At 41.7% G+C, this 57671-nt stretch carries 43 protein-coding genes, 4 tRNA genes, 1 other RNA gene and 1 riboswitch (1 of these 49 running past the window's edge); of the genes, 29 read left to right on the top strand and 19 right to left on the bottom strand.

Translation table 11 applies throughout. The features are described 5' to 3' along the window. The 5 genes in view from BKL49_RS01995 to BKL49_RS01975 are tightly spaced (at most 49 nt apart) and all read left to right on the top strand, a layout consistent with a single transcriptional unit that may run on beyond the window. A protein-coding gene (locus BKL49_RS01995) for a TRAP transporter substrate-binding protein (protein ID WP_077422963.1) crosses the window boundary here: on the top strand, positions 1 to 933 show its 3' portion. The gene continues 60 nt to the left of window position 1, outside the view; the window shows 933 of its 993 coding nt (coding positions 61-993); its start codon lies beyond the left edge, outside the window; its stop codon occupies positions 931 to 933. A 49-nt stretch (positions 934 to 982) separates the two neighbouring features. Then, entirely contained in the window at positions 983 to 1927 is a 945-nt protein-coding gene (locus BKL49_RS01990; RefSeq protein ID WP_077422962.1) for a sugar kinase, read from the top strand. Positions 1928 to 1938: 11 nt separating this feature from the next. Then, positions 1939 to 2784, top strand: a complete 846-nt coding sequence (locus tag BKL49_RS01985) for an SDR family oxidoreductase (RefSeq protein WP_077422961.1) — start codon at positions 1939 to 1941, stop codon at positions 2782 to 2784. A 9-nt stretch (positions 2785 to 2793) separates the two neighbouring features. Further along, on the top strand, positions 2794 to 4197 hold the full coding sequence (uxaC, locus tag BKL49_RS01980) for a glucuronate isomerase (protein ID WP_077422960.1): 1404 nt from the start codon (positions 2794 to 2796) through the stop codon (positions 4195 to 4197). A gap of 8 nt (positions 4198 to 4205) precedes the next feature. Beyond that, a complete protein-coding gene (locus BKL49_RS01975; protein WP_077422959.1) occupies positions 4206 to 4844 on the top strand; it encodes a bifunctional 4-hydroxy-2-oxoglutarate aldolase/2-dehydro-3-deoxy-phosphogluconate aldolase in 639 nt (212 codons plus the stop codon). Between the two features lie 72 nt (positions 4845 to 4916). Here the strand turns inward: BKL49_RS01975 and BKL49_RS01970 are convergent, their stop codons facing one another. Beyond that, on the bottom strand, positions 4917 to 5243 hold the full coding sequence (locus tag BKL49_RS01970; RefSeq protein WP_077422958.1) for a zinc ribbon domain-containing protein YjdM: 327 nt from the start codon (positions 5241 to 5243) through the stop codon (positions 4917 to 4919). A 105-nt stretch (positions 5244 to 5348) separates the two neighbouring features. On the opposite strand from BKL49_RS01970, the gene BKL49_RS01965 reads away from it, so the two are divergent. From BKL49_RS01965 to BKL49_RS01950, 4 genes are all read left to right on the top strand, one after another. Beyond that, on the top strand, positions 5349 to 5903 hold the full coding sequence (locus BKL49_RS01965) for a YtfJ family protein (protein ID WP_077422957.1): 555 nt from the start codon (positions 5349 to 5351) through the stop codon (positions 5901 to 5903). 265 nt (positions 5904 to 6168) lie between these two features. Next, on the top strand, positions 6169 to 7164 hold the full coding sequence (gene manX / locus BKL49_RS01960; RefSeq protein ID WP_077422956.1) for a PTS mannose transporter subunit IIAB: 996 nt from the start codon (positions 6169 to 6171) through the stop codon (positions 7162 to 7164). Between the two features lie 11 nt (positions 7165 to 7175). Beyond that, positions 7176 to 8000, top strand: a complete 825-nt coding sequence (locus tag BKL49_RS01955; protein WP_077422955.1) for a PTS mannose/fructose/sorbose transporter subunit IIC — start codon at positions 7176 to 7178, stop codon at positions 7998 to 8000. A 13-nt stretch (positions 8001 to 8013) separates the two neighbouring features. Next, on the top strand, positions 8014 to 8862 hold the full coding sequence (locus BKL49_RS01950) for a PTS mannose transporter subunit IID (RefSeq protein WP_077422954.1): 849 nt from the start codon (positions 8014 to 8016) through the stop codon (positions 8860 to 8862). Positions 8863 to 9013: 151 nt separating this feature from the next. On the opposite strand, the gene cysS is transcribed toward BKL49_RS01950, so the two are convergent. Further along, positions 9014 to 10393: a cysteine--tRNA ligase gene (gene cysS / locus BKL49_RS01945; RefSeq protein WP_077422953.1), complete on the bottom strand. Its 1380-nt coding sequence runs from the start codon at positions 10391 to 10393 to the stop codon at positions 9014 to 9016. Positions 10394 to 10505: 112 nt separating this feature from the next. Between cysS and BKL49_RS01940 the strand changes: the two genes are divergently transcribed. Then, positions 10506 to 11018 carry a peptidylprolyl isomerase gene (locus BKL49_RS01940; RefSeq protein ID WP_077422952.1) on the top strand — a complete coding sequence of 171 codons (513 nt, stop codon included), beginning with the start codon at positions 10506 to 10508 and terminating at the stop codon, positions 11016 to 11018. 48 nt (positions 11019 to 11066) lie between these two features. Further along, entirely contained in the window at positions 11067 to 11861 is a 795-nt protein-coding gene (locus BKL49_RS01935) for a TatD family hydrolase (protein ID WP_077422951.1), read from the top strand. Here BKL49_RS01935 and nrdG read toward each other — a convergent pair. Next, positions 11851 to 12318 carry an anaerobic ribonucleoside-triphosphate reductase-activating protein gene (gene nrdG / locus BKL49_RS01930; protein WP_077422950.1) on the bottom strand — a complete coding sequence of 156 codons (468 nt, stop codon included), beginning with the start codon at positions 12316 to 12318 and terminating at the stop codon, positions 11851 to 11853. The genes BKL49_RS01935 and nrdG overlap by 11 nt on opposite strands. Positions 12319 to 12726: 408 nt before the next feature. On the opposite strand from nrdG, the gene ffs reads away from it, so the two are divergent. Continuing rightward, an RNA gene (gene ffs, locus BKL49_RS01925) (signal recognition particle sRNA small type) lies at positions 12727 to 12825 on the top strand. A gap of 18 nt (positions 12826 to 12843) precedes the next feature. Here the strand turns inward: ffs and cydC are convergent. The 7 genes from cydC to idnD form a co-directional block, all read right to left on the bottom strand. Then, positions 12844 to 14571 (bottom strand): heme ABC transporter ATP-binding protein/permease CydC, encoded by a 1728-nt coding sequence (cydC, locus tag BKL49_RS01920; RefSeq protein WP_077422949.1) that lies wholly within the window; start codon positions 14569 to 14571, stop codon positions 12844 to 12846. After that, a complete protein-coding gene (gene cydD, locus BKL49_RS01915) occupies positions 14571 to 16334 on the bottom strand; it encodes a heme ABC transporter permease/ATP-binding protein CydD (protein WP_077422948.1) in 1764 nt (587 codons plus the stop codon). Before cydD ends, cydC begins: the two co-directional genes overlap by 1 nt. A 66-nt stretch (positions 16335 to 16400) precedes the next feature. After that, positions 16401 to 17354 (bottom strand): thioredoxin-disulfide reductase, encoded by a 954-nt coding sequence (gene trxB / locus BKL49_RS01910; RefSeq protein WP_077422947.1) that lies wholly within the window; start codon positions 17352 to 17354, stop codon positions 16401 to 16403. A 177-nt stretch (positions 17355 to 17531) separates the two neighbouring features. Then, positions 17532 to 18395, bottom strand: a complete 864-nt coding sequence (locus BKL49_RS01905) for a co-chaperone YbbN (RefSeq protein WP_077422946.1) — start codon at positions 18393 to 18395, stop codon at positions 17532 to 17534. A gap of 93 nt (positions 18396 to 18488) precedes the next feature. Then, positions 18489 to 19835, bottom strand: coding sequence for a GntP family permease (locus BKL49_RS01900; protein WP_077422945.1), 1347 nt, complete (start codon positions 19833 to 19835; stop codon positions 18489 to 18491). 30 nt (positions 19836 to 19865) lie between these two features. Then, positions 19866 to 20630 (bottom strand): gluconate 5-dehydrogenase, encoded by a 765-nt coding sequence (idnO, locus tag BKL49_RS01895; RefSeq protein ID WP_077422944.1) that lies wholly within the window; start codon positions 20628 to 20630, stop codon positions 19866 to 19868. A gap of 17 nt (positions 20631 to 20647) precedes the next feature. Then, entirely contained in the window at positions 20648 to 21685 is a 1038-nt protein-coding gene (idnD, locus tag BKL49_RS01890; protein WP_077422943.1) for an L-idonate 5-dehydrogenase, read from the bottom strand. 233 nt (positions 21686 to 21918) lie between these two features. On the opposite strand from idnD, the gene BKL49_RS01885 reads away from it, so the two are divergent. Beyond that, positions 21919 to 22446: a gluconokinase gene (locus tag BKL49_RS01885; RefSeq protein ID WP_077422942.1), complete on the top strand. Its 528-nt coding sequence runs from the start codon at positions 21919 to 21921 to the stop codon at positions 22444 to 22446. Between the two features lie 35 nt (positions 22447 to 22481). Here BKL49_RS01885 and gntR read toward each other — a convergent pair whose 3' ends face one another. After that, positions 22482 to 23477, bottom strand: a complete 996-nt coding sequence (gene gntR, locus BKL49_RS01880; RefSeq protein ID WP_077422941.1) for a gluconate operon transcriptional repressor GntR — start codon at positions 23475 to 23477, stop codon at positions 22482 to 22484. A gap of 129 nt (positions 23478 to 23606) precedes the next feature. Here gntR and selD point away from each other — a divergent pair, with 129 nt between their 5' ends. After that, positions 23607 to 24650 carry a selenide, water dikinase SelD gene (gene selD, locus BKL49_RS01875; protein WP_083731652.1) on the top strand — a complete coding sequence of 348 codons (1044 nt, stop codon included), beginning with the start codon at positions 23607 to 23609 and terminating at the stop codon, positions 24648 to 24650. A gap of 31 nt (positions 24651 to 24681) precedes the next feature. Here selD and hemH read toward each other — a convergent pair whose 3' ends face one another. The 3 genes from hemH to ydiJ form a co-directional block, all read right to left on the bottom strand. Then, the gene (hemH, locus tag BKL49_RS01870; protein WP_077422939.1) at positions 24682 to 25653 is read right to left on the bottom strand and encodes a ferrochelatase; all 972 of its coding nucleotides are present in this window, start codon (positions 25651 to 25653) and stop codon (positions 24682 to 24684) included. Then, complete coding sequence (locus tag BKL49_RS01865; RefSeq protein ID WP_077422938.1) at positions 25650 to 26066, bottom strand: hotdog fold thioesterase; 417 nt, start codon at positions 26064 to 26066, stop codon at positions 25650 to 25652. Before BKL49_RS01865 ends, hemH begins: the two co-directional genes overlap by 4 nt. A 179-nt stretch (positions 26067 to 26245) precedes the next feature. Continuing rightward, positions 26246 to 29332, bottom strand: coding sequence for a D-2-hydroxyglutarate dehydrogenase YdiJ (gene ydiJ / locus BKL49_RS01860; RefSeq protein ID WP_077422937.1), 3087 nt, complete (start codon positions 29330 to 29332; stop codon positions 26246 to 26248). A gap of 416 nt (positions 29333 to 29748) precedes the next feature. Here ydiJ and ompA point away from each other — a divergent pair, with 416 nt between their 5' ends. The 9 genes from ompA (at position 29749) to bioB (ending at position 37709) form a co-directional block, all read left to right on the top strand. After that, positions 29749 to 30843 carry a porin OmpA gene (gene ompA, locus BKL49_RS01855; protein ID WP_077422936.1) on the top strand — a complete coding sequence of 365 codons (1095 nt, stop codon included), beginning with the start codon at positions 29749 to 29751 and terminating at the stop codon, positions 30841 to 30843. A gap of 129 nt (positions 30844 to 30972) precedes the next feature. Next, the gene (locus tag BKL49_RS01850; RefSeq protein ID WP_077422935.1) at positions 30973 to 31554 is read left to right on the top strand and encodes a LemA family protein; all 582 of its coding nucleotides are present in this window, start codon (positions 30973 to 30975) and stop codon (positions 31552 to 31554) included. Positions 31555 to 31563: 9 nt separating this feature from the next. Continuing rightward, positions 31564 to 32013: a TPM domain-containing protein gene (locus BKL49_RS01845; RefSeq protein ID WP_077422934.1), complete on the top strand. Its 450-nt coding sequence runs from the start codon at positions 31564 to 31566 to the stop codon at positions 32011 to 32013. After that, the gene (locus BKL49_RS01840) at positions 32006 to 32809 is read left to right on the top strand and encodes a TPM domain-containing protein (RefSeq protein ID WP_077422933.1); all 804 of its coding nucleotides are present in this window, start codon (positions 32006 to 32008) and stop codon (positions 32807 to 32809) included. Before BKL49_RS01845 ends, BKL49_RS01840 begins: the two co-directional genes overlap by 8 nt. A gap of 84 nt (positions 32810 to 32893) precedes the next feature. Further along, complete coding sequence (gene grxD / locus BKL49_RS01835; protein ID WP_077422932.1) at positions 32894 to 33220, top strand: Grx4 family monothiol glutaredoxin; 327 nt, start codon at positions 32894 to 32896, stop codon at positions 33218 to 33220. Between the two features lie 113 nt (positions 33221 to 33333). Further along, a riboswitch (TPP riboswitch) is annotated at positions 33334 to 33425 on the top strand. 31 nt (positions 33426 to 33456) lie between these two features. Further along, a complete protein-coding gene (gene thiB / locus BKL49_RS01830; RefSeq protein WP_077422931.1) occupies positions 33457 to 34455 on the top strand; it encodes a thiamine ABC transporter substrate binding subunit in 999 nt (332 codons plus the stop codon). A gap of 3 nt (positions 34456 to 34458) precedes the next feature. Continuing rightward, entirely contained in the window at positions 34459 to 36063 is a 1605-nt protein-coding gene (gene thiP, locus BKL49_RS01825; protein ID WP_077422930.1) for a thiamine/thiamine pyrophosphate ABC transporter permease ThiP, read from the top strand. Next, positions 36056 to 36724 (top strand): thiamine ABC transporter ATP-binding protein, encoded by a 669-nt coding sequence (gene thiQ, locus BKL49_RS01820; protein WP_077422929.1) that lies wholly within the window; start codon positions 36056 to 36058, stop codon positions 36722 to 36724. Before thiP ends, thiQ begins: the two co-directional genes overlap by 8 nt. After that, positions 36693 to 37709: a biotin synthase BioB gene (bioB, locus tag BKL49_RS01815; RefSeq protein WP_077422928.1), complete on the top strand. Its 1017-nt coding sequence runs from the start codon at positions 36693 to 36695 to the stop codon at positions 37707 to 37709. Before thiQ ends, bioB begins: the two co-directional genes overlap by 32 nt. A gap of 500 nt (positions 37710 to 38209) precedes the next feature. Here the strand turns inward: bioB and putP are convergent, their stop codons facing one another. The 5 genes from putP to BKL49_RS01785 form a co-directional block, all read right to left on the bottom strand. After that, entirely contained in the window at positions 38210 to 39706 is a 1497-nt protein-coding gene (gene putP / locus BKL49_RS01805; RefSeq protein WP_077422926.1) for a sodium/proline symporter PutP, read from the bottom strand. A 98-nt stretch (positions 39707 to 39804) separates the two neighbouring features. Further along, positions 39805 to 43257, bottom strand: coding sequence for a bifunctional proline dehydrogenase/L-glutamate gamma-semialdehyde dehydrogenase PutA (gene putA / locus BKL49_RS01800; RefSeq protein WP_077422925.1), 3453 nt, complete (start codon positions 43255 to 43257; stop codon positions 39805 to 39807). A gap of 186 nt (positions 43258 to 43443) precedes the next feature. Beyond that, entirely contained in the window at positions 43444 to 43767 is a 324-nt protein-coding gene (gene trxA, locus BKL49_RS01795; RefSeq protein WP_077422924.1) for a thioredoxin TrxA, read from the bottom strand. 118 nt (positions 43768 to 43885) lie between these two features. Continuing rightward, positions 43886 to 44881 carry a 2-hydroxyacid dehydrogenase gene (locus BKL49_RS01790; protein WP_077422923.1) on the bottom strand — a complete coding sequence of 332 codons (996 nt, stop codon included), beginning with the start codon at positions 44879 to 44881 and terminating at the stop codon, positions 43886 to 43888. A gap of 14 nt (positions 44882 to 44895) precedes the next feature. Beyond that, a complete protein-coding gene (locus tag BKL49_RS01785; protein ID WP_077423015.1) occupies positions 44896 to 46008 on the bottom strand; it encodes a methionine biosynthesis PLP-dependent protein in 1113 nt (370 codons plus the stop codon). A gap of 246 nt (positions 46009 to 46254) precedes the next feature. Here BKL49_RS01785 and BKL49_RS01780 point away from each other — a divergent pair. The 6 genes from BKL49_RS01780 to BKL49_RS01755 form a co-directional block, all read left to right on the top strand. After that, positions 46255 to 46330: transfer RNA gene (locus BKL49_RS01780), tRNA-Gly, on the top strand. Positions 46331 to 46334: 4 nt separating this feature from the next. Then, positions 46335 to 46408, top strand: a tRNA-Cys gene (locus BKL49_RS01775). A gap of 25 nt (positions 46409 to 46433) precedes the next feature. Beyond that, a tRNA-Leu gene (locus BKL49_RS01770) sits at positions 46434 to 46520 on the top strand. Between the two features lie 49 nt (positions 46521 to 46569). Then, positions 46570 to 46645, top strand: a tRNA-Lys gene (locus BKL49_RS01765). A 724-nt stretch (positions 46646 to 47369) separates the two neighbouring features. Continuing rightward, positions 47370 to 49124 carry a ShlB/FhaC/HecB family hemolysin secretion/activation protein gene (locus BKL49_RS01760; protein WP_077422922.1) on the top strand — a complete coding sequence of 585 codons (1755 nt, stop codon included), beginning with the start codon at positions 47370 to 47372 and terminating at the stop codon, positions 49122 to 49124. Positions 49125 to 49159: 35 nt separating this feature from the next. After that, a partial coding sequence (locus tag BKL49_RS01755) for a two-partner secretion domain-containing protein (protein WP_077422921.1) occupies positions 49160 to 57671 on the top strand: 8512 nt, incomplete at its 3' end.

Below are 57671 nucleotides of genomic sequence, written 5' to 3'. Positions count from 1 at the left end.
GCGTTTTCGGCTTCGGCAAAAACAGTGCTGAAATTAAGTCATAACAATGACAAAACTCACCCAGTGCATATTTCAATGCAGTATATGGCAGATGAAGTAAAAAAATTAACCAATGGTGAAGTGGTTGTGCGTATTTACCCGAATAGCCAACTTGGTACGCAGCGAGAATCTATGGAGTTATTGCAGTCCGGTTCGCTTGATATGGCAAAATCAAATGCCAGCGAGTTAGAAGCTTTTGAGCCTTCTTACGGTGCATTCAATATTCCATATCTTTTCCACAATGTTGATCATTATTATCAGGCATTGCTTGATCCGGCTGTTGGACAAAAAATTCTTGAGGCATCAAAAGGTAAGGGGTTTATTGGTTTAACTTATTATGATGGCGGGGCGCGTAGCTTTTATGCAGATAAACCGATTAAATCACCTGCCGATCTTAAAGGGATGAAAATTCGTGTTCAACCAAGCCCTACTGCGGTGGAGATGATCAAACTAATGGGCGCATCGCCAACGCCTTTGGCTTATGGTGAACTTTATACGGCATTACAACAAAAAGTGGTTGATGGCGCGGAAAATAATCAAACCGCATTAACGTTGGCACGTCACGGCGAAGTGGCAAAATTTTTTAGTGAAGATGAACATACGATGATTCCTGATGTACTGGTTATCGGGCAGAAATCTTGGGATAAATTAACACCGGAACAACAAAAAGCCCTTAAAAAAGCGGCGGATGATTCAATGATGTATCACAAGGATTTATGGCAAAAAATGATCGCCGAGACCACTAAGGAAGCAAAAGATAAATTGGGTGTGGAATTTGTCAAAGTCGATAAACAGCCATTCATTGACGCGACAAAAAGTATGCACGATGCCGCAAAAGCAAATCCTTTACTGAAAGATTACATCGAACGTATCGATACTTTAGCAACAAAATAATCAATATAAGAGAGGATGCTTGAGCGTATCCTCTCATTTTGGGGCAAATATGAAAAAAATAGCATTTATCGGCGAATGTATGATTGAGTTAAATGGTAAACCATTTGGTGAAATGTGGCAGAGTTATGGTGGCGATACGTTAAATTCCGCCGTATATCTTAGTCGGATCAGCCCGCCGGAAAGTATTCAGGTGCATTATGTTTCCTCCCTCGGAGCTGACAAGCTAAGTGGACAAATGCGTCAATATTGGCAGGCGGAGGGGATTCATACCGATTGGGTATTGAAAGATGAAAAACATCAGCCGGGGTTATATCTCATTCAGTTAGATGAATGGGGAGAACGCACTTTTCTTTATTGGCGCAATCAATCGGCGGCACATTATATGGTGCAGCATACTGGTTTCCCTCAGGTTTTGAGCGAACTTCAGCAGGTAGAGATGATTTATCTGAGCGGTATTTCCCTTGCAATCTTGCCGAAAAATGACCGCACTTTCCTGATTGACCAATTATCAATTTTGTCTCAAAAAGGCGTTCAAATTGCCTTTGATAGTAATTTCCGCCCAACACTTTGGGATTCCTTAAAAGAAGCACAAGATTGTTATTTACAATTATTGCCTCTTGTCAATCTCGCGTTGGTGACTTTTGATGACGAGCAATTATTGTGGGGCGATCACAATGAACAGGCGACATTATCCCGTTTACATCAAATTGGCATACCAAAAGTGGTGGTAAAGTGCGGTCAAAATGGTGCAGTTTTTTCCGATTCTCAAATTTCTCAATATGGGCAGGTTACGCCTGAAGCGGTTTTAAATGTTGTGGATACCACCTCTGCAGGGGATTCCTTCAATGCCGGATTTTTAAACGGTTATTTACAAGACAAAACCTTAGATATTTGTTGCCGACAGGGTAATCGCATTGCAGGGATTGTGATTCAACATAAAGGGGCGATTATTGATAAAAACGCCACTTCTCATCTTAAATCTGAATTTAATTAACGGAGTAGAATATGAACATTGCAGCGAACCATAATTTTAAAAATAAATTGATCGTAATTACAGGAGCAGGGGGCGTATTATGTGCATTCCTTGCGAAACAATTAGCACATACCAAAGCGAATATTGCCCTGCTTGATATTAATTTTGAGGCGGCAGATAAAGTGGCACAAGAAATTAATCTGGCAGGAGGCAGTGCCAAAGCCTATAAAACCAACGTGTTGGAACTTGACGATATTAAAAATGTGCGAAATCAAATTGCGGCTGATTTTGGCACTTGCGACATTTTAATCAATGGCGCAGGCGGCAATAATCCGAAAGCAACGACCGATAACGAATTTCATCAATTTGATTTGAATGAAAGCACCAAAACCTTTTTTGAATTGGATAAATCAGGTATTGAATTTGTCTTTAATCTCAATTACTTAGGGACATTATTACCCACACAAGTCTTTGCAAAAGATATGTTGGGGAAACACGGGGCAAATATCATCAATATTTCCAGTATGAACGCTTTCACGCCCTTAACTAAAATTCCGGCTTACTCCGGTGCAAAAGCGGCGATCAGCAATTTTACCCAATGGCTTGCCGTGTATTTTTCAAAAGTCGGTATTCGTTGCAATGCGATTGCACCGGGATTTTTGGTGAGCAATCAAAACCGTGCTTTATTATTCGATACGGAAGGCAACCCAACTGCCCGAGCCAATAAAATTTTAACCAATACTCCAATGGCACGTTTTGGTGAACCGGAAGAATTGCTTGGTGCATTGCTCTTCTTAATTGACGAAAATTATGCGAGTTTTGTGAATGGCGTTGTTGTACCGGTTGATGGTGGCTTTTCGGCTTATAGCGGCGTTTAGGAGGATAAAATGAAACCATTTATGGATGAAGATTTTCTGCTTTCGACCCACACGGCAAAAACGCTCTATCACGATTATGCCAAACACCAGCCTATTTTTGATTATCACTGCCATCTTAATCCAAAAGAGATTGCGGAAAATCGTCAATTTAATGATCTTGCCGAAATTTGGTTGGAAGGCGATCACTACAAATGGCGTGCAATGCGTACGGCAGGTGTGCCAGAACAATTCATCACAGGAAAAACGGACAATTACCGGAAATACTTGGCTTGGGCAAACACCGTGCCGCTTTGTATCGGTAACCCCATTTATCATTGGACACATTTAGAATTACGCCGTCCTTTTGGTATCACAAATACCTTATTTAATCCTCAAAATGCGGACAAAATTTGGCATCAGTGTAATGAAATGTTGCAACAACCCGAATTTTCCGCCCGTGGCATTATGCAACAAATGAATGTCAAATTAGTAGGGACGACAGATGATCCCATTGATTCCTTGGAATATCACCAATCCATTCGCAATGATGAAAGTTTTAATATTGATGTTGTCCCGAGCTGGCGTCCGGATAAAGTATTCAAAATTGAACTGCCGTCATTCAACTCATATATCGCCCAATTAGGCGAAATTTCAGAGGTAGAAATTCGCACCTTTGCCGATTTGCAAAAAGCGCTGCTAAAACGATTGGATCATTTTGATTTACAGGGCTGTAAATCGGCGGATCATGGTATGGAAATTGTTCGTTTTGCCCCAATTCCCGATGAAACCGTGTTAGATAACATTCTGCAAAAACGCTTGCAAAATCAACCGCTCTTAGAACAAGAAATTGCTCAATTTAGTACGGCAATTCTCGTATGGTTGGGTGCGGAATATTGTAAACGTCAGTGGGTAATGCAAATGCACATTGGTGCTTTGCGTAATAACAACAGCCGAATGTTTGCGTTACTGGATGCCGATAGTGGATTTGATTCTATTGGTGATCGCACCTATGCCGAGCCACTTTCCCATTTATTAGATGAAATGGACAAGCAAGATCAATTACCTAAAACCATTCTATATTGCCTAAATCCCCGTGATAACGAAATGATTGGCAGTATGATTGGTAATTTTCAAACCGGCGGTATTGCAGGAAAAATCCAGTTTGGTTCAGGTTGGTGGTTTAACGATCAAAAAGATGGAATGGAACGCCAATTACAACAACTCTCCCAATTAGGGCTATTAAGTCAATTTGTCGGAATGTTAACGGATTCCCGCAGTTTCTTATCTTATACCCGCCACGAATATTTCCGCCGTATTTTATGTGAAATGGTCGGGAAATGGGTGGAAAATGGAGAAGCACCAAATGATATGCCATTGTTAAGTAAAATGATTGAAGATATTTGTTTTAACAATGCCAAAGGCTATTTTAAATAGGAGAAGTTATGCCATACACAACCAATCAAATTATAGAAAAACTTCGGGCATTGAAAGTTGTTCCTGTGATTGCTTTGGATAATGCACAAGATATTTTACCCTTATCCGATGCTTTGGCAGAAAATGGTTTACCGGTTGCGGAAATTACTTTCCGCTCTGATGCTGCTGCGGACGCAATTCGTTTATTACGCTGTCATCGCTCCGATTTTTTAATTGCTGCGGGAACGGTTTTAACTTCAGAACAGGTGGTTTTGGCTAAAAATAGTGGTGCTGATTTTATTGTTACACCGGGCTTTAATCCCAAAATTGTGAAATTATGCCAAGATTTGGATTTACCTGTTACACCGGGTGTCAATAATCCGATGTCGATTGAAGCCGCATTGGAAATGGGCATAAATGCCGTAAAATTTTTCCCTGCCGAAGCATCGGGCGGGGTGAAAATGATTAAAGCCTTACTCGGCCCTTATTCACAGTTGCAAATTATGCCGACAGGGGGAATTGGATTGCCGAATATTAAGGAATATCTTGCGATTCCAAATATTGTGGCGTGTGGAGGCTCTTGGTTTGTCGATAAAAAATTGATTCAAGCTAAAAATTGGGGGGAAATTGGTCGCTTAGTGAAAGAAGTGGTGGAATTTACCCGATAAAATTTATTTAGATAACAAAAGTGCGGTCAATAAAAACAATGTTTTTTATGACCGCACTTTTTATTTTGTGAATTAAGCCTTTTTCAAAAATTCGGATTTCAACATAATTTTGCCGCAATCTACATTGTGATCGCCATTGACTAAACGGATATTTTTGAATTTTGTGCCTTTTTTCAAGACTTCGGATGAGCCTTTTAGTTTTAAATCTTTAATCAAAAGCACATCATCGCCATCGGCAAGCAGGTTTCCATTGCTATCTTTTACGATAAGTTGATCTTCGTCTGCTTCAACAGGTTCATTTCCATTCCATTCATAGCCACAATCAGGGCAAACAAAATTGACGGAATCGTGATAAACATATTCGCTATGGCATTTTGGACAAGTCGGCATTTGATCCATTGGGTTTTCCTTCTTAATTAAAATATAATGGCGGGCGAGTATAGCAAAAAATGGCATTTGTACCAAAAGTGCGGCCGTTTTTTTAATCGTTTTTAAGGAGCAAAAATGAAAAAACAAATTTTGACAATGGTATTCGGAGCGTTGTGTGCCGGTACAGCGTTTGCGCATCATCTACAACTTGAGCAATCCCTGCCGATGACAAAAGTATCGGAATATGGCGAAATTGTGTTAGCCGGAAAGGCGGCGAAGTTTCAGCCTTGGACGTCTTCAGCATTGGTGGGGAAGGTGAGAGTGGTACATCATTTGGCTGGAAGAACGGCGGCAAAAGAGAAAAATCAGGCAATGATTGAGGCGATCAAAGCCGCGCATTTTAATCCGACAAAATATCAAACCACAACCATTATTAATGCCGATGACGCGATTGTAGGAACAGGAATGTTTGTTAAAAGCAGTGCGGAAAAAGGGAAAACGGAAAATCCACACAGCCAAGTGGTGTTGGATGATAAAAGTGCGGTGAAAAATGCTTGGGGTTTGAAAGCAAAAGAGAGTGCGATTATTGTGTTAGATAAAAATGGTAAGGTGAAATTTGTGAAAGAAGGGAAGTTGTCTAATACGGATATTCAAACGGTGATTGCGTTGGTGAATGATTTAACCAAGTAATCGAGGGCGGAAGTGTAAACTTCCGCTTTTTTTGTATCTTTTGTTTGTGATGTGTTTTGTACAGATTGACAAAAAATATGAAAAAAATGAAGGGATTGTTTGGGTTGAAGTGCATAAGAGTTAATCGGTTAAACCAAAGAAATGTGATGAAGATCAAATTTTTTAGAAATGTTGGTTGGTGATATGGGCGAAGCTCTCTAAAATCCGCTTCAATTTTCACTTCATTTGAAAAAGAATTTCATAAATCTTAATTAAGGAGTAAATCGTGAGTATTGCTATTATTATAGCGACCCATGGCGTTGCAGCGGAGCAACTTCTCAAAACAACCGAGATGTTGATCGGCGAGCAGTCGGACGTAGCCTATATTGACTTCGTTCCCGGCGAAAATGCTGAAACCATTATGGGGAAATATCAAGCGTTGGTAGAGGGCAGTTTATCCCATTGCGATAAAGTGCTTTTCCTCGTTGATATGTGGGGTGGGAGTCCGTTTAATGCGGCGAACCGTTTTCAGGAAGGTAAAGACAATATGGATGTTGTCACCGGCGTGAATATTCCAATGTTGGTGAATACCTGTATGGCACGTGATGATGTTGAATCGTTAGAAGAATTGGTTGAAGTGGCGTTAGAAGCCGGTTCAACCGGTATTCGTGCGTTAAATCATCAGCCTGCAGAGGCGGAATCTGTCGCAGCGGCAGCCCAACCACAACCCCAATCTCAATCCCAATCAGCACCTAACCCACAAACTCAGGTTGTGGATGATGGTCGCCGTATGACGGTTGCGTTGGCTCGTATTGATGATCGTTTGATTCACGGTCAAGTCGCAACGGTTTGGACAAAAGAAAGCAAAGTCAAACGCATTATTGTGGTGAATGATGATGTGGCGAAAGATAAAGTTCGTACCACAATGTTGAAAAGCGTTGCGCCACTAGGTGTGACGGCACACGTAGTTGATGTGGCGAAAATGATTCGTGTCTATAACAATCCCGAATATGCCGATGATCGTGTGATGTTGTTGTTTACCAATCCAAGCGATGTGTTGGCATTAATTGAAGGCGGTGTACCGCTCACTTCAATTAATGTTGGCGGTATTTCCCACAAAGAGGGAAAACAAATGGTAAGTCACGCTGTGGCGGTGGATCAAAAAGATATTGATGCCTTTAAAGCCATTGATGCCAAAGGCGTTGAATTGGAAGTACGCAAAGTATCGAGCGATAGCCGTCAATCAATGATGGATTTATTGAAAAAAAATAACTTAATCTAAGGAAAATTATTATGGAACTCTCCGTATTACAAATTGTTTTAGTGTTCCTTGCCGCTTGTATTTCAGGGGCAGGATCAATTCTTGATGAATGGCAAACCCAACGTCCAATTATTGCTTGTACATTGGTTGGCTTGGCGTTATCCGTTGGTGCGCCAAATGCGGTGGAAGTGATCACCAATGCGATCATTATCGGCGGTACGCTTGAATTAATGGCATTAGGTTGGATGAATATTGGTGCAGCCGTTGCACCGGATGCCGCGTTGGCTTCGGTGGTTTCAACCATTCTTGTGATTGTGGGCGGTCAAGAAATTGCAACAGGTATTGCCGTTGCAATTCCGCTTGCCGCAGCAGGTCAAGTATTGACTTACGTAGTGCGTGCCATCACCGTTGGCTTTCAACACGCGGCGGATAAATCCATTGAGGACGGCAGTTTAACCCGTTTGGATTGGCTACATCGTGGTGCGTTAATGCTTCAAGTAATGCGTATCGCCATTCCGGCACTTATCGTTACATTAACGGCGGGGACGGATGTGGTTCAAACAATGTTAAATGCGATTCCACCGGTGGTGACAACCGGGCTTAAAATTGCAGGTGGCTTTATTGCCGTTGTGGGTTATGCGATGGTGATCAATATGATGCGTGCCGGTCACTTAATGCCTTTCTTCTATGCAGGTTTTGTGATTGCCGGTTATACGGATTTTAACCTTGTTGCACTTGGTGTTTTAGGCGCAATTATGGCCGTGCTTTATATTCAGTTACATCCGAAATACAACAAAAGCCAACAAGTGGTTATGGCACAATCATCCGATAACGGCTTAGATAATCGCTTAGACTAAGAAGGAATTTATTATGACGAATGAAACTCAAGAAATAACAAAAAAAGTAACACAAGGTGATTTGAATGCGGTGGTTCGCCGTTCAAATTTATTCCAAGGTTCGTGGAACTTCGAGCGTATGCAAGGCTTAGGCTTTGCCTATTCAATGACACCGGTGATTAAACGTTTATATCCTGATCCCGCTTCACAAGAACGTAAAGACGCGATTAAACGTCACTTGGAATTTTTTAATACCCAACCATTTGTGGCAGCTCCGGTGCTTGGTGTCACCATTGCGATGGAAGAAGAACGTGCGAATGGTAAAGAAATTGATAATGCTGCTATTAACGGGATCAAAGTCGGTTTAATGGGGCCACTTGCCGGTGTGGGCGATCCGATTTTCTGGGGAACGGTGCGTCCTGTATTTGCCGCACTGGGTGCAGGGATTGCTTTAAACGGATCAATTCTTGGCCCGATTTTATTCTTCATCTTATTTAACCTTGTGCGTTTAGCCACCCGTTATTACGGCGTTATTTATGGCTACAAAAAAGGGTTGAATGTGGTGCAGGATATGAGTGGCGGCTTGTTGCAAAAATTGACCGAAGGGGCATCGATTCTCGGTTTGTTTATTATGGGGGCATTGGTTCAGAAATGGACAAGCATTAATGTTCCATTGGTGGTTTCAACCATTCAAATGCAAGACGGCACAGAACAAACCACTACCGTACAGCAAATCCTTGATAGCTTAATGCCGGGGTTATTGCCATTATTATTAACGTTTGCCTGTATGTGGTTATTACGTAACCGCGTTAATGCACTTTGGATTATCGTAGGCTTCTTTGTGATCGGTATCTTAGGCGCTGCGACAGGGGCATTAGCGTAATGATTAAATAACACTGATTAATTGCAATTTTTCAGTATTATTTCCATTATGTACAAGAAAAAGTAGGGACGCACTTAGCGTCCTTATATTCGACATAGTATCGGAAAAGATAAAAAGAGCGGTCAATTTTGACCGCTCTTTTTGTTTAAGGTTATTGCTTACGCCAAGTTGTGCCGTTTGCTCCGTCTTCTAATATGATTCCCATTGCGGTGAGTTCATTACGTGCTGCATCGGCGGTTGCCCAATCTTTGGCTGCTCGGGCTTCGTTGCGTTGTTTGATTAAGGCTTCAATTTTTGCAACTTCGCTATCGTCAGAACCGGCTTGTAAAAAGGTTTCCGGATCACTTTCAAGCAAACCTAAAATACTGCCAAGTTCACGCAAACGTGCGGCTAAGCCATTGGCTTTTGGCATATCTTCAGTTTTAAGTTTGTTTAACTCTCGTGTCATTTCAAATAACACTGAAAGGGCGTTTGGTGTGTTGAAATCATCATCCATCGCCTCACGAAATGCTTCAACAAAATTTTCGCCGCCAAAAGTGACCGCACTTTTATCTGTTCCCCGCAATGCCGTGTATAAGCGTTCTAAGGCTTGTTGTGCAAGATTGAGGTTTTCTTCGCTGTAATTGAGTTGACTACGGTAGTGGGCGGTGAGTAAGAAATAACGCACGGTTTCTGCATTGTAATGGCTTAATACATCACGAATGGTGAAGAAATTGCCAAGGGATTTCGACATTTTTTCTTTATCTACCATAATCATACCCGAGTGAATCCAGTAATTGACGTATTCACCATCGTGGGCGCAACAAGATTGGGCAATTTCATTTTCGTGGTGTGGGAACATTAAATCCGAACCGCCACCGTGAATATCAAAATGATTGCCTAATTGCTTGCTATTCATTGCGGAACATTCAATATGCCAGCCCGGGCGACCGGCTCCCCAAGGGGAATCCCAACTTGGTTCGTTTGGTTTAGACATTTTCCATAGCACAAAATCCATTGGATTTTTTTTGATTTCATTGATTTCAATCCGTGCGCCGGCTTGGAGTTGTGCCAAATCTTGGCGTGATAATTTGCCGTATTCTTTAAAACTTTCCACATCAAACATCACATCGCCGTTATCAGCCACATAAGCGTGTCCACGTTTGATAAGCAGTTCAACAATTTCGATAATTTCAGCAATATGATGGGTTGCACGGGGTTCAAAATCAGGTGGCAGCACATTCAATGCCGTAAAATCTTTGTGCATTTCCGCCACCATACGATCCACTAATTGATCGCAGGTTTCTTTATTTTCCAACGCACGTTTGATGATTTTATCGTCCACATCAGTAATGTTGCGCACATAGGTTAAGTTGTAGCCCAAATAACGTAAATAACGGGCGATTACATCAAAGGATACAAAAGTGCGTCCGTGTCCGATATGGCATAGATCATAAACGGTTACGCCACACACATACATTCCCACATTATTTTCGTGGATAGGTTTAAAAATTTCTTTTTCTCGGGTGAGGGTATTAAAGATTTTTAGCATTTTGAACTCGACTTAAAACTGGTAAAACATTTGGAAAACCGACCGCACTTTATAGCACTTTTGCCGTGATTGTGAAATAATACTGCCCTTTATTTTACGAAAGGAAAACAAAATGGTTACGTTACACACAAATTTTGGCGATATTAAAATTAAATTAGATTTTGATAAAGCACCGATAACGGCAGAAAATTTTTTAAATTACTGTAAAGAGGGTTTTTATAATAACACAATTTTTCATCGCGTTATTGATGGTTTTATGATTCAAGGCGGTGGAATGGAAAGCGGTATGCGTGAAAAAGCGACCAAAGCCCCGATTAAAAATGAAGCCAATAACCGCCTAAGCAACAAACGTGGCACCATTGCAATGGCTCGCACTTCTGATCCACATTCTGCCAGTTCGCAATTTTTCATTAATGTTGCGGATAACAATTTCCTCGATTACCGTTCAAAAGAAATGTTTGGTAAAGAAGTGTTGCAAGAATGGGGTTATGCCGTATTTGGTGAAGTGGTGGAAGGAATGGACGTTGTGGATAAAATCAAAGGTGTTAAAACCGGCAACAAAGGTTTCCACCAAGATGTGCCGAAAGACGATGTGGTGATTGAGTCGGTTTCTATTGACGAATAATAAGTTGTTTGCACCCGTTTTAAACGGGTGTTTTTCTAAGGGAATGTTATGCCTTTTTTCGACACACACACACATCTTGATTACCTTCAGCAATTCACCGGTGAGCCACTTTCGCAATTAATGGAAAATGCGAAGCAGGCAGGGGTGGAAAAAATACTTATTGTTGCCGTGTTGCAGCGGGATTTTAAAACGATTCAAAAAATGACCGCACTTTATCCGCAAAATTTATATTATGGCTTGGGGCTGCACCCGCTTTATATCAAAGAACATTTGGAAGATGATTTGATGTTGTTAGAACAGGCCTTAGCGCACCGTGATAAAAACTGTACGGCGGTGGCGGAGATTGGCTTAGAGCGTGCAATTCCTGATTTGCTGAGTGAGGAACTTTGGAAAAAACAATGCCATTTTTTTGAAAGCCAGCTTTATTTGGCGAAGCAGTTCAATTTATCGGTAAATATTCACAGCCGAAAATCACACGATCAAATTTTTACCTTTTTGAAACGTATTTCTCCCGCAAAGTGTGGTGTAATTCACGGTTTTGCCGGAAGTTATGAGCAAGCCAAACGCTTTGTGGACCTTGGTTATAAAATTGGCGTGGGCGGTACCATTACTTATGAACGTGCCAATAAAACCCGTCAAGCGATTGCTAAATTACCGTTAGAGGCGTTGGTGTTGGAAACCGATAGTCCCGATATGCCGGTATTCGGTTTTCAAGGGCAACCGAATCGCCCTGAGCGAATCGCAGAAAGTTTCAAAGCGCTATGCACGTTGAGGGATGAATCAGCGTCATTCATTGAGCAGATAATTTGGGAAGAGAGCGTTACTTTATTTGCTAAATCTTAAATCGATAAATCACTTGATTTGCCGAACCTCGCCAGATCAGGCTAGGATCAGCAAGTTCTTGAATAAATTTACCGTCAATAAGCACATCAATGTAGGGTAACATAGCTCGTTGTTGTTCACCAAGTTCATCTAATTTATAGCCTGTCCATACCCAAATATCTTTATCAGGGCATTCGCGTTTGAGACGTTGTACAAAAGGTAGAAGCGTTTCTACGTTGCGAGGGTGGAGTGGATCTCCGCCGGAAAGGGTTAATCCTTGGCGTTTGATTCGGGTATCTTTTAAATCATTAATGATTTGTTGTTCCATTGCTTCATCAAAAGGTACCCCGGCACTGAATGACCAACTTTTTTGGTTGTAGCAACCTTTGCAACCGTGTGTACAACCACTGACAAATAACGTACAACGCGTGCCTTCGCCATTTACAACATCTGTGGGATAGTATTGGAGGTAGTTCATGTTTGCTCCTTATTTGGAGAGTGATGTAAAGAATTTATTAAATTGTACCGTCCGTCTTTAAGATAGCTATAAAGATCGTTATTAGATTGTCTATTTGGGGGCGAAGATAACTACCTCAAAATATTTTTTTCTCTCCATTTGTAGAGAGTGTAAAGATGACAATTTCAAAATATCTTTTCCTGCTCTCCGCTTGCGGAGGGGGGAATCCATTTTTATCATGCTGTTACCGACTTTTCTTAGTGCTATGTTCATTTCTTTTAAGTATGGTAAAACGACAAGCAGGCACATGTCGCTGATTTAGTTTAAATTCTCATCAAAATTGACCGCACTTTACAATTAACCTTTGCAATGCTGAGCCAATTCTTGCATAATACGCGCCAATCGCATTTTGCGGTATCAATGGAAACCTTCTCGGTCTCTCGCAACGGTGTCCGGTTTACTCGGTCAGGTTCGGAAGAAAGCAGCCAAAGTCGGAAGTGCTGTGTGCCGAGAAGAAGCTGGGGAGGTTTCCGCCCAACTTCCTTTCTATACTCGTTCAACCAATCGTTTAAAGAATCCGTTCTCTTTTGCTATCAAGGTTTCATAATTGCCTTGTTCGATCAGTTTTCCTTCATCAATGACGCAAATATTGTCAAATTGTTCAATAGCGGTTAAACGGTGGGTCACCATCATCAGTGTTTTATTTTCTGCGTGTTGTAAAATTAAACGTAAAATTTGGCGTTCCGTTTCACGATCAAGCCCTTCGGTTGGCTCGTCCAATAATAAAATGGGGGCGTTATTTAATAAAATACGTGCAAGTCCTAAACGGCGTTGCTCTCCGCCGGAAAGGGGGCGACCACCATCGCCAAGCCAAAGATCCAATCCTTGTTCTTGATCTAATAATTTCCCTAATCCCACCTGATTTAGCACAGCTGTCATTTTTTCATCGGAAATGGGGTGGTTATCGGCAAACTGTAAATTTTGACGTAAAGTATCGCTGAATACGTGAACACGTTGGGTTAAAAAACAAAATTGTTCACGTAAGGTTTGTTCGCCATAAGCAGAAATTGGTTTTTCGGCAAGTAAAAGTTCGCCCTGATTGACATCATAATTACGCACCAAAAGTTGAAGTAAGGTGGATTTTCCACTGCCGGTTTTGCCAAGAAGGGCGATTTTTTGTCCTTGCTCAATGTGAAGTGTGAGGTTCTCCAAGGCGGGATTTTCTCGTCCCGGGTAAGTAAAATTCAAATTCTTGGCAGAAATTAACCGCACTTTGGCTTCAAATTTGGTATCCCCCTTAAACGCCACTAAGGGTTTTTGTTCAATAATATCCGTTACCCGTTCTGCCGCCGCAATGACTTGTCCAATATGTAAAAAGGCGGCACCCAATGGTGTGATGATTTCAAATGCCGCCAACGCCGCAAAGGTAAATAAGGCGATAAAGGCAGTATGATATTCATCCGTTCCCAAATCGGCACGGCTGCTAAACCATAGCATTGCACAAACGAGCAAGCCGTTTAAGAACATCACAAGTGCGGTTGAAAATCCGCTTAGTTTTGCTTCTTTTGCTTGATTTTCTAACCAGTTTTTTTCGGTTGCCATCATTTTGGCTTTAATTTTATCCTCGGCATTAAAGAGTACAAGTTCAGCTTGGGCTTGGATAAATTCCAAAAATTGTGAGCGGTAAGCCGCACGTGATTGAATTAACGATTTACCGAATTGTTGCCCTAAACGATAGAAAAAGGTTGGAATCAGGATTAAGGATACAAGTAGAAATCCGCCTAAACCAAGGGCGAGAGGGGGATTGATAAAGCTCAAGCCAAGAGTCATTGCCACAATGACAAAAATTGCCGTAAGGAATGGGGCAAGCAGGCGTAAATAGAGGCTATCAAGGGTATCCACATCGGAAACTAAGCGGTTTAATAAATCACTGTTGCGATAACGGCTTAATACGGCAGGGCTTAAAGGAATGATTTTTTCAAACACTTGTACACGTAATTTTGCCAAAATGCGGAAAGTGGCATCGTGGGTGATGATTTTTTCAAAATAACGTGTAATTGTTCGTCCCACAGCCAAACCACGCACACTGGCGGAAGGATAGAAAAAGTTAAATAATGTGCCGAGTCCAGCAATGGCGGTTGCCGCTAAAAACCAGCCGGAGAGTGTGAGCAAGCCCATACTGGAAGCCAGTCCTAATATCATCAATACTAAGCCTAAAACTAGGGGCAATTTCACAAATTTGAATAAACCGATAAAAGGTCGTAACGCGCGCATTATTGAATGTCCTGTTTTCGTTGGGCGAGGAGTTCGGCAAAAAAGCCTTTATTTTTAAGTTGTGAAAAATCACCTTGTTGCACAATTTTGCCTTGTTGCATCACAAAAATTTGATCGCATTGTTTGAGATCTTCAATACGATGGGTAATCATCAAGGTTGTTTGATAGCAGCTCATTTCACTTAAAGCCTGTAAAACCAGATTTTCCGATTGAGCATCAAGGCTGGCGGTGGGTTCGTCAAGTAAGAGTAATTTTCCTTTGTTATGCAACAACGCCCGTGCAATGGCGAGGCGTTGTGCTTGTCCTAGGGAAATCCCTAAACCACCGTCTTTAATTTCATAAGAAAGCCCAAGTTTATCGGTAAATTCTTTGGCTTGAGCAAGGCTTAACGCACGATTAATTTCATCCTCGCCGGTTTGAATATCGCCAAGTAATAAATTTTCCCGAATTGTCCCCTGTAATAGCAACGGATTTTGTCCCACCCACGCAATTTGTTTTCGCCAATTCGTCAGATTGCTTTCACGCAATTCTTGTCCGTTAATTTTGAGTGAACCCTCATAGGGCAAAAAGCCTAAAATAGCATTGATTAGTGAGGTTTTGCCCGCACCGCTTTGCCCCACTAAAGCAATGTTGTGATTTGCCGGAATATGGAAGGTTAAAGGCTGAGTGAGGGCGATACCCTGAGGGGAAAGCACCACAAGATTTTCGGCTGAAATTTCAACCGCACTTTCAAGAGGAAGATCGCGTTCGCCTTGATTCATCGAGCGATAATCCGTTTCTAAAAAATCCACAATGGCTTCTGCCGCGCCAATACCTGCCGCACGATCGTGATAGTAAGCACCGAGATCGCGTAGAGGTTGGTAAAATTCGGGGGCAAGAATCAGGCAGAAAAAGCCGGTAAAGAGTGTTAGTGAAGCATTATAAGTGCCAAATTCAATTTGTCCTAAGTAACTGAAGCCGAAATAAACCGCCATTAAGGCAATAGAAACTGAAGTGAAAAATTCCAACACGGCAGAGGATAAAAACGCCAGTTTTAATACATCCATTGTGGTTTCACGAAAATCTTCCGTTGCGTTTTCAATGTGTTGGGTTTGTTCTAAAGTGCGGTTAAAAAGGCGTAAGGTTTCAAGACCTTGCAGACGATCTAAAAATTGTGCGCTGAGGCGGGAGAGGGTTTCCATATTTTTTTGGCTGCTGTCTGCCGCCACCATACCGACCAACATCATAAAAATCGGCACGAGGGGGGCGGTGAGCATTAAAATTAAGCCTGCAGCCCAATTTAATGGAAACACGGCAATTAAAATCACCACCGGCACAATGACGGAAAGGCTTTGTTGCGGTAGAAAACGGGCGTAGAAATTATGCAGATTTTCTACTTGCTCCAACATTATACTTGCCCAGCTACCGGCAGGTTTTTGATTGATAGTGGCAGGGCCGACCAGATGAATTTTTTCGAGAATTTGTTGGCGAATATGACTACGTAGCCGTTTGCCACTTTCAAAACCAATTTTTTCACGCCCCCATAATATTGTTGCCCGCAAAGTAAAACAGAGCATTAAACCGAGAAAATAGGGAATAAGTTCATCCCTCGGTACATTTTGCATAATCAGTTTATCAAGCAATGTGGCGAGAAAATAGGTTTGCACCACAAGAATAAGTGCCGAAAGTGCGGCAAGCGCAATATTGGCGTGCATTAATTTTTTGATGGGGTGTTGTTGCGCACGAAGCCATTTTTGCAGATATTTTTGGCGAATTTTGTCCATTATTTTTATTGGTTATCATCTAAAAATGCCCCCTCTTGGTTAAAAGAGGGGAGCGTTGGCGAGGGATTATTCCTGTGCTTCTAAGAAACGTTCGGCATCCAATGCTGCCATACAACCTGTTCCGGCAGAGGTGATAGCTTGGCGATAGTTATGATCCATTACATCACCGGCGGCGAATACACCTTCTACGGACGTGGCGGTAGCATTGCCTTCAAGCCCTGACTTCACCACAATATAGCCGTTGTTAAGTTCAAGCTGACCTTCAAAAATTTGGGTATTTGGCGAATGACCAATGGCGACAAATAACCCTTCAAGATTTAATTCTTCTTTTTCGCCTGTTTTGGTATTTTCTAAACGCAAGCCTGTTACACCCATATTATCGCCCAATACTTCATCTAAAGTGCGGTCGGTATGGAGGACAATTTTTCCTTCTTCCACTTTTTTGTATAAACGGTCGATCAGGATTTTTTCGGCTCGGAAGCTGTCACGGCGGTGAATTAAATGGACTTCGCTTGCAATGTTTGCCAAATAAAGGGCTTCTTCCACCGCCGTGTTGCCGCCGCCGATCACCGCTACAGGTTTATTGCGATAGAAAAAACCGTCACAGGTTGCGCAGGCAGAAACACCACGACCTTTATAGCTTTCTTCCGAAGGTAAACCTAAATAACGTGCTGATGCGCCGGTTGCGATAATCAATGCATCGCAGGTGAAATTTTGCACATCACCATAAAGTTTAAACGGACGGGAAGAGAGATCCACACGGTTAATATGATCAAACACGATTTCCGTATCAAATTTTTCGGCGTGTTGCAACATACGTTGCATTAAGCCTGAACCGGTCGTTTCACCAAAATCCCCCGGCCAGTTTTCAATTTCATCGGTGGTGGTGAGCTGTCCGCCTTGTTGTAAACCGGTAACCAACACCGGTTTTAAATTGGCACGAGCCGCATAAATTGCCGCTGTATAACCGGCAGGGCCGGAGCCTAAAATTAAAAGTTTTGCGTGTTTAACGTCTGACATAAAATATCCTTATGAGTATGAATTTTGATGTTATGTGCCGATTGCACAATGGATTATCCTAGTAAAAAGTGGGGACACCACGCCGGCGTCCGATAAAAATCCAATGGGATAATATTATGGACACCAAGCGTGGTGTCCGTACCCATCACGTTATTTCGTTTGCATATTTTTACGCAATTAATAAAGTAACGAATAAAGCAATCGGCGAAATTTATTTGTGAGCGGATCGGCATTACCCATTGCACTAAGAATCGATAAAAACTGTTGTTTCACTTCACCATTTTGTGCGTTTAAATCCGTTTTTAAAATACCAAAAAGGAGGGTGAGCGCTTCTTCGTTGCGATTGGCTTGGTGTAATTGCACCGCAAGTTTTATCGCGATCTCAGTTGTTGGGTTTTTGGCGAAATCTTCCTGCAACTGTTGAATTTCCGGTGTGTCGGCAGCTTGAATTAATAATTCAATTTGAGCTTGTAATCCTTGCCAACGGCTATCACGATCTTGCAGCGGAATCTGATTTAAAATGTCTTGTGCCGGTTCGGTTTTCTTCATCGCAATATAGGTTTCCGCATAAAGTAGGGCGATGTCGCTGTTTTTCTTATCGGAGACGGAGATATCCCACGCCTCTTTTAATAATGGCAATGCCGCATCATAATTTTCCACTTGCAAGAAATCCAAAGCTTGTTGGAATTTTAATTCTTCCTCTTTGGGTAAAATCACGCTTAAACGTTGCATTAATGAGGTGTGTTCAAGCGCGCCGGGGAACGCATCGAGAGCTTGTGCTTCTTTGAACAAATAGGTAGTTGGTAAGGTTTGAATCCGAAACTGTGCGGCGATCATTTGCTCTGTTTCACAGTTTACCTTACCGAGAATAAACTGACCTTGGTATTGTTCCGCCACACCTTCAAGCGTATTGAGAAAATCGGCGGATTCTTGATGGCTTGGTGCATAAAAATTGAGAACAAGCGGTTTTTCAAGGGATTGTTGTAGGATTTCGGTGAGATTTTGCTCGTTAATCTCAACAATAAAAGACAAATCAGTCATTGTTTATCCTTGCTTGGAAAAAAAGAATGGCTGATTTTAGCAAAGTGCGGTCAATTTTAGAAATATTTTGAAAATTGACCGCACTTTGGTTTGTTAGAGAATGATGCTGCCGATAAGAGAGAAAGCAAAGCCAACTAAGCCGATTAATGTTTCTTGTACCGTCCAAGTCTTGAACATTGTTTTAGTATCAATTTCTAAGAAACGGCTGACTAGCCAGAAACCACTATCATTCACATGGGCTAACACTGTTGCACCGGAAGCAATAGAAATGACAATGAAGCAAAGATCGAATTGGCTTAATCCCGTTGTTGCGGCAACGGTTGGTGCGATGAGCGCAGATGTTGTTGTGATTGCAACGGTTGCGGAGCCTTGGGCTACACGTAGAGCACTTGATATGACAAAGGCGGCAACAATGATGGGCATACCGGTATCTGATAACATTGAGGCTAATTGATCGCCAATGCCACTTGTACGTAGGACACCACCAAACATACCGCCCGCTCCTGTAACTAACACGATTGCACAAATTGGACCTAATGCGTTGTCACAGATTTTTTCAATTTGTTCGTAGCTTCTTTGATCTTTTAATAGGACAATTGAAACAAGTAATGTGATTAATAATGCAACCGGTGTTTTACCTAATAAGCGTAAACTTTGAACCCAGAGTACGGAGCTATCGACTACTTTGGTTACGCTTAACGTATGTAGTACGGTATCTAACATAATGAGGCAAAGTGGCAACAGCAGAATGAACATGACTTTTTTGAAACTTGGTGGGTTTAATGTTGTTTCGTTTATCGGTGCGACATTTAAGAAGGATTTAGGTAATTCAAGGTGAAATTTTTTGCCTAAATATGTGCCGTATAAATAAGCCGCAAAGTACCAGGTTGGAATGGCTATAATTACGCCAATTATGGTTAATAAACCAATGTTTGCACCGAGTAATTCTCCAGAAGCTACTGGACCAGGATGGGGAGGTAAAAATGCATGTGTGACAGCGAATGCACCGGCTGCAGGAAATGCATATTTAAATAAAGAACCACCAAACTGTTTTGCTACACTAAATATAATCGGTAGCATGACCACCAATCCGGCATCGAAGAAGATTGGAAAACCAAATAAAAGAGAAGCCACGCCCAAAGCAAAAGGTGCTCTTTTTTCACCAAATTTATTGATGAGTGTATCGGCTAATACTTTAGCTCCCCCTGTAATTTCAAGTAATCTACCAATCATTGCGCCCAAGCCTACTAATAATGCGACTGAGGCTAAAGTATTTCCAAAACCGGTCAGAAGTGTCGGTAATATTTTATCAACAGGAATACCCGTTGCGATTGCTGTGAGTAAGCTAACAATGGTGAGAGCTACGAATGCATGGACATTAAATTTGATGATCAATAGTAACAGTAGCGCTATTGATGCGATGAGGATGAAAATTAACATAATTGTTTACCTTAGTTTGGATGTCATGTTTTAAACGGCTGCAAGCATACCGCCGTCAACAAAAAGCAAATGTCCATTAACAAAATCAGATGCTTTTGATGAAAGAAATATTGCCGAACCAATTAATTCTTCGGGGTTACCCCAGCGTGCGGCTGGTGTTCTTTTGCATAGCCATTCTGTAAATTCTTTATTTTCTACTAATGGTTTTGTTAATTCTGTTGCAAAATATCCGGGAGCAATACCGTTGACTTGAATGTTATAGCGAGCGAGTTCTACACACATTCCGCGAGTTAGCATTTTTACTGCACCTTTTGAGGCCGCATATGGCGTGATGGTATCTCGCCCTAATTCGCTTTGCATTGATCCAATATTAATAATTTTCCCTTTTTTACGTTGAACCATATAACGCGCGACAGCTTGAGAAATAATGAAAACTGCTTTTTGATTCACTTTGATGATGTCATCAAAATCTTGTTCCGGAAATTCACAGAATGGATAACGGCGTTGAATACCGGCATTGTTAATTAATACATCAATTTGACCGATATTTTGTTCAATGTAATCAATTGCCTGATGAACGGCTTGAGTATCGGTCACATCGAAAGAAACGGGATATGCAGTGAATCCGTTATCGTTAAACTCTTTAGCAACTTTTTCAACCACGTCTTTTTTTGTGCCATTAATGATAATTTTAGCGCCTTGTTTTGCTAATCCTTTTGCTAATAAATATCCAATTCCTCTTGTAGAACCGGTTATAAGAATATTTTTATCTTTTACAGAAAATAGGTTTTCCATTGTCATTCTCCTGAATTTTAAAAAGTGAGTTGTACTTTGGAAATTTCATTTTTATTTCCTGCAACATCTAATGCTTTTTGGAAATCTCGGAATGAAAACTCGGCAGATAATAATGGTAATGGATTGACTTTATTTGTTGATAGCCAATCTACAGCGGTATTGAATTCTTCAATAAAGCGGAATGAACCTTTCCAGTTAATTTCTTTGGCAATCAATGTCATAACAGGAAAATGAGGGATATTGCCTCCCATGCCAATTTGGACGATAGTACCTTTGGCTTTTGTTACTTCTAAGCAGCGTTCAATAGAAGATGGATGTCCGGAGGCTTCAAAGGCAACATCAAATTCCCCTTTATGTTGCACATATTCTGAAAAATCATCATCAGCCTTTAGCACTTTTGTTGCTCCCATTTCTAAAGCTAAATCTAAACAACGTTGGCTAATATCGGTGCAGACGATTTCTTTCGCGCCTAGTGTTTTTACGGCTGCAACAGTCAGGCATCCAATAGGGCCTACGCCGGAAATAAATACTTTTTTACCTTCAAGATTACCGCCTTGTTTTGTCGCATGAATGGTTACAGCAAGCGGTTCTGCAAAGACCATAATTTCATCTTTTGCATTTTCCGAATAACTAATGCATTGACTATTGTCTACAATTTTATATTGTGTAAATCCACCCTCTACATGAGGGTTATACATAGCACTACCAAAGAAACGCATGGTTTCGCATTGATTACTTTCGCCAGATAAACAATATTTACAGGTATTGCAGGGTTTACTTGGATTAATCGCTACTTTTTGACCGGTTTTTAATCTTGGATCATTTGTTTTAACCACTTTACCAATAACTTCGTGCCCTAAAATCATAGGATGTTTAACTGAGAAGTTTCCTACTTTCCCGTGTTGATAATAATGTAAGTCTGAACCACAAATTCCACCACGAGTGATTTGAACAAGTGTTTTTTGCTGATCATTCTCATCGTATTGTATATCGCGTTCAATGATATCAAGATCTTTTGCTCCCTTTACTACACAAGATAATGTTTTGATTTTCATATCTTCTCCTTTAATAAATAAGCATAAATGTTACTGGTAACATACATTTAATTTTCTGATAGGTAAACGATTGCTTGCTAAATTTGTGATCTATCTCACATTATTTTTTTAAATAAAATTTTAGTTGTTTTTTATTAAATTTATTTCGTGATCTTGATCACAAAATAAATTGTTACTGGTAACATTTTTGCTGAATTTAAGGTATGGTAAATAAAAATTTTAGGAGAGAGCGAATGAGCCACAGCAAACAAATTGGAAAAAGTTTTATTTTAATGGGGGTTTCAAGTACAGGAAAAACTTCTGTGGGAACGGAAATTGCTCATCGCTTAGGAATTAAATTGATTGACGGTGATGATCTTCACCCTCGTGCCAATATCATTAAAATGGGGGAAGGGCAGCCACTCAATGATGAAGATCGTGCGCCTTGGTTGGAACGAATCCGTGATGCCGCGTTCAGCCTTGAGCGTAAAACAGAAGTGGGCATTATTGTTTGTTCTGCGTTGAAGAGAAAATACCGTGATCTAATTCGTGATGGCAATCAGCAGATGAAGTTTTTATTTTTGGCTGGTTCTTTTGAATTGGTGCTTGAACGAATGAAACAACGCAAAGGGCATTATATGAAAACAGCAATGTTAAAAAGTCAATTTGACACCTTGGAAGTGCCAGATGCTGATGAACCTGATGTGATTCATATTGATATTAACGGCAGTTTTGAAGAGGTGGTGGAGCGTTGTATTAGCGCATTAAAACCCTTTCTATAATGCCCAAAAAGTGCGGTAATTTACACCGCACTTTTTTATAGGCTTTCGCCAAGATGAATGTTAAAACCGAGATCAATCATTTTTTCCGTAATGGGTTCACCATTTAACCTTGCCAAGAGTTCTTGTGCCGCACGTTTGCCGATTTCTAAACGTGGCGTGATAACAGTGGCAAGTTGAGGTGTAACGGAAAAGCTCACGTCGTGGCCGTGAAATCCTGCAATGGCAATTTGCTTTGGCACATCAATGCCTAAGCGTTGGCATTCAAAAAGTGCCCCAATCGCCAAGTCGTCATTAGTGCAAAAAATACCATTGGTTTCAGGGCGTTTTTCTAGAATATCTCGCAGTTGTTTTGCCCCCAAGGTGAAAGAGGAGGAGGCTTCGGTGATTAAGCTGTAAGGCTCAAGCCCATATTTTTTCATTGCCTGATCGTAGCCCTGCATTTTGAGTTGAGTCCGTTTGTCCATTCGTGCCGTGAAGTACACAATATTTTTATAGTCTCGCAGAATCATTGTTTCTACCATTGCTTGTGCTGCTGCAACGTTGTCAAAACCTATCACCTGTTGAATACCTTTTTGTGTACTATCCATAATTTCAATGACAGGAATATTAGCAATTTCAATCATTTTGAGAGTGCGTAGCGAATGATAATTTTCCGACAAAATTAAGCCGTCAACATTATAAGAAAGTAGGCTTTCAATTCGCTCTTCTTCTTTTTTCGCACTATAACCATAGTGGGCGAGCATTGTTTGATAGCCTGCTTGATCAGCAATCAGTTCAATGCCTTTCAAAACATCAGCAAAAACTTGATTGGTGAGGGAGGGGAGTAGAACACCAATAGCTTTACTTTTTGCATTAGAAAGAATTTCTGGTGCACGGTTTGGAATGTAACCGAATTGTTCAATCGCAGCAGCAATACGTTGTTGAGTTTCTTGTGCGACCGAGTTTGGCTGACGCAGATAGCGGCTTACGGTCATTTTGGTAATGCCAAGGTGATCGGCTATATCTTGCAGAGTAGGACGTTTATGTTTCATTGCTGTTTAGATGAGAAATTCGGATAAATTAATGCGTTTCGGCAGTATAACAAAAACATTTACGTTTTTGACCGCACTTTTGCTTTAAAAAGAGTATAATTTGCCACCGATTTATCATAAGGAATAAGTATGAGCGATGAAATTCGTTTGACACAATACAGTCACGGTGCAGGTTGAGGCTGTAAAATTTCGCCTAAGGTGTTAGGGACAATTTTACAAACCCGGCTTGAACATTTTGTTGATCCCCATTTGTTGGTGGGGAATGACACCGCAGATGATGCGGCGGTATATGATTTAGGCAATGGTACTGCAATTATCAGTACCACGGATTTCTTTATGCCGATTGTGGACGATCCTTTCGATTTTGGTCGCATTGCCGCCACCAATGCCATTAGTGATATTTTCGCAATGGGCGGTGAACCGATTATGGCGATTGCGATTTTAGGCTTCCCTATCAATAAGTTACCGCCTGAAGTGGCACAGAAAATTGTGGAGGGGGGGCGTTTTGCCTGTCATCAAGCGGGAATTTCCCTTGCAGGCGGTCATTCCATTGATGCACCTGAGCCTATTTTCGGTTTGGCGGTAACGGGTGTGATAAATACGGAAAAAGTAAAACGTAATGCCTCGGCTCAAGCGGGGTGCAAACTTTATTTAACCAAACCCTTGGGCATTGGTGTACTGACAACGGCAGAGAAAAAAGGCAAGTTAAAACCTGAACATCAAGGCTTGGCAACGCAAGTGATGTGCCAAATGAACAGTATCGGCAGTCGCTTTTCCGAGCTTGAGGGCGTGACGGCAATGACGGATGTTACCGGTTTTGGGCTATTAGGGCATTTAACCGAAATCTGTGAAGGCTCAAATCTTAATGCGGTGGTGTTTTTTGACAACATCAAAACCTTAGAGGGCGTGCCGGAATATATTGCAGAAGGTTGCGTACCGGGCGGAACAAGCCGAAATTTTGACAGTTACGGACACAAAATCGGTACGCTGACGGATTATCAAAAAGCCGTGTTGTGCGATCCGCAAACTTCAGGAGGCTTATTGGTGGCGGTCACACCTGAAAGCGAGGCGGAAATATTGGCAATGGCACAACAAGCCGGCATTGAGATTTATGAAGTAGGCATACTGAAAGAGAGAGAACCGGGAAAAGCCATTTTTGTGGAAGTGAATTAAAAAAAAGCGTGGAATCACATCCACGCTTTTTTTATGACATTTTTTGTAAAATTAATTTTCCCATCATCTCAATATGAGCAGGATCGGCATTTAATGCTGGAATATATTGGTAAGATTCGCCACCGTGATGAAGGAAATTTTCACGATTTTCTTCATCGATTTCTTCAATCGTTTCCAAACAATCTACGGAAAAACCGGGGCAAACGACCGCCATTTTTTTAATTCCTTGGGACGCGGCGGAGATTAAAAATTCATCCGTATAGGGTTGTAACCATTCTTCACGTCCAAAGCGTGATTGAAAAGTCATTCCCCATTGATTTTCCGTTAAACCGAGCTTATCCACTACGGCAATAGTGGTTTGTTTACAATGCTCACGATAATAATCGCCACGCTTTTCATAGCTCAATGGAATACCGTGATAGGAAAATAATAAAAACTCATCAGGTTTTAACCGCACTTTGATTGAATCGACTAAGGCGTTGAGATAGTTCTCATCCAAATGGTAAGAATGAATAAATTCAAACGGGGGAATGTGCCGCACATTTTTTAGAGCATTGGCGAAAACATCGAACAACGCCCCTGTAGTTGTACTGGAATATTGCGGATAAAGCGGTAGCACAATGATTTTTTCTACCTGACTTTCAACTAATTTTTCAACCGCACTTTGCATAGACGGATTGCCGTAAGTCATCGCAATTTCTACTTGAGCGTGGATATTTTGTTCGGTCAGATAGGTTTGTAATGCCGCTTGTTGCTGTTGAGTAATGGCAAGCAAGGGAGAGCCTTGCTTCGTCCAAATCGCTTGATAATTCTTTGCAACACGTTTGGAACGAGCCGGCAGAATCATTATTTTAAGTAAAGGCCACCATTTCCAACGTGGTAAATCCACAACACGGGGATCGGTTAAAAAAGCCCATAAATAACGGGAAATGGCGGAGGGGGTGGGCTCATCAGGTGTGCCTAAATTGGCTAAAATAACACCAATTTTTTTTGTTGTATTCATAAACTAATAATAGAAAGCGTTAATCGTGAAACGCAGCAGAGTTTATCTTGTTCATTTCTGATGTCAATTTGCCAAACGTGGATATTATGACTTAAATTGATAGGCGTAGCCTTTGCTATAACTTTTCCTTCCCGTACAGGACGAAGGTGATTGGCATTGATTTCTAACCCGACTGCGGCTTTTCCCTCTTCTACACAAAGAAAACCGGCAAGCGATCCCACGGTTTCCGCCAAAGCAACGGACACACCGCCGTGTAATAAGCCGAAAGGTTGGGTGGTGCGATTATCCACGGGCATTATAGCTTCCAACCAATTATCGCCAAAGTCGGAAATTTCAATGCCTAAATGCCCCACGGCACAGTGTTTTCCCATTTCATTAAGTTGAGTGAGTGTGAATGGTTTTTTCCAGATCATTGTTTATTTCCTTGAGATGATTAATTGGTTGTATCTATTTTCTTTCTCTATTTGGGGAAGATGAAAGTGCGGTTATTTTTTGCAATGTTCTTAATGAAGCGTAGGGACAGCACGCTTGGTGTCTCTATAAATTATTCGGGAATTTCGTTTGGGGACACGAGGCATCGTGTCCCTACCGATCATTTACTCAATACTTCAAGCAATGCCTGCACCGGATGTTTCAAAACGACTTTTTCATAGCGTTTTACTTGACTACGACAGGAGTAGCCGGTGGCGAGGCAAAAGTGTGGATCTTTTCCGTACAATTTTTTTCCCCACGACATATCGTAAATATCACGACTCATTGCTTGGTTTTGCACTTCGTGTCCGAACACACCCGCCATTCCGCAGCAACCCACTTTTTCCACCTTTAATTTTTGTCCAAATTTTTCAAAAATTTGCTGCCATTCTTTTGGGCTGTTTGGCATAAAAGTGGATTCCGTACAATGCGGGAACAAATACCATTCAAAAGTGTGGTCATTTTCTTGCGTTTTTTTCTGCACTGATTGTACGAAGTCGGAATCAAGTTGATTAGTCAGCCATTCGTGGGCGGTGAAAACGTGGAAATCGCCTCGTTGTTCTTGTAAGGCTTCTTTATATTCATCACGATAAGAAAGCACAATGGCAGGATCAACGCCCACTAATGGTATGCCTAATTTGGCGAGACGATTGAGAAATTCCGCCTGATTTTTCGCGGTTTTGGCAAAGCGTTTCAAAAAACCTTTTATGTGCATTGCTTTTCCGTTGGGTTTAAACGGAAGCAAAATAGGTTGAAAACCAAGTTTTTGCGTCAGTGCCACAAAATCACGCACGACTTTTGCATCATAATAAGAGGTGTAGGGATCTTGCACGATCAATAAAATCTGCGTTTTTTCTACCGCACTGAGGCGTTCTAATTCTTCTAACGGCTTACCTTGATAGCCAATTTCGACTAACTGATGTTGTAAATTCGGTTCAGAAAGTAAAGGTAAATCGGTCATTCCCATTGTTTTTTCCACAAGGGTTTGTGTCGCCTTTAATTTGGTAAAATAATTGAAGAATTTCGCTTGTTTTGCCATATAAGGCGCAGCAATTTCTAAATTTGCCACAATATGATCTTTCGCCGGTCGCAAATAACGGCTGTGATAAAAATGAAAGAATTTGGCACGGAAACTTGGCACGTCAATTTTAATCGGGCATTGGCTTGCACAGGCTTTGCACGCCAAACAAGTGTCCATTGTCGCTTTCACTTCGTGGGAAAAATCATAATCACCACGCCATCTTTGTACGGTATTACGAAGTCGGCTGACAAGTGCGGTCAATTTAACGTCTGTTTTTTTGAAATCCAACTGCGCAGGTGTGATATTTTCATTGGTTAATAAACGCAGCCATTCACGCACCATTGCGGCACGCCCTTTTGGGGAAAACACTCGGTTTTTGCTCACTTTCATTGAAGGACACATAATGCTGTGTTCATCAAAATTAAAGCATAAACCGTTGCCGTTACAATTCATCGCACCTTTAAATTCTTCCCGAATTTGAACGGGAATTTGGCGATCATAGTCGGCACGCATTGGCGACAAAATAGAATAGAGTTCATCTTTGGTCTTCAGTGGGGTACAGATTTTGCCTGGATTGAGACGGTTATTGGGATCGAACAAGAATTTGATGTAGCGAAGTTCGTTCCACAATTCCGGCGTAAAGAATTTTTCGCCGTAATGGGAACGTACGCCTTTTCCGTGTTCTCCCCACAATAATCCACCGTATTTGACCGTGAGTTCGGCGACTTCATCGGAAATTTGTTTGAACAGTTTTACCTGTTCTTTATCGCATAAATCAAGGGCAGGGCGAACGTGTAACACACCGGCATCAACGTGGCCAAACATTCCGTATTGCAAATGATGACGATCCAACAACTCCCGAAATTCCGCAATGTAATCCGCCAGATGTTCCGGCGGCACGCAGGTATCTTCTACAAAGGGAATGGGTTTTGCCGTGCCTTTGGCATTGCCGAGTAAGCCCACCGCTTTTTTACGCATTGCATAAATGCGTTCAATGGAAGGCAAATCCGAGCAAATCTGATAGCCAATAATCGCATCTTGTTGTTGGGCAATTTTTTCATCGAGTGCTTGGCAAAGTGCGGTCACTTCACGATGGATTTTTTCTTTATTATTGCCGGCATATTCTACGATGTTTAAGCCTAAGATCGGATTGGCTTCATCTTCTGTTAAAAGATGATGAACGGAATGCCAAATGATGTCTTGTTTGGCGAGATTCAGCACTTTTGAATCCACGGTTTCCACCGAAAGGGCGTTGGCTTTCACCATAAAAGGGGCGTTACGCAGTGCGGCATCAAAAGAGCGATATTTGATATTAATGAGCGTGCGATATTGCGGAATGGGGAGAAGATTTAATTTTGCTTCACAAATAAAGGCAAGAGAACCTTCCGAGCCGGTGAGCAGGCGTGTGAGGTTAAATTCGCTTTCATCTTCATTAAAAACGTTTTTTAAATCATAGCCGGTGAGAAAACGGTTGAGCTGCGGTAAATCATTAATAATGGTGGCACGATTTTGTTTACAACGTTGTGCAATTTCTTGATGAAGCCGTTTGCTTGAATCGCTCAGTCCAAGTACATCTATATTTTCTAAAACATCTTGAGATTTGACCGCACTTGTGTCCAGTATTTCGCCGTTCATTAAGACGGATCGTAACGCCAAGACGTGATTAGATGTTTTGCCATATTGTAATGAGCCTTGTCCTGAAGCGTCTGTATTAATCATTCCGCCCAGTGTGGCTCGATTGCTGGTGGAAAGTTCCGGGGCGAAAAATAATCCGTGAGGTTTTAAAAATTGATTAAGCTGATCTTTGACGACACCCGCTTGTACACGAACCCAGCGTTCTTCCATATTGAGTTCTAAAATTGCCGTCATATAACGTGAAAGATCAACAATGATATTGTGATTGAGAGATTGCCCGTTCGTGCCGGTACCACCACCGCGTGGGGTAAACGTCAAGGATTGAAAATCGGGCTGATTCGCCAGTTTGGTGATACGCACAACATCGGCAATGTTTTTGGGAAATAATATTGCCTGTGGCAGTTGTTGATAGACACTGTTATCGGTAGCGAGGCTTAGCCTGTCTGCATAATTGGTGGCAATATCACCCTCAAAATGTTGTTTTTTTAGTGCGGTTAGATAATTTTGAACGGCTTCATCAAGTTGGGGAATATTAGAAAGACGGGGTAGCATAGCATCACTCATAAAATCGTTGGGAAAATAGTGTGCCGATAATAGCTTATGGCAGGTGAAAAGTCGATTTTTGTAGGGAGAATTTATGCTTAGAAAAAGCAAAGTTGATTGAAAGTTGAAGTCGGCTAAAAATAAATGAACAAACTTTCATTTTAGATGCTTGTTTGTTTATAAAATAACCAAAATGGGTAAAAAAAATTTGATCTTTAGTTTTTTTATAGGATAATAGGCGCACTTTTGAACGTTCCTTTGGCTATGCAAAGGAATTGAATTTGTCAAAAGGGTAGAGATAGGGCAAATTCAAAACCCTAGTTAAGCAATGTTTGGAGTGTTCTTTTCTTGGAAAGTTCACAAAAAACGAGGAAACTTTTTTATTTATCAATCAATCAATCGATGACTAAATAGAGGACATCAAAATGAAAAAAACTGCAATCGCATTAGTAGTAGCTGGTTTAGCAGCAGCTTCTGTAGCTCAAGCAGCACCACAAGAAAACACTTTCTACGTTGGTGTTAAAGCAGGTCAAGCATCTTTCCACGATGGCTTAAAAGCAAACACTGTAGCTCACGCAACCAACGAATATGCTCCATTTGGTGCAGGCTATCACCGTAACTCTTTCACTTACGGTGTATTCGGTGGTTACCAAATTTTAAACCGTGACAACTTAGGTTTAGCGGTTGAATTAGGTTACGATGATTTTGGTCGTGCTAAATTCACTAACGCTGGTATCACCTCTTTCAAACACACTAACCACGGTGCACACTTAGGTTTAAAAGGTAGCTATAACTTAGGTGGCTTAACTTCTGCGTTAGAAGGTTTAGATTTCTATGGTCGTGCAGCGGCTGCATTAGTTCGTTCAGACTATAAAGTGTACTCAAATGGTAGTCGTGACCATGCAGCTGGTGATCATAGCTTAAGAGTTTCTCCAATGTTTGCAGCAGGTTTCGAGTATGCAATGCCTTCATTACCTGAACTTGCATTCCGTCTTGAGTATCAATGGTTAACTCACGTTGGTAGATTAAAAGGTACTGATGGTAAAGCAGTAGATTACAACCCATGGATCGGTTCTATCAATGCAGGTTTATCTTACCGCTTTGGTCAAGGTGCTGCACCTGTAGTTGCTTCTGAAGTTGTAAGCAAAACTTTCAACTTGAACTCTGATGTAACTTTTGCTTTCGCTAAAGCTAACTTAAAACCACAAGCGCAAGCAACTTTAGATGGTATCTACGGTGAAATCGCTCAAGTAGCTAACGCAAAAGTAGCAGTTGCAGGTTACACTGACCGTATCGGTTCTGAAGCAAGCAACTTAAAATTATCTCAACGTCGTGCAGACTCTGTAGCTAACTACTTAGTAGCTAAAGGTGTTGCAGCACAAGACATCACTGCAACAGGTTACGGTAAAGCAAACCCTGTTACCGGTGCAACTTGTGACGCGGTTAAAGGTCGTAAAGCACTTATCGCTTGTTTAGCACCAGACCGTCGTGTTGAAATCGCAGTTAACGGTACTAAATAATTTTATTTAGTTATCCTTTAACGGATTTTTAGAGAAAGGCCTAAACTTCGGTTTAGGTCTTTTCTTTTGTGGAACGCTATCTTTACGATATTTCTCTAAACATTTTATTTATCAATAAGGTACATCATTATGAAAAAATGGCTTGTGATTATTCTTGTTGCTGTCGTGGCAGCATTTACTTTAATGTCTAGCTATAACGGTTTGGTTAAAGCGGAAGAGGAAATTGATTCTGTATGGGCGAACGTGGAATCTTCTTATCAACGTCGTGCGGATCTTATTCCAAATTTAGTGAATACAGTGAAAGGTCAGGCAAATTTTGAACAACAAACATTAACAAATGTGATCGAAGCACGTGCGAAAGCGACCCAAACTAAAATTGATCCGACAAATATGACGGAAGAACAACTTGCCCAATTCCAGCAAGAACAAAATCAAGTGGGTTCAGCGTTGTCCCGTTTGCTTGTTACCGTTGAGCAATACCCTGAATTAAAAGCACACGAAGGCTTTATGAATTTACAATCTCAACTTGAAGGCACCGAAAACCGCATTAATGTTGCCCGTAATAAATTTAATGATGCGGCGCGTGTCTATAATCAAAAAGTACGTCAATTCCCAACCAAGTTTGCTGCACTCATCTTTGGTTTTAAAGAAAAACCTTATTTCAAATCTACCGCCGGTGCTGAAAACGCTCCAACAGTAAATTTTAACTAGGATAAAACGATGAAATTCTTTTCAAGAATTCCTGTCGATAAAAAGCAAATTGAGGCGGCGATTAGTCGCCTCGAAAGCCAAAGTTCGGCAGAGCTACGTGTCTATATTGAACGAAAATTGCCAAAGTCATCGTCAGGATTATCGGCGGTGGCGCGTGCTTTGCAGGTTTTTGATGAGCTTGAAATGCATAAAACGGCAGCGCGGAATGGCGCGTTAATTTATGTGAGTTATCAAGATCATCTTTGTGCGGTGATTGGTGATGAAGGCATTCATCAATTTGTGAATGAAGCATATTGGCAGCAGCAATATAACTTAATGATTGAGCAATTTAAGAAAAAAGCCTATACCCAAGGTATTGTGGAAGTGATTGAACGCATTACCGAAATCTTAAAAACACATTTTCCTATTCAGCCCAATGATGAAAATGAATTACCAAATGAGGTGATTATCAATGGCTAGATTTTGGTTAATAGTGAAAAGTGTGGTCATTTTTGCTTTGGTTTTTTGGATGGGCTTCGTTTCTGCGGCGCAATTTCCACCCACGCCCAATCCTTTTCACTATGTGAATGACTACACCGGCACACTTTCATCTCAACAGCAGCAAATTCTTGAAAATAAATTAATTGCCTATGGCAATGCGACAAGTTCACAAATTGCAGTCGTCATTGTGCCTACTACCGCCGAATATGACATTGCGGATTATGCCTTTGCCTTGGGGGATAAATGGGGGATTGGTCGTAAGCAGTTAAATAACGGCGTGTTAATGTTGATTGCGAAAAATGATCGCAAAGTGTTTATTGCTACGGGCCAAGGCTTGGAAGGCGTATTGCCCGATGCATTTTTATCTCAAGTAATTCGCCACGCGATTTTGCCTCAGTTCAAACAAGGGCAATATGCACAGGGCATTAATGATGGATTAAATGACATTATCGCAGCAAGCCAAGGGGAATATGGTGCATACCAAGCGGAAGAAGAAAGTGATTTTGATAACTATATTCCGCTGATTATGGTGTTGGTCTTTGTTGCTTTCGTTGTGTTTGGTGAATATCAATATCATAAAGATGAAATCTACATAAGCCCAAATCAACGTGATCAATTAAACCGTATTGTACGTCAATCAACCTTATCCCGCCGCCGTGGCTGTGGTTCCGGATTTGGTGGTGGATTCGGGGGCGGATTTGGCGGAGGCGGCTCGTCCGGTGGTGGTTTTGGCGGCGGCGGTTTTGGTGGCGGTGGTGCAGGTGGAAGCTGGTAAATCTGACATAAACACTCAAGTTCTAATTTGTGATGTGTTTGACTTATGTTAGAATGCACGCCTCTGTTTTTAGTGGGGAACATTATGGAAACCTTAGACAAAATCAAAAAACAAATCAGCGAGAACCCAATTCTAATTTATATGAAAGGCTCGCCAAAATTGCCTTCTTGTGGTTTTTCTGCTCGCGCGGTCGAAGCATTAATGAACTGCAAAGTACCTTTCGGTTATGTGGATATTCTGCAACACCCTGATATTCGTGCCGAATTACCGGCTTATGCAAATTGGCCGACTTTCCCACAATTATGGGTTGAGGGCGAATTAGTCGGTGGTTGCGATATTATTTTAGAAATGTATCAAGCCGGCGAATTGCAAACCTTATTAAGTGAAGTTGCTGCGAAACACCAAGCATAATCCTTTCCATCAAAACCCGTTTCATACGGGTTTTCTTTTACCTAAATTGTGATCCATTTAACAGTTTTACCGTAAAGTACTTGTACATCGTCAAAACTTTATATAGACTTTCGCCTCATTAGTCGGGGTGCCGTTAAGTCGGCTGAGAAATACCCGTGAACCTGAAACAGATAATGCTGGCGTAGGAAACTAATTCTTTATCATTAGGCTGTTTCTCATTTTTCAAGGACAGCACAATGAAAAAAACATCTCTTATTTTGACCGCACTTTTTGCCTCATCCGCTTTCGCTCAATCCTCCCCACAGCCTTTAACGGTTTATACCTACGATTCTTTCACTGCCGATTGGGGTGCCGGGCCTCAGGTTAAAAACGGTTTTGAAAAACAATTTCCACAATGCCAATTAAATTATGTTGCCTTTGATAACAACGGAACGTTGTTTAATCGTGTACGTTTGGAAGGAAAAAAACTCAAAGCGGATATTGTTTTAGGTTTAGATAATCACCAAATTGATGAAGCGAAGAAACTGAACATTTTTGAACCCAATCAGGTGGATCTTAATAAATTAACGTTACCGATTAAATGGAATGACCAAACATTCCTGCCTTTTGATTTCGCAAAATATGCCTTTATTTACGATAAAAACAAACTCACCAATCCACCAAAAACCTTGCAAGAACTGATTGAGCGAAAAGATTTAAAAGTGTTGTATCAAGATCCACGAACCAGCAGTATCGGGCGGGGATTACTACTTTGGATGAATATGCTTTACCCACAATCAGATGTGCCAAAAGCATGGCAAACATTAGCCGAACATACGGTAACGGTAACAAAAGGTTGGACGGAATCCTACGGCGCATTTTTAAAAGGGGAGGGGGATTTGGTGTTAAGCACCAATACTTCACCGATTTATCATCTTCTTTCCGAACAAAAAGAAAATTATGCGGCGACAGATTTTACTGAAGGTGGTGTGTTGCAGATTGAAGTAGCGGCGAAGGTGGCAAATCGTCATAATGCCTGTGCCGATGATTTCCTTGATTATTTGCTTTCGGCGGAAGCGCAAAGCAATATCGCCAAAAACAATGTGATGTTACCGGTAATTGAGACGAATATTGAGAAGCATATTGATGCATTAAAAGCAAGCACCCAAAAGGCAACCGCATTGGATACCTCAAACGTCAGTGCAGAACAGTTAAAAAATTGGATTAACCAATGGCAACAGGCACTTTCTAAATAATTTATGCTATCGCTATTTTCTCATCCGCATTTTCGCCCTCGTCATTATCTTGGCGGAAGTGCGGTCATTTTTTTGATTGTTTTTCTCTACGGCGCTTCCCTTTGGGCAGTGTTTTCTGTGGAAGGAAACTATAGTTGGCAAACCTTTAAGCAGGATGATTACCTGCATCGAGTCATCGCCTTTAGTTTCGGGCAGGCTTTTTTATCGGCAGTGCTTTCATTACTCATCGGTATGTTGTTTGGTCGGGCTTTTTTTTACCAATCTTTTCCGGGTAAAGCCGTTATTCAACGCTTATTTTCACTCACTTTTGTCTTACCCCCATTGTTGGTAATCTTCGGTTTATTGGGTGTTTATGGCGCGTCCGGATGGTTAAGTCGCCTTATTGCAGGTTTAGGGATAGATTGGAAACCCACAATTTATGGGCTAAACGGTATATTAATTGCACATCTTTTTTTTAATATTCCCCTTGCAGCAAGAATGACCGAGCAGGGATTACAGGCTATTCCCACCGAGCAACATCAGCTTGCGGCACAATTAAATCTTCGTGGTTGGCAATTTTTCCGCTTAATTGAATTAGCGTATCTTAAAAACCGGCTTTTCCCCGCTTTTGTGTTGATTTTTATGTTGTGCTTCACCAGCTTTACGATTGTGCTTGCACTTGGTGGTGGGCCGCAAAACAGCACATTAGAAGTGGTGATTTATCAAGCAATTTTCTTTGAATTTGATTTTCCTAAGGCTGCATTGTTTGCCCTCATTCAATTTGTTTTTTGCTTTGTCTTGTTTGGTATGTCGCAATGTTTTGTCAAACCACCGGAAACCCGATTTTCTCAGCGTTATCTTTGGGTTTCTGAACCCTCAAGTGCGGTCAAAATTTTCCATATTTTTATTTTAATGACGGTGGGCGTATTTATTTTTACCCCTTTGCTGAATATCGTCATTGAAGGACTTTCCGCATCGCAATGGATGACTTTTTGGCAACAGCCACAATTTTGGAAAGCCTTGATGTATTCACTTTCTATGGCGCCCACTTCAGGTTTTTTGGCAATTCTTTTTTCTTTTTTCTTATTATTACTTTCCCGCCGGTTGCAATGGCTTCATTTACCAATGCTTGCAACGCTGGTGCAAAGCGGTGGAATGATGATTTTGGCGATCCCCACACTTATTCTGGCGGTAGGAGTTTTTCTACTTTTACAGCATATTGATTTCACCAATGTACATTTGTTTTTCGTGGTCGTGATATGTAATGCCTTGGCGGCAATGCCTTTTGTTATCCGTATTTTAAATGCGCCAATGGTACAGCTTATGCAGTATGAAAAATTATGTTTATCCTTAAATCTTCAAGGTTGGCAGCGTTTCAAATTAATTGAATATCCGTTATTGAAGGCGTCGCTAAAATATGCCTTTGCCTTGGCAACCACCCTTTCATTAGGGGATTTTACGGCGATTGCATTATTTGGCAGTCCTGATTTTACTTCACTGCCTCATTTGCTTTATCAACAAATTGGGCAATATCGAAGCCAAGAAGCGGCAATCACCGCATTAATTTTGTTGGGATTATGTCTTGGATTATTTATGTTTATTGAACGCAATAAGGATCACAATGATTAAGCTGAAGAACGTTAAATTTCATTATCAAACAATGCCAATGGCGTTTGATTTACATATTCTTCCGCAAGAAAAAGTTGCCATTATTGGGGAAAGTGGCGCAGGAAAAAGTACATTGTTGAATTTAATCGCCGGGTTTGATTATGCAAATAGCGGTGAAATTTGGTTAAAGGGAGAAAATCATACTCAAACCGCTCCTCACCAACGCCCTGTTTCAATGCTTTTTCAAGAAAATAATCTCTTCACGCATTTAACTGTGGTGGAAAATATCGCTTTGGGTCTAAAACCAAATTTATCTCTTTCCAAAGAAGAAAAAATGCAAGTGGAACAGGCTGCAAGTGCGGTTAATTTGCAGGCATTTTTAAGGCGAAAACCGACCGCACTTTCGGGGGGACAAAAACAACGGGTTGCACTGGCGCGTTGTTTATTACGCGATAAACCGATTTTATTGCTGGATGAACCCTTTTCTGCGCTTGATCCGCAATTACGGGGCGAAATGTTAGGCTTGATCGATCGATTATGTGTTGAAAAAAAACTCACACTATTGCTGGTTACGCATCAACCACAAGAATTGGAAGAACATATTGATCGCGTTATCTCCATTCATCAAGGACGAAATTTAGAGGAAAAATATGACAATGAAACAGACTATTCAATTAAATAGCATCACACCACATCCTTCTCTTGAGTATTGGTCGGTTTGTAAAGTGGAGGCGTTATTTGAAACGCCGTTTTTAGAACTGGTTTACCGTGCAGCACAGGTACATCGCGAACATTTTAATCCATCGGCAATTCAACTTTCGACATTGATGTCGATTAAAACCGGTGGTTGTCCGGAAGATTGCGGTTATTGCCCGCAGTCGGCACGCTATCAAACCGGTGTGCAAAATCAGCAATTATTAGATGTCAATGAAATTGTTGAGAAGGCAAAAATTGCAAAATCCCGTGGTGCAGGGCGTTTTTGTATGGGCGCGGCGTGGCGCGGACCGAAACCAAAAGAGATGGAAAAAGTGACCGAAATTATTAAAGCGGTGAAGGCACTTGGCTTGGAAACTTGCGGTACTTTCGGGTTATTACAAGAGGGGATGGCTGAAGAATTAAAAGCGGCGGGATTGGATTATTACAATCATAATCTTGATACCGCACCGGAACACTATCCCGAGGTGATTGGTACACGCCGTTTTGACGATCGTTTAAGTACGTTGGGAAAAGTGCGCAAAGCGGGCTTAAAAGTTTGTTGTGGTGGGATTGTGGGGATGAATGAAACCCGAAAAGGACGCGCGGGCTTAATCGCAAGCCTTGCAAATTTAGATCCTCAACCGGAATCTGTGCCAATTAATCAGTTGGTGAAAGTGGAAGGTACGCCACTGGCGGAGGCGGAAGAACTGGATTGGACGGAATTTGTCCGAACGATTGCAGTGGCACGTATTACGATGCCTAAAAGCTATGTGCGTTTGTCTGCCGGTCGTCAAGGTATGACGGAAGAAATGCAGGCAATGTGCTTTATGGCAGGGGCAAATTCGATTTTTTATGGCGATAAATTGCTGGTTACAGGCAATCCGGAAGAAGACGGTGATCAACTTCTAATGGCAAAACTCGATCTTGAACCGGAAACAGAAGAAAATCGAAAGCCACTTGGGCAGTCATAATAACAAAAAAAGAAAATGAGGCAATTATACAATGTTAAAACTAATTTTTGTTTTCTCCGACTACGGAGAACAAATGCTTGCATTTGAGCGTTGGCTTTGCCAATGTTCCGAAGAGGGAAGTAAGGAAAGTTAATACATATTGATTATTTTCGCACTCGGCGTTTGCGGAGAGGCTGTCACGAAGTGACTGAGGTAGGGATTGCAATGGCGTTGCAGAAAATAAGGTGAAAAATAACCGCACTTTTCCCTTTCCTCCGCCTTCGGCACTTCCCTTGGCAAGCGGAGAGAGAAGGATATTTGCGGGGCGACTATCCATTTAGTAAGAAGAAACTTTTCACTTCTTCCGTAAACGGAGGGTAGTAAGTCTAAATTCAATGATGTCTCTTATTTTTGTTTCCTCAGTAAATGGAGAGAGGTAAATTAATGAATTTCAGGTCGTTGCGACAATCCAAAAACAAAAAGTGCGGTCAAAAATAACCGCACTTTTTTATCGTTAGAACTTAACCTCTATTCTTTTCCTCAAATTCTGCTAAGGCTTCATCAAATTGCTCTGCCACAGTCGGGTGAACTTGAGCGAATACCGATGAAGTGAGCGTGATGACGGAACAAACCAAGAAACCCGGAATGATTTCATAAAGGCGGGCTAAATCGTCCCAACCTAAGAATTTCATTAACGGACTCCACGCCACCACGGTGACCGCACCGGATAACATTCCCCATAATGCCGCTTTGGAACTGATGTTGCGATTAAAGAGTGAAAGAATCACCACCGGTCCGAATGCGGCACCAAATCCTGCCCAAGCATAAGAAACCAAGCCCATTACTTTGGAATTTGGATCTTGCGCGATAATAATGGCAACAACGGCGATTAACAGCACCATTAAACGCCCCACCCACACCAATTCTGTACTGGAAGCGGTTTTGCGGAAGAAACCTTTGTAGAAATCTTCTGTAATGGCGGCTGAACACATTAATAATTGTGCTGAAAGAGTACTCATTACAGCCGCTAAAATTGCGGATAACACAATGCCCACAATCCACGGATTAAACATCAATTTAGAAAGCTCAATGAAGATCGATTCTGCATTATCCAAAGGTATATTTTGGTGTGTGAAATAAGCCAAACCAAAGTAGCCAACCGCCACCGCACCACTTAAACAGAGTAACATCCAAGTAATACCGATTGTGCGGGCTTTATCAAGAGATTGTACGGAATCTGCCGCCATAAAGCGTGCCAAAATATGCGGTTGTCCAAAATAACCTAACCCCCAAGCCAACGCAGAGATCACACCGATACCCGAAACATTATGTAACCAGTTGCTATACGGAATATTGGTTGCCGCCGATTTTGCCGCCAACGCAGTATTTACTTCGTCCCAGCCGATATTCACGAGTGTCATAATCGGGGCGAGCAAGAGGGCAAAAATCATTAATGATGCTTGAATGGTATCGCTCCAAGAAACGGCAAGATAACCACCGATAAAAGTGTAAGTGATAGTGGCGATTGCACCAAGCCATAAGGCAGTGTTGTAATCCAAACCTAATAAACTTTGGAATAACTTCGCGCCGGCAACCACACCGGAGGCACAGTAAATGGTGAAGAAAAACAAAATAATGGAAGAAGAAATAATTTTTAACGCTTTTTTCTGACGTGGAAAACGTTGTGCAAAAAACTCCGGCAATGTGAGGGCGTTGTTATATTTTTCGGTGAAAATACGCAAACGGGCAGCGACGATTTTGTAGTTCATAAACGCCCCAATGGTTAATCCCACAGCAATCCAAGCTTCCGATAAACCGGAAAGGAAAATTGCACCGGGTAGCCCCATCAAAAGCCAACCGGACATATCGGAAGCCCCTGCGGACATTGCGGTAACAAAACTTCCCATTTTTCGACCACCTAAAATATAGTCATCAAAATTTTGGGTAGAACGGTAGGCATATAACCCAATGCCTAGAATAATGACCAAATACAAACCAAATGTGATGTAAATTTGCATTGTTTACTCCTTTTGTCTTGTTTTTATGTTGTTAGACACCGCACTTGATTATCACTGAATAATCAAAGTGCGGTCATTTTGGGCGGATTTTTTTTAAACTAATGTTCTTCCGCCGCCATTAATGAGGTATTTCCTCCTGCTGCCGTAGTGTTATAACTGCGAGAAAATTCATCATATAGCGGAAGTAAATCTTGTTCCGTTTGCCAATCAAAGCATTTAAAAATCGCTTTGCTGTTTTCCGCCAACCATTGACGGCGAGCCGGTTCAAGTGCGGTCAAATAAATCCCTTTTTGGCAATGGCCTAATTGAGTATCAACCCGAATCCCCACTTGGTTGGTTTTCGCGAGCGGATGGCTTGGTTCAACCAAAATGGTAAAACCTGCACCAAGCAATTTATTTGCCGCTTGCTGTGCCGTTTCCAAATCACCGTTTAAGATGGCGACCTCACACGGCAGGTACGCCAAACTATTCTGTTCACCGGTAATACTTTCCAAGAGAGGTTTTTTCTCGCCCAAGGTGTGTTCATCACCAAATTGGCTGTAATAGCGTGGTGTGCGGGTTAAACGTTGAAGGTAAAATTCCCCACCTGCTTTCGGGCCTGTGCCGGACAAGCCGTGGCCGCCAAAAGGTTGTACGCCCACCACCGCACCGACAATGTTACGGTTAATATAGAAGTTGCCGCAGTTGAGGTGTTTTTCCACCAAATCCATTTGTTTACGAATACGGCTGTGACAACCACCGGTTAAGGCATAGCCTTTTTCATTCACGGTTTTAAGCACATTTACCAAATCATCCTTACGATAACGGATAATGTGCAAAATCGGCCCAAACACTTCACGTTTTACTTGATCAAGGTTATCTAATAAATATACGGACGGTGCAACAAAATGCCCCCCTTCCGGTACCGATAATTCGGTATAAGCGCGTGCGGTTTTTCGCATATTGGCTTGATGAGCCAGTAGATTTTGTTTCGCCTCTTCATCAATCACCGGCCCAATATCGGTTTCAAGCAAACGAGGATCGCCAAGGCTTAATTCTTTCATTGCTTCGCTGATCATTTTGTAATATTGATCCGCCACTTCCTCTTGTAACAACAAAATACGTAGGGCGGAACAGCGTTGACCGGCTGAGTCAAAGGCTGAACTTAATACATCGGCGGTAACCTGTTCCGGCAGGGCGGAAGTATCCACCACCAATACATTTTGACCGCCTGTCTCGGCAATAAGAATCGGATCGTTATCCGCCGTGGCTAAACGTTTTTCGATAAGTTTGGCGACTTCCGTTGAACCGGTGAATACCACTGCATCAAAAGGTTGCTGTACAAACGCCGCACCAAGATCCCCTGCCCCGAGTACTAACTGTAAGGCTTCAATCGGTACGCCTGCTTGATGAAGTAATTTCACCGCCGCATAAGCAATAAGCGAAGTTTGCTCTGCCGGTTTGGCAATCACCGCATTACCTGCGGCAAGAGAGGCGGCAATTTGTCCTGTGAAAATGGCAAGCGGGAAGTTCCAAGGGGAAATGCAAAGCACTTTGCCACGAGGTTCACCAAGGTGATGATGACGACTTAAATGTTCAAGTTGATTGGCGTAATAACGAAGAAAATCCACCGCTTCACGTAATTCGGCAATCGCATTTGGTAACGTTTTGCCCGCTTCAATGATGGCGGCTTTCATCAATAATCCGTGATGTTCTTCATAAAGATCTGCGGCTTTTCGTAAAACATCGGCTTTTTCGACCGCACTTTTTTCATTCCAAGTTTGATTATTGGCGGCATTAAAAATGGCTTCCGCTTGTGTTGGAGCTAAGAAACGCACTTCACCGATATTTTCCTTCAAGTTAGCCGGATTCTTCACACGATGTGCGGTTTCGTGATGAGGGTTATCTAAGGCGGTTAAGGATTCGGCGTGGTCGAGGTTGGCTTCATTTAAGGCTCGTTCAAGTTTGGCAAGTGTGAGTTCATTGGTTAAATCAAAACCGGCGGAATTACGGCGATCGGCAAAGATTTTAAGGGGGTTGCGTACCAATTTGTTGGGTTCACCGTTGGATTTGCTATACAGTTTCCAAGGTGGTGTAACCAACTGTGAAACCGGAATGCTTTCATCCACTAATTGGTGTACGAAAGAGGAATTTGCACCATTTTCTAGCAGACGGCGAACAAGATAAGCCAACAAGGTTTCGTGTGTGCCAACCGGTGCATATACCCGAACTTGGCGATCGAAATTATCTTTGCCCACAATATTATCGTAGAGGCTTTCGCCCATACCGTGTAAGCATTGGAACTCGAATTTTTTATCTTGTCCGAGTTCGTAAACGGTACACATTGTGAGAATGTTGTGCGTAGCAAATTGCGGGTAAATAACATCTTGCGCTTCAAGGAGTTTTTTAGCACAAGCCACATAGGCAATATCCGTATGATTTTTACGGGTGTAAAGTGGAAAATCGTCCAAACCATCGGTTTGCGCCCATTTGATTTCGCTATCCCAATATGCCCCTTTCACAAGGCGAATCATCAAATAACCTTGTTTTTCACGGGCAAGATTAATTAAATAATCAAGAACGTATGGACAACGCTTAGAATAGGATTGCACCACAAAACCAATGCCCTTGTAGCCTTTGAGTTCCGGTTCATCAAGTAATTTCTCCACCAAATCAAGAGAGAGTTCTAAGCGATTGGCTTCTTCCGCATCAATATTCACACTGATGTTATATTTTTTCGCCAGTAAGAACAGTTGTTTTACCCGCGGATAAAGCTCATTCATTGTGCGATCGTATTTGGCACGGCTATATTTCGGGTGAATCGCCGACAGTTTTACGGAAACGCTGTTGCTATTGTAAATATTGCGATCTGCCGCATCTTTCCCCACTTCTTCAATGGCGTGTAGATAATCGTTGAAATAGCGATCGGCATCGGCTGCAGTCATTGCCGCTTCACCCAACATATCGAAAGAGAAGGTGAATCCTTTTTTATAACGGGGATTGACGTGTTGTAAGGCTTCCTGCATTGTTACGCCGGCAACAAACTGCTTACCCATCATACGCATTGATTTCACCATTGCTTGACGCATTACGGGCGCAGCAAGGCGTGCAAAAAGCCCTTTTAAACTCGCGGAAAGCTGTTCTTCCGTCAGGGTTTCGCTTACTTTTTTTCCGAATACTAATCCGTAGCTTGCCGCATTAATAAAAAAAGATTTTGAATTGCCAAGATGGGATTGCCAATTTCCCTCTTGCAATTTTTCATAAATAAGTTCATCACGGGTTTTGGCATCGGGGATTCTGAGTAATGCTTCTGCCAAGCACATTAATGCCACGCCCTCTTCAGAGCTTAATGAAAATTCTTCCATTAATGCATCGGCACCGTATTGTTTTTGTTTAATATGGCGAAGTTTATTGATAAGTTTAGTGGCATTTTCCGTAATGCGTTTTTCTTGTTCTTCCGTGAAATTAAGTGTTGCCATTAGGCGATCGACAGCGATTTTTTCATCAAGACGATAATTTTGGGTAATAATTTGACGTTCAGGCGGGTAATTTTTGGAAAGTGAAATAGACATTTGATAGCCCCTTGTTATGACTTGTGTTACAAGATTGTTAATAAAACTAAGTCTATTTAACCAAAAAGTAAACGGGGATTTTTCAAATTTGTGAGTAATATCACAGAAAAAAATAAGGGATAATGAAAAGATATTTTGAGCGAATGAAAAAATCCCCTTATTAGGAAATAAGGGGGATTTTTAAAATTAAAGATGTTGATTAATGAAGGCGGCTAATTGACCTTTTGGCAATGCCCCCACTTGTGTACCAACCACTTCACCATTTTTGATAAGAAGTAACGTTGGAATACTACGCACGCCATATTGTGCGGCGACTGCTTGGTTTTCATCTACGTTGATTTTCACGATTTTTGCTTTGCCTTCAAATGCCGGCGCAAGCTCATCCAATAATGGTGCAACCATTTTGCAAGGCCCACACCAAGGCGCCCAAAAATCAACCAATACAGGCATATCCGAACGTAAAACATCTACTTCAAATGTTGCATCAGTGGTATGTAATACTTGACTCATTTTAATTTCCTCTGTTTGTGAATGATGCCCCTATATTAGGGTATTTTGCTAAATTGCAAGTGCGGTCAGAATAACACGCGTTTTTTAAAAGTATAGTTATTGATTTAATTGTTTAAAACTAAGAGGGTAAAACTATGTTTTTGCAAGGTTTTCCGGATTTTAGTTCATAAATATTGGAAAGTGTTACATCGGCAATACTGGTTAAGGCTTCTTCCGTTAAGAAGGCTTGATGACCGGTCAACAACACGTTATGACAAGAAGAAAGACGGCGGAATACATCATCTTGAATCACTTCGTTTGATTTATCTTCAAAGAATAAATCACGTTCATTTTCATATACGTCCATTCCCAATGCACCGATTTTACGTTGTTTCAAGGCATCAATCGCCGCCGGAGTATCAATTAATGTGCCGCGACTGGTGTTAATGATCATTACGCCGTCTTTCATTTTAGCGAAGACTTCACGATTAAGCAGGTGATAATTTTCCGGTGTCGCCGGGCAGTGGAGCGTAATCACGTGCGATTTGGCATAAAGTTCGTCAAGTTCGACATATTTTGCGCCAAGTTCTTCTGCCTGTGGATTTTTAAAGGGATCATAAGCAAGAATATGCATTCCAAATCCTTTCAAAATACGCATTACGGCAATACCGATTTTACCGGTGCCGATCACCCCTACGGTACGTTCGTGCATATTAAAACCGATTAATCCTTCTAAGGAGAAATTCGCTTCACGGGTGCGTTGATAGGCACGATGAATACGGCGGTTTAAAGTCATCATTAAGCCAACAGTATGTTCTGCCACGGCCTCCGGTGAATAAGCCGGTACGCGTACCACTTGAATACCAAGATCTTGTGCGGCTTTAAGATCCACATTATTGAAGCCGGCACAACGCAACGCGACAACTTTTACACCAAGTGCGGCTAATTTTTCCAACACTTTTCGGCTGCCGTCATCATTCACGAAAATGCATACCACTTCACAGTGTTCTGCTAATCGGGCGGTGCTTTCATTCAGCATAAAATCAAAAAATTCAAGATCAAAACCATATTTTGCATTAATCAATTCAAAATATTTATGGTCATAACTTTTTGTGCTGTAAACTGCAATTTTCATATTATCTCCGAGATTTATTTTAAATAAGAAAAGGCTTGTAATAAGTCGGCTTTAATATCTTCCACATCTTCAATACCCACCGAAAAACGCAATAAAGTGTTGGTGATACCACGCGCCACACGTTCGGACTCCGGAATATCCATATGGGTTTGCGTTGCGGGATAAGTAATAAAACTTTCCGTTCCACCGAGACTTTCTGCAAAAGTAATGAGTTTGATGGATTTTAGGAAAGTATTCACCCACGCTTCATTTTTTAATCGGAAGGAAAGCATTCCCCCTTTATTTGGATAAAGCACGGAATCTACCTGTGGTTGTTCTTTGAGAAATTCTGCAATGGCTTGGGCATTTTCTTGATGGCGTTTCATACGCAAAGAAAGGGTTTTCATTCCACGAATGGTTAACCAAGAATCAAATGGAGAAAGCACTGCACCTGCACCATTTTGAATATAAGCGATACGATCACAAAGTTCTTGCCCTTTTGCCACAATTAATCCGACTAAGGCATCATTATGTCCCGCAATATATTTTGTACCGCTATGAATCACAATATCGGCACCTAAATCTAATGGGCGGGAAAGCACCGGCGTTAAGAAAGTGTTATCAACAATTAATGTTAAATGATGCTTTTTCGCTAATTTTGCGATTTCCTCCACATCACATTCTTCCATAAGAGGATTTGAGGGGGTTTCAATAAACAATGCTTTGGTATTTGGGGTGATAGCCGCTTCAATATCCGTGATTAATGCCGTATTGACGTAAACCGGTTTCACACCGTTGTTATTCTTATAAGAAAAATCAAGAAGGCGATAAGTACCACCATAGACATCACTTGATACAATCCATTCATCTGGTGCGCTAAAAAGTGTCATTAATACCTGAATTGCCGCCATACCGGAGGAAAAGGCAAAACCACGATCGCCATTTTCTAATTGCGCAATGGTTTCTTCCAGTATGGTACGGGTTGGATTTTTCGTGCGGGTATAATCAAAACCGGTACTTTCGCCAATGCCATAATGACCATAAGCGGTGGAAAGAAAAATAGGGGTTGAAACTGCGCCGGTGCGTTCATCACTGCGGTTGCCGACTTGGGCGAGTAAGGTATCAATTGTATATTGTTGTGTTGCCATAATATCCTCGAAAAAATAATGAAAAAAGTGACCGCACTTTTTATTTAAAAACGATCGGCATTTTGGCATAAAGCCCAAAGTGATAAAAGGAAGAAATGAAAAAATAGACACAAATTTCATTTTTTCATCACCTATTGTCAATAATTTAAACGAAATGCAGTTTTTTTAAACGGTTAAGATTTTTTTTCTAATTTGCGATTGACAGACTTTCAAATTTCCGTAAAATGCGCGCCACTAACAACGAATGCGGGAATAGCTCAGTTGGTAGAGCACGACCTTGCCAAGGTCGGGGTCGCGAGTTCGAGCCTCGTTTCCCGCTCCAATACGGCGTGTTAGCAAAGCGGTTATGCACTGGATTGCAAATCCATGTAGCTCGGTTCGACTCCGGGACACGCCTCCATAATACGTTGTAAGTTAGTCTAGTTGCCCGAGTGGTGGAATCGGTAGACACAAGGGATTTAAAATCCCTCGCCTTTCGAGGCGTGCCAGTTCAAGTCTGGCTTCGGGCACCATTTTATAGAATGTAAATTTTATAAAAAACTCCTTCAAAATCCTATACTTGGGTCGTTAGCTCAGTCGGTAGAGCAGCGGACTTTTAATCCGTTGGTCGAAGGTTCGAATCCTTCACGACCCACCAAGTCTTTATTTCCAAGCTCAATTCAATGATAAAACCCTGTATTTTCTGTTGGGAATTTAGCTATGTGCTAAAGCTAAAACTACGAATACGGTTAGTATTACTGTGTTTTGCTCTTATCATTAACCGTTCTCAGTGAAAGAATTACTTTTCAGATATAGACTTGAAGAAGGCTCTAGTTTACGTAGTTCTCTGATAGCGTTTTTAATCGTAGATTGTGCATTTACTTTAGCCTGTTTCAAAGGGATTCTTTTTTCCTGTTTCTAATTCAGTACGACCTTCAAGTTAATTTTATGAGCTAAAAACTCGCTATTATGTAGCAGTTGCACAAACTTAAATTCTAGAGACACAATGCTGACATCCGCCATACAACCTTTTAAAATCGTTTAATTTTTACGGATGCCAGCGTGGCATCCCTACATTTTCTTTAAATTGTGCATTTGCTACATAATGCCGCAAAAACTACTCATATCCACTCTCTTTGAATATCGTATTTTTCCCCCAAAGATGTAATAAGGTGACCTTTCCCAAGAGAAAGGTCTTATTTGAAAAGGTTAAAAGGGTTAAATGTATTTAGTTATTTTTTTATGTAGTACATAAAAGGAAGCTAAGGGAAATGAAAATATTGCTGTACGAGTTTACTTTGACTTTGTTTTGTATAAATATTAACAAAGATTATAGTATGTTTTATAATCAAATTCATAAATTCAATCACTTAGTTTAAAGTATGAAAACAGTATTTAATAAACTCTATACCGTTACATTATTTTCGATCGTACCACTATTTGCTTTTGCTAATAAACCGGAAAATTTCTCCCGTTTAAACCAAATGGATGCACTTCAGCAGCAACGCCAACAACAAAATCAGCAAGCGCAAGAGAAAATCTTGCAATCTCAGGCTGATGTTCGTTTAGAGACGACAAATTATAAAGGATTGACCTTATCTGATAAAGGAACGCCTTGTTACCCGATTCATTATATCACGTTGGTTGATTATTCAGCTAAACACTCCTCTTCTGAAAGCCAATTCCAATGGGCATTAAATCAAGCTTATAACGATTTAAAACTAACCCTCCCGCATTGTTTTGGCGGAGAGGGAATAGGCATTTTGATGAAACAAATTCAAAATCGAATTATTGAAAAGGGGTACGTTACTACACGTGTTGTGACGCAAGAGCAAGATCTGAAAAGTGGCTCTTTAGTGTTAACGATTATTCCCGGTAAAGTAGGAAATACCATCGTTGAGGACAGTGGCAATGTTCCACGTTTTAGCCGTTTACATGCTTTAACTGGATTCACCTTTTCAAAAGGTGATCTTTTGAATGTAAGAGATATGGAACAGTCGCTTGAAAATCTTAAACGGGTGCCAACAGTAGAAGCGAACATTGAGTTATTGCCAAGTAAGAGCGATATTGGTGTGAGTGACATTAAAATTAGTTATCAACAAGCATTGCCTTTTCGAGTTAATTTAAGTTTGGATGATTCTGGTTCGAAATCAACGGGGCAATATCAAGCAAGTGGAACATTATCTCTTGATAATATGTTTTCTGCTAATGATCTTTTTTATACCTCTTTTACACGTAGTTTAAAAACTCATAATGATGAAAAAGGTAGCCGTGCCAGTAAAAATTTAACCTTTTATTATTCTATCCCTTTCGGCTATTGGACGTTATCTGCGTCACAAACTTATAACCGTTATCGGCAAGAAGTTTTTGGTGCTTTCAATAATAACTATCTCTATTCGGGGAAAAGCAATACCACAAAGGCAACGCTATCTTATTTAGTGTATCGAGATAGTAAACGTAAAACATCCGCTTTCGGTAGTTTTTGGTCGCGTCAGTCTAGTAACTATGTAGATGGTTCAGAGATTCAGGTGCAAAAACGTCGTATGGCGGGCTGGGAGGCTGGACTTTCTCATAAAGAATATATTGGTGATGCTGTTCTTGAATTATCCGCTAGCTATAAACGGGGAACCGGTGCAAGAGGGGCATTGTCAGCGCCGGAAGAACTTTGGGGAGAAGGAACTTCTCGCCCGGAAATTATTTTTGCTTCCGTTAATTTTACTCAACCGTTTATGTTGGGTAAACAATATTGGCAATATCAAACCGCTTGGAGTGCACAATGGAATAAAACCCCTTTAATTGCTCAAGATCGCTTTAGTATTGGCGGGCGTTATACGGTAAGAGGCTTTGACGGTGAACTTACGCTTGCCGGTGAACGAGGCTGGTTATGGCGTAATGAACTTGCTTGGAATGTGAATGGTAAAGGGCAGCAACTTTATTTTGCTTTTGACGGAGGACGAGTTATGGGATGGTCAACCCAATCTCAATTAGGTCATCATCTTATTGGTAGTGCGATAGGGCTAAAAGGGGGATGGCGAGGTTTTTATTATGATGTTTTTGTCGGAAAACCAATCAGTAAACCAACAGGTTTTAAAACATCAAATACTGTTGCCGGTTTTAATGTCGGCTATAGCTTCTAATTAAACGTATTATTAAAAATTAAAGGATAGTTAAAATGAATAAAAATTGTTTCCGTGTCATTTTTAGTAAAACTTTACAATGTTTGGTTGTTACATCGGAATTAGCGAAAACAGAAGGAAAATCAACCGAGAGAGCTTCATCCAGTTTTCCTCAGTTGTTTGCGAAAATTCAACCACTTACTTTCAGTCTTTTCTGTGCGCTAGGATTTGTTTCATTTTCTAGCGCGGTATCTGCTAATTTGATTATCCAAGCAGATAAATCCGCCCCTAAAACTCAACAACCCATCGTGCTACAAACGGCAAACGGTTTGCCACAAGTAAATATTCAAACACCTAATGAGCAAGGGTTATCTCATAATAAATACAGTAAGTTTGATGTTGATACCAAAGGGGCAATATTAAACAACAGCCGAACACAGGTTCAAACACAGCAGGGGGGATGGGTGCAAGGTAACCCTTATCTTGCCCGAGGCGAAGCAAAAGTCATTTTAAATGAAGTGAATTCATCCGATCCTTCTGTGCTTAAAGGTTATGTTGAAGTAGCAGGTAAAAAAGCTGATGTAATTATTGCGAACCCGTCAGGTATTCATTGTGAAGGTTGTGGAGTCATTAATTCAGATCGTACTACGTTCACGACAGGTAAGCCTCAAATTCAACATGGTAATCTTGAAAGCTTTGTTGTGGAAAAAGGCAAAGTCAGTGTATCCGGTAAAGGCTTAGATAACAGTCGTGTAGATTATACGGAGATTATTGCCCAAGAAACCCAAATCAATGCGGGTGTTTGGTCGAAAAAAGAAATGAAGGTTGTTACCGGTAAAAATACGGTTAAGCGTACGGCTAAACCGGAAGATTTGCAAATTACTCATACAAACCAAGCGACAGCTCAAGACGCTAAGCCACAAGTTGCGATTGATGTGGGGCAATTAGGGGGAATGTATGCAGGAAAGATCCATTTAATTGGTACTGAACAAGGTGTCGGTGTACACAATGCAGGGCATATCGGTGCGAATGCTGAAACGCTCAAGATTGATAGCCAAGGTCGAATTGTAAATAGCGGTACGTTAAATGCGAATAAATCAATTCAACTCACCGGCACAAACGGTATTGAAAACACAGGCAAGATTGAAAACCGCCAACATGATATTCGCCTTTCAAGCGGTGCTGATATTAAACAGGACGGTTCAGTTATTGCTCGTAGCGGAAACATACAAAAACAGGCAAAACACGCCATTCGGCAACAAGGCGAAACGGTGGCGAAAGGTTCAATTCGCTATGAGGCGGCAACGGTAAATACGGCGCAATCCGCCCTGATTGCCGCCGGTATGCAAACCCACACGCAGGAAGAAAATGAAACCCGAACCCTTGAAACCTCGTCGGCACAAGGCAAAACCATTCAAATTCAAGCCGGCGGCAATGCGACCTTACAAGGTAAGCACTTTGCGTCTGGGCAATTAAATATTAATGCTACGGAAGTCAATTTAGACCACAGCCGCAATCAAGCCTATGACATTCACGTTCAAGCACGGCAGGGTGATATCCAGGCAAATGAAGCATGGTTGACGGCGCAACAAAATCTTATTTTAGATACGCCGACAACGCTTTCTACGCCGAATGGTCATTTGACAGCAAATAAAATTCGGACAAAACAGACCGCACTTAACAATGCCAATGGCGTTTGGGTGCAAACCGGTGCAGAGGATTTTAAATTGTCCGCTCAATCCATTAATAATTCGGGTGGAGCATTTTCAACACAAGGACATTTCCTTATTGATACGCAACGGGTGGATAATACAAAAGGTAAATTAATTGCCGGCGGAAAACTGGAAGTTGATACCCATCAGGGGCAATTTCTTTCTTCATCGGGATTATTATTTGCCAACCAAACCCTTTCTCTTTATACCGGGCAAGTAGATAACCAACAAGGTAGAATTCAAGGCGAGCAAGGTGTCCGCGTTGAAACATACAATCATTCATTTAACAACCAAGCAGGTAAATTATTCATACGCGGTGATTTAACCCTTAACAGTGCGGCATTATCTAATACACAGGGGAATATTCAAGCCGACGGACAGCTCAATATTGAAACTGCCGGAAGTGAGCTCAATAATGATAAAGGCATTGTATCAAGCGGTACAGCATTAACGCTGAACAGCGGTAATCTAACCAATCATCAAGGTATCATTCGTGCACAACAGGCAACCATTCAAGCGGCTTCGCTAAGTCAAAGTGAAGGGGTAATCAAAGCCGATAACACCCTGACAGTATCGACGGCAAAGGATTTAACCAGCCAAGAGAACAGTTTAATTGAGGGAGGTAAGGTTGATTTAACGATAGGCGGTTCGTTTATCAATCACAAACAAAGTGATGTGGTGGCTAACAGGCTAATCAATATCACTGCTGCTGAGCTGGATAACCAACAAGGTCAAATCGTCAGTCGTGGCGATTTGATGATGAAAGTGCAGCGTGGCGGAATCCGTAACGAACAGGGAAAAATCAGTGTAGGGGGGAATACCTCAATTTCCGCTCAAGACTTCCTTAATACGCAAGGATTGGTTCAAAGCCAAGGTGCGATTCATTTGGCGCTACAAGGCAATCTTGATAATCATCAAACCCATCCGACATCCGCTACACCGCTTGGCATTATTAGCTTGGTTAATTTATCCGTTCGGGCTGAACAATTAGATAACCGATTGGGATATATTGCGGCAGGTGGAAATCAGATCCTGAATGTTCGCGGGTTGGATAATCGACAAGGTGTAGTAACTGCTAAAGCCACCCAGCAAATTAAAGCAGCAACAACCATTGATAATAGTCAAGGGCGACTAAGCGGCGGCGATAGTCAGCTGGCTGTGACGGAAACGATCAATCGCAAAGGACAAATTTTAGCGACCGATCAGCTTCATTTAACGACGACGCAAGGTATTGATAATCAGCAAGGTGAGATAAAAGCGAGTAATGCGGTTACGCTATTTGCTGACCGTCTTGATAATCAAAACGGTATGATTGCAGCGACACAAGGCAATGCAACGCTTAAGATTACGCAGGCATTACAAAACCTTAATGGTACGATCAATATAAAAACATCTCTCAATTTGACCGCACTTGGTGTGAATAATGCTCAAGGTCGAATCACGACGGAGCAAGGCGCAATTCAATTTAACGCACTAGGAGAGGCATTTGATAACCGTAACGGCAAATTGCTCAGTGGCGGTTTGCTTGCATTATCCGCCGGAGATATTGATAACCGAGCCGGATTTATCCAGGCAACAGGCAATGCAAATATCACGGCGACCGGTCTGACCAACTCTCGTGTTGGCGCATTGGGGTCAGCGGTAATTTCTCATCAACATTTACGCCTCAATGTGCCTAATATCGATAATCAAGCCACGAAAGCGCAACAAGATAATCTGACACAGGGTATTATTGCCCGAGAGTTGATAGTAGGCGGTCGTCAGCTCAATAACCAAGAGGGCGGCATTTATAGCCTAAGTCGGGCGGATTTTCGTCTTGATTTGCAATTAAACAATCATCAAGGCGAAATACTGAGCTGGGGCGATTTGCATATTAACGGCTCGCTGAATAGTTTGGATGTGAATAATACGCAAGGTATTTTACAGGCAAATAATAAATTGAATTTAACCGCTCGTGCTTTTAGCGAAGACGGACATATTGAAGCGGGACATATTGATATTAATGTTCAATCGGATGTGAATACCAAACGAGATATCAATGCTTATCATAGCTTGAAATTAACGACTGCCGGACAGTTAGTCAATCAGCACCGTTTATCAGCGAATGATCGTCTTCAACTTCAAGCGGGTAAAATAACCAATCATCAAAGTGGAAGAATCAGTGCGGCACAAACCCAAGTGGTTTCCGCTTCAACATTACATAACGAAGGCTTGATTAATAGTTTTAATGAAACGGAAAACGCCACTACGCTGATTCGAGCTAAACAAATCGATAATATTGGCACGGGGCGGATTTACGGCGATTATGTTGCGTTACAAGCTGATAGCGTATTAAACAAAGATCAACGGGGTAACGACGGTAAGGTTTATGCAGCGACGATTGCAGCGAGGAAGCAATTAGATATAGGGGCGCAGCGTATTACCAACTTAACCGAAAATTATGATGCGAACAGAAAAAGTGGTGCGCTCATTTATAGTGAGGGTGGTATCTTCTTTGGTAATCGTTTAGACGAAAATAACTATGCCGTCGGTCAAGCCTTGAGTTTGAAAAACTTCAGTAGCATTATTGAGGCAGGAAAAGGAATTGGACTAAATATCAAAGATGTGGCTAACACGAATATCCATTACCAATCCGCTATTCAAGAAACCTCAAATGTTTCGGTATCCAAATCCTATATTCTGCCGGATTATTTAGCAACAGGTGACTCACCTTACAATAACGGCAAATTACCTTATATTGATACCAAAGGTTTAAGACGAGTTAATTTTAGCCGGGCGTGGAAATATGTGCGAAGCTACGATCCAAGCCGTTTACAGGTTATTACTGACAGTAGCCAATTAACGAAAGATCAACTGCTTGCCATACCGAATACGGCGGATTGCGACAAGGGCGAATGTCGGATTATGCCGGAAAGTGTTTACGGCAAGGATAATCCGATTTGGCAATATTTTAATTTAACTGCACCGGCGGAAGAGATGCCGACAATTACGCCGGCAATGGCGGAAGCGATAAGTCGTCAGAAACAAGAGGGCGTGAGTAGATTGACGCCGTCGAATTTAAGCGAAGAAGAAATCAATGCGTTAGACGAGCAGCAAGATGCACAAGCGGATCATGCGCCGATTGTGCCTGCAAAACCGGTTGAGCCGAAAAGAGAGAATTACCCAGGTTTCTTCGCATATAAACAGGCAAAAAACAAATATAAACGAGAGTTAGCTGCTTATAACAAAGCCGTGCAAGATAAAGCGGATTATGAAACCTTATTACCGTTAATCGGTTGGATGGCGAAATACGGCGATAATTTAAAAGCACTCAGCGATGCGATAGATAAACACAACAGTCCGTTATTGGGCGAAGAGTTTTACCGTTTTTGGGAGCTTTTTGTCAATCGTGAACGTGTGGAAGAAAACATTACAACCGCCTCATTACCGGCGCAGATTTTAGCCGGAGAAAATATTACCTACCAAAGCGACCGTTTTCTCAACGATAAAAGCTGGGTCATTAGTGGACGGGATATTCGCAATGCGGGCAGCGGTACGTTAAAAAATTTGGATGATGAAGACGCCATTACACGCAATATTGAAGAAGGATGGCGGGATTACACTTATACCAGATGGCGCGGCGGTTTTCGTCGTTATCATCAGCGCAAACACACTCAAGGCGGTGCATTGAAACGGGTTGATGAACAACACAAAGATATGGGCATTTTTGTTCAGCTTGAGAACACACAGCCGGCGACTTATCAACATTATCAAAGCGGCAAATCCCGTAATGAGATTGCTCAGGTGCAAAATGGGGTCAATAGCACGGATATTGGCAAACTGAATGTCTCGTCATTGACCAATGTTGAGCGTGATCAGAACAAAGTTAACTTTGACAATAACACGAACCAAACCAAACTGTCGGTCACAGAATTAGCCTTGGAGCGGATTCCGACTATTGATAAGGATAAAGGGATTGAAGTACGTAGTATTCCGGTTGATACCCGCCTGCCAACACAAAGCCTATACCGCATAAACCCGAATGCGGACAGCCACGTGCTTATCGAAACCGACCCGAATTTTGCCCAATACAAAAAATGGCTGAGTTCGGATTATATGTATAAAGCGCTGCGTCACGACCACGAAAATGTACATAAACGCTTAGGCGACGGTTACTATGAGCAACGTTTGGTTCGAGAGCAAATCAATTTACTGACAGGCAGACAATATTTAGGCGGCTATCAAGATTTTGAAAGCCAATATAAAGGTTTAATGGATGCAGGTATTACCTTTGCGAAATCGTTTCATCTGACACCGGGTGTGAAATTATCAGCGGCTCAAGTGGCGGCATTAACCACGGATATTGTGTGGCTGGAAAAAGAACAAGTCAGACTGGATGATGGCAGTCAAACAGAAGTGTTAGTACCTAAAGTGTATGCGGTAGTCAAAAAAGGGGATGTCGCCGGCAACGGCACCTTACTGTCTGCTCATGATATTCAACTTAAAACCCAAGAGTTGGTCAATCAAGGCACGGTTGCCGGACGGCGGTTAGTGATGTTAGACAGCCAATCAGTTCATAATAGCGGCAAAGTCTCAGGCGGAACGGTTGCAGCGCAAGTGTCGGGCGATATGCACAATATTGGAGGCGTGTTTGAGGCAGATGAAGCATTATTATTAAACGTCAAAGGTAATTTAGCGCATCAAAGCACGAGCAAAACCACCGAAGTCAATCTTAACGACTATCAACGTAGTCAAACCCATCTTGACCGCCAAGCGTTGTTACACGTTAAAGGCGAAAACGGCACGCTTGCCGTGAGTGCCAATCGGATTAACCTGTTAGGGGCGGGGATAATCAATGAGGGCAAAGGCGAGACTCAAGTGAGCGCAAAAACTGACCTCAATTTGACCGCACTTTCGGTGGGATTTGATGAAAAAATGGGTAGTGGCAACCATTATCGTAACGAACGCAAAGACGATGTAGAAATCAGCCGGATTAAAGGGGGCGGTAATGTCCACTTATCTGCAGAGAATCTTTATTCTCAAGGAGCTGAGCTTGAGGCAACACGGCGATTAACAGCGTTGGTGCAGAATAATGCTCTATTGGATGGAGCAAAGCGACATAGTTACGTCGAATCTTATGAAAAAACCGGTAGACGAAAAAAACGCCGTGAAGAATACAATGAAAGAGAGTGGTTTAAACATAAAATGACTGACCTAACAGGGCAAGATATTGTACTTAATGTTGGAAATCAGTTATCAAGCCAAGGGGCGCAGATTCAAGCAAATCAATCAGTCTTGTTATCGGCAAAAGATATTCATTTGGATAGTGTGACGGAGGAAAATTATTCCAAACATTGGAGCAAAAGCGTTAAAAAAAGTTGGCACGGTAAGAAACAAAGTGAACAATATCAAGAACATAATACGAGAATACAACAAGGCAGTACGATTTCAGGGGAAAATATTACCTTAGCTAGTAGGGGGGATATTACTGCGAAAGCCGTGAATATTATTGCAGATAAAGAGATTAATCTGATGGCTGAGCAGAATATTGATATTGGTGCGGATACCAATTACTTCAAAGACGTTTCGATATCGAAAAAGAAAAAATCGGGAATTTTCTCAGGCGGAGGAATAGGTATTACCTTTGGCTCAAAATCGGAGAAACACCGCTCTGAAGTGGAAGGTTGGACGCAATCGGATGCACGCAGTACTTTGGGTTCAATGAGTGGCAATATTCAAATCCAAGCAGGCAAGCAGACCAACGTGATGGGCACAGACCTTATCACCCCACGGACTAACCGCATTGACATATCGGGTGCGGGAGTGAAGGTAGAAGCAGGGAAAGATATCATCAACACGAGTGAGCGTCATGAGTATAAACAATCAGGTTTAACACTTGCGTTAAGTACTCCAGTGACGGATATGGCACAAGCAGCTTATAACAGCGTAAAACGTAGCCAACAGGTGGCGAATCCTAAACTGAAAGCCCTTTATGCAATGAAAGCGGCGGAAGAGGGGGTGATGGCTGCTCAAAATGTAGGTAAAGTGTCGGAAACGTTGGATGCGTTACGGGCAGGCGAAATGCAAGGAACGGGTACGACTTCCAGTCCGAGTGTGAAAATCAGCATCAGCTATGGTAATCAAAAACAAACGCAGAGCAGTGAAAGCCAAAGCATTCATCACCAAAAATCAACCTTTAGCACTGGTGTGTTAAATGTGAATGCCCGAGATGAAAAACTCCGTTTTGAAGGTGTGGATGCCAATGCCAAAGTGATGGCACTTTCAGGTAAGCAAGGGATTGACATCAAAGGCGTGAAAGACGAGGAGCACCAACGGACGAAAAGTCAATCGGCAGGTGGTAGTGTTGGTGTGTTTGTGGGTATGAACGGCAACAGCTACGGCATAGGGATAGAAGGTTCGGTGAATGTCTCGAAAGGCAAATCCAACTCGGACAGTGAGCGTTGGCAAAACAGCCGTCTTCAAGCGGATAAACTCATCACAAACAGTGAAGTAGGCGGCTTAACACTTGATGCGGCAAACATCAAAGCAAAGGGTTGGGAGGCCGATTTACAAAATCTTACTCTCACTAGCCGTCAAGATACGGAGCAATACGACTCGAAACAAGTGAGTGCCGGCGCGAGTGGCTCGATAACTTATGGTTCGGGCGGCGGTGCTTCGATGAATGCGGCGTATAGCAAAGCGAAAGTGGATTATGCTCAAGTGAACGAACAAACGGGTATTCAAGTGGGTGGGGATGGCATGGATGCGACGATTCATAACCATACTCAGCTTAACGGTGCGATTATCGAAAGTGAGGCAACACAAGAGAAAAACCGCTTTAAGACAAACTCAATCAGTCATACCGATATAGAAAATC

This window comes from Rodentibacter myodis (assembly GCF_001999305.1).
In the GTDB taxonomy this organism is placed as follows: Bacteria; Pseudomonadota; Gammaproteobacteria; order Enterobacterales; family Pasteurellaceae; genus Rodentibacter; species Rodentibacter myodis.
This window is presented reverse-complemented; position numbering and strand designations above follow the sequence as displayed.

What these genes read in the sequence shown, in the direction of transcription:
- BKL49_RS01990 (WP_077422962.1), top strand. Translation starts at nt 983, where the DNA reads ATGAAAAAAATAGCATTTATCGGCGAATGTATGATTGAGTTAAATGGT.
- BKL49_RS01985 (WP_077422961.1), top strand. Translation starts at nt 1,939, where the DNA reads ATGAACATTGCAGCGAACCATAATTTTAAAAATAAATTGATCGTAATT.
- uxaC (WP_077422960.1), top strand. Translation starts at nt 2,794, where the DNA reads ATGAAACCATTTATGGATGAAGATTTTCTGCTTTCGACCCACACGGCA.
- BKL49_RS01975 (WP_077422959.1), top strand. Translation starts at nt 4,206, where the DNA reads ATGCCATACACAACCAATCAAATTATAGAAAAACTTCGGGCATTGAAA.
- BKL49_RS01970 (WP_077422958.1), bottom strand. Translation starts at nt 5,243, where the DNA reads ATGGATCAAATGCCGACTTGTCCAAAATGCCATAGCGAATATGTTTAT.
- BKL49_RS01965 (WP_077422957.1), top strand. Translation starts at nt 5,349, where the DNA reads ATGAAAAAACAAATTTTGACAATGGTATTCGGAGCGTTGTGTGCCGGT.
- BKL49_RS01955 (WP_077422955.1), top strand. Translation starts at nt 7,176, where the DNA reads ATGGAACTCTCCGTATTACAAATTGTTTTAGTGTTCCTTGCCGCTTGT.
- BKL49_RS01950 (WP_077422954.1), top strand. Translation starts at nt 8,014, where the DNA reads ATGACGAATGAAACTCAAGAAATAACAAAAAAAGTAACACAAGGTGAT.
- cysS (WP_077422953.1), bottom strand. Translation starts at nt 10,393, where the DNA reads ATGCTAAAAATCTTTAATACCCTCACCCGAGAAAAAGAAATTTTTAAA.
- BKL49_RS01940 (WP_077422952.1), top strand. Translation starts at nt 10,506, where the DNA reads ATGGTTACGTTACACACAAATTTTGGCGATATTAAAATTAAATTAGAT.
- BKL49_RS01935 (WP_077422951.1), top strand. Translation starts at nt 11,067, where the DNA reads ATGCCTTTTTTCGACACACACACACATCTTGATTACCTTCAGCAATTC.
- nrdG (WP_077422950.1), bottom strand. Translation starts at nt 12,318, where the DNA reads ATGAACTACCTCCAATACTATCCCACAGATGTTGTAAATGGCGAAGGC.
- cydC (WP_077422949.1), bottom strand. Translation starts at nt 14,571, where the DNA reads ATGCGCGCGTTACGACCTTTTATCGGTTTATTCAAATTTGTGAAATTG.
- cydD (WP_077422948.1), bottom strand. Translation starts at nt 16,334, where the DNA reads ATGGACAAAATTCGCCAAAAATATCTGCAAAAATGGCTTCGTGCGCAA.
- trxB (WP_077422947.1), bottom strand. Translation starts at nt 17,354, where the DNA reads ATGTCAGACGTTAAACACGCAAAACTTTTAATTTTAGGCTCCGGCCCT.
- BKL49_RS01905 (WP_077422946.1), bottom strand. Translation starts at nt 18,395, where the DNA reads ATGACTGATTTGTCTTTTATTGTTGAGATTAACGAGCAAAATCTCACC.
- BKL49_RS01900 (WP_077422945.1), bottom strand. Translation starts at nt 19,835, where the DNA reads ATGTTAATTTTCATCCTCATCGCATCAATAGCGCTACTGTTACTATTG.
- idnO (WP_077422944.1), bottom strand. Translation starts at nt 20,630, where the DNA reads ATGGAAAACCTATTTTCTGTAAAAGATAAAAATATTCTTATAACCGGT.
- idnD (WP_077422943.1), bottom strand. Translation starts at nt 21,685, where the DNA reads ATGAAAATCAAAACATTATCTTGTGTAGTAAAGGGAGCAAAAGATCTT.
- BKL49_RS01885 (WP_077422942.1), top strand. Translation starts at nt 21,919, where the DNA reads ATGAGCCACAGCAAACAAATTGGAAAAAGTTTTATTTTAATGGGGGTT.
- gntR (WP_077422941.1), bottom strand. Translation starts at nt 23,477, where the DNA reads ATGAAACATAAACGTCCTACTCTGCAAGATATAGCCGATCACCTTGGC.
- hemH (WP_077422939.1), bottom strand. Translation starts at nt 25,653, where the DNA reads ATGAATACAACAAAAAAAATTGGTGTTATTTTAGCCAATTTAGGCACA.
- BKL49_RS01865 (WP_077422938.1), bottom strand. Translation starts at nt 26,066, where the DNA reads ATGATCTGGAAAAAACCATTCACACTCACTCAACTTAATGAAATGGGA.
- ydiJ (WP_077422937.1), bottom strand. Translation starts at nt 29,332, where the DNA reads ATGCTACCCCGTCTTTCTAATATTCCCCAACTTGATGAAGCCGTTCAA.
- ompA (WP_077422936.1), top strand. Translation starts at nt 29,749, where the DNA reads ATGAAAAAAACTGCAATCGCATTAGTAGTAGCTGGTTTAGCAGCAGCT.
- BKL49_RS01850 (WP_077422935.1), top strand. Translation starts at nt 30,973, where the DNA reads ATGAAAAAATGGCTTGTGATTATTCTTGTTGCTGTCGTGGCAGCATTT.
- BKL49_RS01845 (WP_077422934.1), top strand. Translation starts at nt 31,564, where the DNA reads ATGAAATTCTTTTCAAGAATTCCTGTCGATAAAAAGCAAATTGAGGCG.
- BKL49_RS01840 (WP_077422933.1), top strand. Translation starts at nt 32,006, where the DNA reads ATGGCTAGATTTTGGTTAATAGTGAAAAGTGTGGTCATTTTTGCTTTG.
- grxD (WP_077422932.1), top strand. Translation starts at nt 32,894, where the DNA reads ATGGAAACCTTAGACAAAATCAAAAAACAAATCAGCGAGAACCCAATT.
- thiB (WP_077422931.1), top strand. Translation starts at nt 33,457, where the DNA reads ATGAAAAAAACATCTCTTATTTTGACCGCACTTTTTGCCTCATCCGCT.
- thiP (WP_077422930.1), top strand. Translation starts at nt 34,459, where the DNA reads ATGCTATCGCTATTTTCTCATCCGCATTTTCGCCCTCGTCATTATCTT.
- thiQ (WP_077422929.1), top strand. Translation starts at nt 36,056, where the DNA reads ATGATTAAGCTGAAGAACGTTAAATTTCATTATCAAACAATGCCAATG.
- bioB (WP_077422928.1), top strand. Translation starts at nt 36,693, where the DNA reads ATGACAATGAAACAGACTATTCAATTAAATAGCATCACACCACATCCT.
- putP (WP_077422926.1), bottom strand. Translation starts at nt 39,706, where the DNA reads ATGCAAATTTACATCACATTTGGTTTGTATTTGGTCATTATTCTAGGC.
- putA (WP_077422925.1), bottom strand. Translation starts at nt 43,257, where the DNA reads ATGTCTATTTCACTTTCCAAAAATTACCCGCCTGAACGTCAAATTATT.
- trxA (WP_077422924.1), bottom strand. Translation starts at nt 43,767, where the DNA reads ATGAGTCAAGTATTACATACCACTGATGCAACATTTGAAGTAGATGTT.
- BKL49_RS01790 (WP_077422923.1), bottom strand. Translation starts at nt 44,881, where the DNA reads ATGAAAATTGCAGTTTACAGCACAAAAAGTTATGACCATAAATATTTT.
- BKL49_RS01785 (WP_077423015.1), bottom strand. Translation starts at nt 46,008, where the DNA reads ATGGCAACACAACAATATACAATTGATACCTTACTCGCCCAAGTCGGC.
- BKL49_RS01760 (WP_077422922.1), top strand. Translation starts at nt 47,370, where the DNA reads ATGAAAACAGTATTTAATAAACTCTATACCGTTACATTATTTTCGATC.